The 57,408-nt window shown below is 74.3% G+C and carries 51 protein-coding genes and 3 tRNA genes (2 of these 54 cut by a window edge); 19 read left to right on the plus strand and 35 right to left on the minus strand.

Annotated features, from left to right (window positions below):
• Positions 1–2,072, plus strand: the 3' portion of a protein-coding gene (locus tag BM142_RS25175) for a helix-turn-helix transcriptional regulator (protein ID WP_092198558.1). 523 nt of this gene lie to the left of the window's left edge; the window shows 2,072 of its 2,595 coding nt (coding positions 524–2,595); the start codon falls outside the window, past its left edge; it ends in the stop codon at positions 2,070–2,072.
• A 184-nt stretch (positions 2,073–2,256) separates the two neighbouring features.
• On the opposite strand, the gene BM142_RS11860 is transcribed toward BM142_RS25175, so the two are convergent.
• On the minus strand, positions 2,257–2,478 hold the full coding sequence (locus tag BM142_RS11860) for a hypothetical protein (protein WP_092198561.1): 222 nt from the start codon (positions 2,476–2,478) through the stop codon (positions 2,257–2,259).
• A gap of 116 nt (positions 2,479–2,594) precedes the next feature.
• Here BM142_RS11860 and BM142_RS11865 point away from each other — a divergent pair, with 116 nt between their 5' ends.
• Positions 2,595–3,233 carry an MBL fold metallo-hydrolase gene (locus BM142_RS11865; RefSeq protein WP_092198564.1) on the plus strand — a complete coding sequence of 213 codons (639 nt, stop codon included), beginning with the start codon at positions 2,595–2,597 and terminating at the stop codon, positions 3,231–3,233.
• A 28-nt stretch (positions 3,234–3,261) separates the two neighbouring features.
• Here BM142_RS11865 and BM142_RS11870 read toward each other — a convergent pair whose 3' ends face one another.
• The 3 genes from BM142_RS11870 to BM142_RS11880 form a co-directional block, all read right to left on the minus strand.
• Positions 3,262–3,537 carry a GlsB/YeaQ/YmgE family stress response membrane protein gene (locus tag BM142_RS11870; RefSeq protein ID WP_217640692.1) on the minus strand — a complete coding sequence of 92 codons (276 nt, stop codon included), beginning with the start codon at positions 3,535–3,537 and terminating at the stop codon, positions 3,262–3,264.
• 136 nt (positions 3,538–3,673) lie between these two features.
• A complete protein-coding gene (locus tag BM142_RS11875) occupies positions 3,674–4,144 on the minus strand; it encodes an SRPBCC family protein (RefSeq protein WP_092198567.1) in 471 nt (156 codons plus the stop codon).
• On the minus strand, positions 4,141–4,884 hold the full coding sequence (locus BM142_RS11880) for a GntR family transcriptional regulator (RefSeq protein WP_092198569.1): 744 nt from the start codon (positions 4,882–4,884) through the stop codon (positions 4,141–4,143). Before BM142_RS11880 ends, BM142_RS11875 begins: the two co-directional genes overlap by 4 nt.
• A 152-nt stretch (positions 4,885–5,036) precedes the next feature.
• On the opposite strand from BM142_RS11880, the gene BM142_RS11885 reads away from it, so the two are divergent.
• Positions 5,037–6,065, plus strand: coding sequence for an ATP-dependent 6-phosphofructokinase (locus tag BM142_RS11885; RefSeq protein WP_092198572.1), 1,029 nt, complete (start codon positions 5,037–5,039; stop codon positions 6,063–6,065).
• 152 nt (positions 6,066–6,217) lie between these two features.
• The gene (locus BM142_RS11890; protein WP_175527250.1) at positions 6,218–6,787 is read left to right on the plus strand and encodes a TetR/AcrR family transcriptional regulator; all 570 of its coding nucleotides are present in this window, start codon (positions 6,218–6,220) and stop codon (positions 6,785–6,787) included.
• Positions 6,788–6,855: 68 nt separating this feature from the next.
• On the opposite strand, the gene BM142_RS11895 is transcribed toward BM142_RS11890, so the two are convergent.
• Both BM142_RS11895 and BM142_RS11900 read right to left on the minus strand, forming a co-directional pair.
• Positions 6,856–8,163 (minus strand): metallophosphoesterase, encoded by a 1,308-nt coding sequence (locus tag BM142_RS11895; RefSeq protein WP_217640693.1) that lies wholly within the window; start codon positions 8,161–8,163, stop codon positions 6,856–6,858.
• 72 nt (positions 8,164–8,235) lie between these two features.
• On the minus strand, positions 8,236–9,756 hold the full coding sequence (locus tag BM142_RS11900) for a CYTH and CHAD domain-containing protein (RefSeq protein ID WP_092198578.1): 1,521 nt from the start codon (positions 9,754–9,756) through the stop codon (positions 8,236–8,238).
• 141 nt (positions 9,757–9,897) lie between these two features.
• Here BM142_RS11900 and BM142_RS11905 point away from each other — a divergent pair, with 141 nt between their 5' ends.
• The gene (locus tag BM142_RS11905) at positions 9,898–10,680 is read left to right on the plus strand and encodes a DUF2382 domain-containing protein (RefSeq protein ID WP_092198581.1); all 783 of its coding nucleotides are present in this window, start codon (positions 9,898–9,900) and stop codon (positions 10,678–10,680) included.
• A 6-nt stretch (positions 10,681–10,686) separates the two neighbouring features.
• On the opposite strand, the gene nhaA is transcribed toward BM142_RS11905, so the two are convergent.
• The gene (gene nhaA, locus BM142_RS11910) at positions 10,687–13,323 is read right to left on the minus strand and encodes a Na+/H+ antiporter NhaA (RefSeq protein WP_139228867.1); all 2,637 of its coding nucleotides are present in this window, start codon (positions 13,321–13,323) and stop codon (positions 10,687–10,689) included.
• A 10-nt stretch (positions 13,324–13,333) separates the two neighbouring features.
• Positions 13,334–13,978: a TetR/AcrR family transcriptional regulator gene (locus BM142_RS11915; RefSeq protein ID WP_092198584.1), complete on the minus strand. Its 645-nt coding sequence runs from the start codon at positions 13,976–13,978 to the stop codon at positions 13,334–13,336.
• A gap of 80 nt (positions 13,979–14,058) precedes the next feature.
• Here BM142_RS11915 and BM142_RS11920 point away from each other — a divergent pair, with 80 nt between their 5' ends.
• The gene (locus BM142_RS11920; RefSeq protein WP_092198587.1) at positions 14,059–14,424 is read left to right on the plus strand and encodes a DsrE family protein; all 366 of its coding nucleotides are present in this window, start codon (positions 14,059–14,061) and stop codon (positions 14,422–14,424) included.
• 24 nt (positions 14,425–14,448) lie between these two features.
• Here the strand turns inward: BM142_RS11920 and BM142_RS11925 are convergent, their stop codons facing one another.
• The 7 genes from BM142_RS11925 to BM142_RS11955 form a co-directional block, all read right to left on the minus strand.
• Complete coding sequence (locus tag BM142_RS11925; protein ID WP_092198590.1) at positions 14,449–15,225, minus strand: carbon-nitrogen family hydrolase; 777 nt, start codon at positions 15,223–15,225, stop codon at positions 14,449–14,451.
• On the minus strand, positions 15,222–16,424 hold the full coding sequence (locus tag BM142_RS11930) for a pyridoxal phosphate-dependent aminotransferase (protein WP_092198593.1): 1,203 nt from the start codon (positions 16,422–16,424) through the stop codon (positions 15,222–15,224). Before BM142_RS11930 ends, BM142_RS11925 begins: the two co-directional genes overlap by 4 nt.
• Positions 16,421–17,857 carry an RNB domain-containing ribonuclease gene (locus BM142_RS11935; RefSeq protein WP_092198596.1) on the minus strand — a complete coding sequence of 479 codons (1,437 nt, stop codon included), beginning with the start codon at positions 17,855–17,857 and terminating at the stop codon, positions 16,421–16,423. Before BM142_RS11935 ends, BM142_RS11930 begins: the two co-directional genes overlap by 4 nt.
• 73 nt (positions 17,858–17,930) lie before the next feature.
• The gene (locus BM142_RS11940) at positions 17,931–18,146 is read right to left on the minus strand and encodes an RNA-binding S4 domain-containing protein (RefSeq protein WP_092198599.1); all 216 of its coding nucleotides are present in this window, start codon (positions 18,144–18,146) and stop codon (positions 17,931–17,933) included.
• Positions 18,147–18,151: 5 nt separating this feature from the next.
• The gene (locus BM142_RS11945) at positions 18,152–18,883 is read right to left on the minus strand and encodes an MOSC domain-containing protein (RefSeq protein WP_092198602.1); all 732 of its coding nucleotides are present in this window, start codon (positions 18,881–18,883) and stop codon (positions 18,152–18,154) included.
• Between the two features lies 1 nt (position 18,884).
• Entirely contained in the window at positions 18,885–19,790 is a 906-nt protein-coding gene (locus BM142_RS11950) for an aldose epimerase family protein (protein WP_092198605.1), read from the minus strand.
• Between the two features lie 94 nt (positions 19,791–19,884).
• Complete coding sequence (locus tag BM142_RS11955; protein WP_092198608.1) at positions 19,885–20,346, minus strand: GNAT family N-acetyltransferase; 462 nt, start codon at positions 20,344–20,346, stop codon at positions 19,885–19,887.
• Between the two features lie 91 nt (positions 20,347–20,437).
• Between BM142_RS11955 and BM142_RS11960 the strand changes: the two genes are divergently transcribed.
• Positions 20,438–21,595 carry an acyl-CoA dehydrogenase family protein gene (locus BM142_RS11960; protein ID WP_092198610.1) on the plus strand — a complete coding sequence of 386 codons (1,158 nt, stop codon included), beginning with the start codon at positions 20,438–20,440 and terminating at the stop codon, positions 21,593–21,595.
• Positions 21,596–21,685: 90 nt separating this feature from the next.
• Positions 21,686–22,117 (plus strand): DUF1707 SHOCT-like domain-containing protein, encoded by a 432-nt coding sequence (locus tag BM142_RS11965; RefSeq protein WP_092198612.1) that lies wholly within the window; start codon positions 21,686–21,688, stop codon positions 22,115–22,117.
• A gap of 12 nt (positions 22,118–22,129) precedes the next feature.
• Here BM142_RS11965 and BM142_RS11970 read toward each other — a convergent pair whose 3' ends face one another.
• Together BM142_RS11970 and BM142_RS11975 are read right to left on the minus strand one after the other, a co-directional pair.
• Entirely contained in the window at positions 22,130–23,452 is a 1,323-nt protein-coding gene (locus BM142_RS11970) for a wax ester/triacylglycerol synthase domain-containing protein (protein ID WP_092198615.1), read from the minus strand.
• A 177-nt stretch (positions 23,453–23,629) separates the two neighbouring features.
• Positions 23,630–23,712, minus strand: a tRNA-Leu gene (locus tag BM142_RS11975).
• A gap of 177 nt (positions 23,713–23,889) precedes the next feature.
• On the opposite strand from BM142_RS11975, the gene BM142_RS11980 reads away from it, so the two are divergent.
• From BM142_RS11980 to pknB, 7 genes are all read left to right on the plus strand, one after another.
• Positions 23,890–24,723 carry an FhaA domain-containing protein gene (locus tag BM142_RS11980; RefSeq protein ID WP_092198618.1) on the plus strand — a complete coding sequence of 278 codons (834 nt, stop codon included), beginning with the start codon at positions 23,890–23,892 and terminating at the stop codon, positions 24,721–24,723.
• 84 nt (positions 24,724–24,807) lie between these two features.
• Complete coding sequence (locus BM142_RS11985) at positions 24,808–25,272, plus strand: FHA domain-containing protein FhaB/FipA (protein ID WP_092198622.1); 465 nt, start codon at positions 24,808–24,810, stop codon at positions 25,270–25,272.
• Between the two features lie 73 nt (positions 25,273–25,345).
• Positions 25,346–26,734 carry a PP2C family protein-serine/threonine phosphatase gene (locus BM142_RS11990; protein ID WP_092198625.1) on the plus strand — a complete coding sequence of 463 codons (1,389 nt, stop codon included), beginning with the start codon at positions 25,346–25,348 and terminating at the stop codon, positions 26,732–26,734.
• Positions 26,734–28,149 (plus strand): FtsW/RodA/SpoVE family cell cycle protein, encoded by a 1,416-nt coding sequence (locus BM142_RS11995; protein ID WP_092198628.1) that lies wholly within the window; start codon positions 26,734–26,736, stop codon positions 28,147–28,149. Before BM142_RS11990 ends, BM142_RS11995 begins: the two co-directional genes overlap by 1 nt.
• Positions 28,146–29,591: a peptidoglycan D,D-transpeptidase FtsI family protein gene (locus BM142_RS12000; RefSeq protein WP_092198631.1), complete on the plus strand. Its 1,446-nt coding sequence runs from the start codon at positions 28,146–28,148 to the stop codon at positions 29,589–29,591. The genes BM142_RS11995 and BM142_RS12000 overlap by 4 nt, the downstream gene beginning before the upstream one ends.
• Positions 29,591–31,282, plus strand: a complete 1,692-nt coding sequence (locus tag BM142_RS12005; RefSeq protein WP_092198634.1) for a serine/threonine-protein kinase — start codon at positions 29,591–29,593, stop codon at positions 31,280–31,282. The genes BM142_RS12000 and BM142_RS12005 overlap by 1 nt, the downstream gene beginning before the upstream one ends.
• A 154-nt stretch (positions 31,283–31,436) precedes the next feature.
• A complete protein-coding gene (gene pknB, locus BM142_RS12010; RefSeq protein WP_092198637.1) occupies positions 31,437–33,353 on the plus strand; it encodes a Stk1 family PASTA domain-containing Ser/Thr kinase in 1,917 nt (638 codons plus the stop codon).
• A 70-nt stretch (positions 33,354–33,423) separates the two neighbouring features.
• Here pknB and BM142_RS12015 read toward each other — a convergent pair whose 3' ends face one another.
• Positions 33,424–34,086, minus strand: coding sequence for an aminodeoxychorismate/anthranilate synthase component II (locus BM142_RS12015; protein WP_175527251.1), 663 nt, complete (start codon positions 34,084–34,086; stop codon positions 33,424–33,426).
• Between the two features lie 45 nt (positions 34,087–34,131).
• Positions 34,132–34,896, minus strand: coding sequence for a DUF881 domain-containing protein (locus BM142_RS12020; protein WP_254790828.1), 765 nt, complete (start codon positions 34,894–34,896; stop codon positions 34,132–34,134).
• 130 nt (positions 34,897–35,026) lie between these two features.
• On the opposite strand from BM142_RS12020, the gene crgA reads away from it, so the two are divergent.
• Positions 35,027–35,299, plus strand: a complete 273-nt coding sequence (crgA, locus tag BM142_RS12025) for a cell division protein CrgA (protein ID WP_092198640.1) — start codon at positions 35,027–35,029, stop codon at positions 35,297–35,299.
• A gap of 605 nt (positions 35,300–35,904) precedes the next feature.
• On the opposite strand, the gene BM142_RS12030 is transcribed toward crgA, so the two are convergent.
• A complete protein-coding gene (locus BM142_RS12030) occupies positions 35,905–37,065 on the minus strand; it encodes a thiolase family protein (protein WP_092198643.1) in 1,161 nt (386 codons plus the stop codon).
• A gap of 85 nt (positions 37,066–37,150) precedes the next feature.
• On the opposite strand from BM142_RS12030, the gene BM142_RS12035 reads away from it, so the two are divergent.
• A complete protein-coding gene (locus BM142_RS12035; protein WP_092198646.1) occupies positions 37,151–37,567 on the plus strand; it encodes a PH domain-containing protein in 417 nt (138 codons plus the stop codon).
• On the opposite strand, the gene BM142_RS12040 is transcribed toward BM142_RS12035, so the two are convergent.
• Complete coding sequence (locus tag BM142_RS12040) at positions 37,564–38,328, minus strand: rhomboid family intramembrane serine protease (RefSeq protein ID WP_092198852.1); 765 nt, start codon at positions 38,326–38,328, stop codon at positions 37,564–37,566. The genes BM142_RS12035 and BM142_RS12040 overlap by 4 nt on opposite strands.
• Before the next feature lie 149 nt (positions 38,329–38,477).
• On the minus strand, positions 38,478–39,011 hold the full coding sequence (locus tag BM142_RS12045; RefSeq protein ID WP_092198649.1) for a peptidylprolyl isomerase: 534 nt from the start codon (positions 39,009–39,011) through the stop codon (positions 38,478–38,480).
• Positions 39,012–39,152: 141 nt separating this feature from the next.
• Between BM142_RS12045 and BM142_RS12050 the strand changes: the two genes are divergently transcribed.
• Entirely contained in the window at positions 39,153–39,776 is a 624-nt protein-coding gene (locus tag BM142_RS12050; protein ID WP_217640694.1) for a carboxymuconolactone decarboxylase family protein, read from the plus strand.
• A gap of 19 nt (positions 39,777–39,795) precedes the next feature.
• Here the strand turns inward: BM142_RS12050 and BM142_RS12055 are convergent.
• The 6 genes from BM142_RS12055 to gyrB all read right to left on the minus strand — a co-directional run bounded on the left by BM142_RS12055 (position 39,796) and on the right by gyrB (position 45,720).
• Positions 39,796–39,868: transfer RNA gene (locus BM142_RS12055), tRNA-Ala, on the minus strand.
• A 27-nt stretch (positions 39,869–39,895) separates the two neighbouring features.
• A complete protein-coding gene (locus BM142_RS12060) occupies positions 39,896–40,039 on the minus strand; it encodes a DLW-39 family protein (RefSeq protein ID WP_175527252.1) in 144 nt (47 codons plus the stop codon).
• Positions 40,040–40,102: 63 nt separating this feature from the next.
• Positions 40,103–40,176, minus strand: a tRNA-Ile gene (locus BM142_RS12065).
• A gap of 56 nt (positions 40,177–40,232) precedes the next feature.
• The gene (locus BM142_RS12070; protein ID WP_092198655.1) at positions 40,233–41,027 is read right to left on the minus strand and encodes a DUF3566 domain-containing protein; all 795 of its coding nucleotides are present in this window, start codon (positions 41,025–41,027) and stop codon (positions 40,233–40,235) included.
• 78 nt (positions 41,028–41,105) lie between these two features.
• On the minus strand, positions 41,106–43,574 hold the full coding sequence (gene gyrA / locus BM142_RS12075) for a DNA gyrase subunit A (protein ID WP_092198658.1): 2,469 nt from the start codon (positions 43,572–43,574) through the stop codon (positions 41,106–41,108).
• A 109-nt stretch (positions 43,575–43,683) separates the two neighbouring features.
• A complete protein-coding gene (gene gyrB, locus BM142_RS12080) occupies positions 43,684–45,720 on the minus strand; it encodes a DNA topoisomerase (ATP-hydrolyzing) subunit B (protein WP_092198661.1) in 2,037 nt (678 codons plus the stop codon).
• Positions 45,721–46,077: 357 nt separating this feature from the next.
• On the opposite strand from gyrB, the gene BM142_RS12085 reads away from it, so the two are divergent.
• On the plus strand, positions 46,078–47,589 hold the full coding sequence (locus BM142_RS12085; RefSeq protein ID WP_092198664.1) for an SDR family oxidoreductase: 1,512 nt from the start codon (positions 46,078–46,080) through the stop codon (positions 47,587–47,589).
• Positions 47,590–47,820: 231 nt separating this feature from the next.
• Here BM142_RS12085 and BM142_RS12090 read toward each other — a convergent pair whose 3' ends face one another.
• The 7 genes from BM142_RS12090 to dnaA form a co-directional block, all read right to left on the minus strand.
• Positions 47,821–49,590, minus strand: coding sequence for an ABC transporter ATP-binding protein (locus tag BM142_RS12090; RefSeq protein ID WP_217640700.1), 1,770 nt, complete (start codon positions 49,588–49,590; stop codon positions 47,821–47,823).
• Between the two features lie 13 nt (positions 49,591–49,603).
• Positions 49,604–50,533 (minus strand): hypothetical protein, encoded by a 930-nt coding sequence (locus tag BM142_RS12095; protein ID WP_092198670.1) that lies wholly within the window; start codon positions 50,531–50,533, stop codon positions 49,604–49,606.
• Between the two features lie 54 nt (positions 50,534–50,587).
• Positions 50,588–51,088, minus strand: coding sequence for a DciA family protein (locus tag BM142_RS12100; protein ID WP_092198673.1), 501 nt, complete (start codon positions 51,086–51,088; stop codon positions 50,588–50,590).
• Complete coding sequence (gene recF, locus BM142_RS12105) at positions 51,085–52,260, minus strand: DNA replication/repair protein RecF (RefSeq protein WP_092198676.1); 1,176 nt, start codon at positions 52,258–52,260, stop codon at positions 51,085–51,087. Before recF ends, BM142_RS12100 begins: the two co-directional genes overlap by 4 nt.
• Positions 52,261–52,455: 195 nt before the next feature.
• Entirely contained in the window at positions 52,456–53,388 is a 933-nt protein-coding gene (gene gnd / locus BM142_RS12110; RefSeq protein ID WP_092198679.1) for a phosphogluconate dehydrogenase (NAD(+)-dependent, decarboxylating), read from the minus strand.
• A gap of 98 nt (positions 53,389–53,486) precedes the next feature.
• Positions 53,487–54,638, minus strand: coding sequence for a DNA polymerase III subunit beta (gene dnaN / locus BM142_RS12115; protein WP_254790831.1), 1,152 nt, complete (start codon positions 54,636–54,638; stop codon positions 53,487–53,489).
• A gap of 1,241 nt (positions 54,639–55,879) precedes the next feature.
• Positions 55,880–57,408: the 3' portion of a chromosomal replication initiator protein DnaA gene (gene dnaA, locus BM142_RS12120; RefSeq protein ID WP_139228868.1), read on the minus strand. The gene runs 214 nt beyond the window's last position; 1,529 of the gene's 1,743 nt are visible here — the last part of the coding sequence; its start codon lies beyond the right edge, outside the window — the gene reads right to left on this strand; it ends in the stop codon at positions 55,880–55,882.

The following is a 57,408-nucleotide window of genomic DNA, read 5'->3' on the forward strand; positions in this document are numbered from 1 at the left end:
CACTGGTCCACCCCATGCTGCGCGGCCTGGCCCGCACGGCCGCCGGCAGCCGGCCCGACAGCGCCGGCACCGGCCCCGCGGCGCTGGACCCGCGAACCGTGCCCGGCCCCGTGGTCGAGCTGGTGCGGGACGTCGTGGTCGGGCTGGAGGAGGAGACACGCCTCCTGCTGCACTGCGTCGCGGCCGGGGCGCCGCTCGACGAGGACATCCTGGCCGACCTGCTGGAGCTGCCGTCCGGACGGCTGGGGCCCGTGCTCACGGAGGCGAGGGCGACGGGCCTGCTCCTCGGCAGCGGGGCCGTCGTCCCCCTCGTGCGGACGGCGCTGCTCGACCTGACGCCGGCCGACCTGACCCGGTCCGTCCGGCGCCGCCTCCTGGGGCTGCTGGTCGAGCGTGGCGACGAGCCGCTCGAGCTGGCGCGCGCGCTGGCGAGGGGCCGGGTGCGCGACGCCCGCGCGGCGGAGCTGCTGGTGCGGCACGGCAGCAGGGCGCTGACCGCCGATCCCGTCCTCGCCGAGGCACTGCTCGGCGAGGCGGTGGCCACCGGGGCGCCGGCCGGTGGGCTGGCCGCGCGCCGCGCCCTCGCCGCTGCCCTCCGCGGTGGCTTCGACGACGCCCTGCAGTGGGTGGACGCGGTCATGACCGACGAGACGGTCCCGGACCGACCGCGCGCAGCGAGCGTGGCGGCCGCCGTGCTCGCCCGGCGCGGGCTGCTGTCCCGCAGCGCGGAGCTCTACCGCCTCGCCGGTGCCCAGCACGCCGGCTCGCGGGCGCTGGCCCTCCTGGCGACCGGCGAGGTGGAGGAGGCCGCCGCGATCCTGGGGGCGTCCGCGCAGGGGGACGGCGGCAGCTGCCCGAGCATCCTCACCGGCTGCGAGGAGCTGATGGCCCGGGGTGTCCTGCAGTCGCTGCGGTCGGGCCCGGACGCCTGCGCCGACATCGCCGCCGCGCTCTCGACCCTGACCCGCGCGAGCACGCTGCTGGAGCCGATCGGCCGCACGGCCCTGCTGATGGACACCCCGGCCGCCCTGGCCGCCCTCGTCGCCCTGCACAGCGGGGAGCTCGGGGTGGCCGAGGCGGGGCTCCGGCGGGCGGTCGCCGCGGACGTCGGCGGCGCTCCCGACCGTGCCCGCCACCTCTTGCTGCTGGCCTGGGTGGACATGCTCCGCGGCCGGGTGGCGCAGGCACGGGACAACGCGCGGCGCGCGCAGGCAGCGGCCCCGTCGGCGATGGAGCCGCGGGACGAGCTGGTGCTGCACGCCCTGGAGGTCGGCCTCGCCCGGCGCACGGGGGACGGTCCGGCGCTGCTCGCGGCCTGGACGCGCGCCCGGGAGGCGCTGCTGCGGTATCCGATCGACCTGTTCACGCTGCTGCCGCTCGGCGAGCTGATGATCGCCGGGGTCCGGCTCGCCGACAGCGAGCGGATCGCGCCGAACGTGGCGCAGGCGCAGGCGATCCTGGCCCGCGCGGGGGATCCGCAGCTGTGGGCCACGCCGCTGCACTGGAGCGGCGCCCAGGCGGCGATCATGGCCGACGACCCGGCAGCCCTCCGTCCGCACGCGGCCGCGCTGCTGGCGGCCGCCCGCACGAGCCCGTACGCCGCCGTCCTGGCGCGCGCCGGCCGGTGCTGGCTGCGCGTCCTGACCGGGGACATCGATGCGCCGACGGTCGAGAGCACCGCGCAGGAGCTGGCGGCCGTGGGGTTGTCCTGGGACGGATCCCGGCTGGCCGGGCAGGCGGCGGCGCGCACCGTCGATCCCCGCGCCCGGACGGCACTGCTGTCCTGCGCCCGCGCCCTGACCGAGGCCTCGGGCGACGTCGCGCCCTGCCCGGTGCCCCCCACGGCGGAGGGCGGGACCCCCGTGCCGACGGGTGGCCGGCTCAGCGACCGGGAGCGGGAGGTGGCCGAGCTGGTCCTGGCCGGGCAGACCTACCGGGAGATCGGCGCGCGCCTGTTCATCTCGGCCAAGACGGTGGAGCACCACGTCTCGCGGATGCGCCAGCGGCTCGGCGCGAGCAACCGTTCCGATCTCCTGGCCCGGCTGCGCGCCGAGCTGGCTCCGGAGGAGTGAGCACCTCCGGGACGAGTGCACCTGCCGTCGGGGCGAGCTCCCCCACCCGGCGACAGGGCGTCTATAGGGGCCGTCAGCGGCCCCGCTGCAGGGTCCCGCCGCCGGCTCCGTCCCGAGGCTCGCCCCGAGCTTGCGAGGGGTGAGGAGGACGGGGTCCTTCCACGGTGGGGGGCAGCGGGGTCCTTCAACAGCGGGAGAGCAGGGCGCAGGCCGGGCAGACGTCACGCGCGGCGACGGGCCACGCGTCCTCGGTCGACACCCGGGCCAGCGAACCGCACAGCGTGAGCTCGCAGGCGCCGTCCACCTCCGCCGGGGGCCGGTGCACCTCCACGGCGTGCCACAGCGCGGCGGTCGGCCCGTGGGCGCGACTGCGGGCGGCGACGAAGAGGGTCGTCTGCAGCATCATGCGGAGAACGTCGGCAGAGGAGGTTCCCGGGGTTACGGGTGCCCGGCCCGCACTCCCCCGGAGGGGTGAGGACGGCCGGCCAGCGGTGGCCCGGGCCGCAGGGCAGGATGCGGTGCATGGAGCTGACAAAGCACGGCCACGCCTGCGTGGCCCTCAGCGAGGGCGGGCGCAGCGTCGTCATCGATCCCGGCGCGTTCACCGATCCTGCGGCCCTCAGCGGCGCCGGGGCGGTGCTCGTCACCCACGAGCACCCCGACCACTTCGAACCCGGGCGGCTGCGGGCGGCGCTGGACGCCGACCCGGCCCTGGAGGTCTGGACCAACGCGTCCGTGGCGGCGAAGCTCGAGGGGCTCGGTACGCGGGTGCACGTCGTGGGTCACGGGGACGCCGTGACGGTGGCCGGCTTCGACGTCCGGGTCCACGGGGAGCTGCACGCGGAGATCCACCCCGACATCCCGCGGATCGCGAACATCGGCTTCCTCGTCGGGGGGCAGGTCTTCCATCCGGGTGACGCCCTGACCGTGCCGGACGAGCCGGTGCCGACCCTGCTGGTGCCGCTGCACGCACCGTGGTCGCGCACCGCCGACGTCATCGACTACGTCCGGGCCGTGCACGCCGACCAGGCGTTCGCGGTGCACGACGGGCTGCTCAACGACACCGGCCTCACGGTGGTCGGCGGACTGCTGGGCGAGCGCGGGCCCGGCACCGGCACGCCCTTCAGCCGGCTGGCCCCGGGGGACACGGCCGAGCTCTGAGGCCCGCCCGCGTCCCCCGGGGAACGGGTCAGCGGACGGCGCGGTTCGACCGGCCCGCCATGCCCGCGTAGGCACCGACCAGCACGATGGCCGCGATGACCGCCAGCACGAAGCCCAGCACGTTGAGCTCGAAGATGTCCCCGGTGCCGAGCAGGCTGGCGATCCAGCCGCCGATGAGCGCACCGAGCACGCCCAGCGCCAGGGTGGCGACGATGCTGATGGACTGCTTGCCCGGAAGGATCAGCCGGGCGAGCGCACCGATGACGAGGCCGATCACGATGAGGCCGAGGATGTCGAAGAGCACAGCATTCTCCTTCGTTCGACCGGCGCGACCGTCCCGGCGGACGCCGGTGGCACCACGCCGGTGCACGACTCTGCTCCGTACCCGCGAATATGACAGAGATGCGTCATTCCCCCGATCGGGGTGGCCGGAGGACCACTCAGGGGGTATGGGCCGCCGCGACGTGCGCGGGCACCTTGGCCAGCTCGGCGTCGACCGTCCGCTGCACCAGCCGCCGCATCGCCCGGCGCTGGAGGTGCCGGACCACCCGGTTGCCCCCGGCCGGCTCGTGGGTGACGGTCATCGTCACCCGGGTGCCGCCGTCGCCGTTCCCGGCCAGCTCGATCCGGGTGGTCCAGGTCTCGGGGGTGAGCCGCAGCCGTGTCGCCACCACGCGCGGGGGCTGCCACTCGACGATCTCGCCCTGCGGCGCGCCGGCGGCGGGCGCCCCGTCGAGCCGGCCGGGCGCGCAGACGAACGTGGTCCCCACGCCCGGCTCCGCGGGCTGCTCGCCCAGCACGTAGGACACGTCGCAGACCGAGCAGTAGGGCTCGAGCACGGCGAGCGCCTGCCAGACCCGGGCCGACGGCTCGGGGACGTCGCAGGTGCCGGTGGCGGTGGTGGCGGTCACGCGCGGCCGCCGACCGACACCTCGAACTCGACCTGGCTCACGTCGGGGCGCAACCGGGAGTAGCTGTGCACCAGCGGGTGCCCGCTGCTGTCGCGCACCGTCGTCCGGACGACGAGCAGCGGTGACCCTGCGACGACGCGCAGCAGGTCGGCCTCGTCCGGGGCGGCGGTACCGACGTCGACGACGATCCGCGCGGTGGCGAGATCGGCCTGGTACTCCCGGCGCAGGTAGTCGTAGAGCGAGCCCTCGCTGAAATCGGCCTCGACCGCGCCGGGGTAGAGCAGCGCCGGCAGGAAGCTGTGCGCCACGTGGTTGGGCTCGCCGTCCACGCTGCGCAGCCGCTCCAGCTCGACGACGTCCGCCGTGCCCTCGAGCCCGAGCTCGACCGCGACCGACGCCGGTACCGGCACCACCCGCTGGGTGAGCACCTTCGTGCCGACCTGGGCACCCTGCTCGCTCATCACCGAGTTGAAGCCGGCGATGCGGTGCACGAAGCTCTCGCGGTACTCGTGCCGGATGGCCGGCCGGGTCACGTAGGTACCGCGCCCCTGCTCCCGGACGAGGTGGCCGTCGGCGACCAGCCCGTCGACCGCCCGGCGCAGCGTGATCCGGCTGACGCCGTACTCGGCGCACAGCACCGGTTCCGGCGGCAGGAGCGTCAGCTCGGGCAACGCGGTCACCCGGCGGCGGAGGTGCTCGCGGACGGCGAGGTACTTCGGTCCGGATACGGGGCTGACCACGCCCGCAAAGGTACGGGATTCCAAGACGTCTGGTCGTCATGTCGTATGGGACGTCACAGCGGATCCCACCGGACGGGACGAATCCGCGTGGCGCGGGAATCGTCAGGACGTCATGACGTATGGTCGCACCTCGACCATCGAGGGAGAGCTCGTTGCGCATCGGTGTCCTCACCGGCGGGGGAGACTGCCCCGGCCTCAACGCCGTCATCCGTTCCGTCGTCCGCACCGCATCCGCCCACTACGGCAGCGAGGTCCTCGGCTTCCGGGACGGGTGGCGCGGCCTGCTCGAGGACCGGACGACGCCGCTGGACGTCGCCGCCGTCGACGGCCTGCTCACCCGCGGCGGCACGACGCTCGGCTCGGCGCGGGTGGCCCCCGAGCGGCTGAACGCCGAGCTGCCGCAGATGAAGGACGTGCTCGCCACCCACGGCATCGACGTGCTCATCCCGATCGGCGGCGAGGGCACGCTCACCGCCGCCCACCTGCTGTCGGAGGCCGGCGTCCCCGTCGTCGGCATCCCGAAGACGATCGACAACGACATCGACGAGACCGACCTGACCTTCGGTTTCGACACCGCCGTCAGCATCGCCACCGAGATGATCGACCGGCTGCACACGACCGCGGAATCCCACCAGCGCGTCCTCCTCGTCGAGGTCATGGGCCGGCACGCCGGCTGGATCGCACTGCACGCCGGGCTCGCCGCCGGCGCGCACCTCACCCTCGTGCCCGAGGAACCCTTCGACGTCGAGGAGGTGTGCCGGCTGGTCACCGAGCGCTTCGACCGGGGCGACTCGCACGTCATCGGGGTCGTCGCCGAGGGGGCCCACCCGCTGCCGGGGACCATGGACCTGCGCGACGGGGGCCTCGACGAGTACGGCCACCGGCGCTTCACCGGCGTCGCCCAGCAGCTCGGCGAGGAGCTGGAGCAGCGCACCGGGAAGGAGGTGCGCACCACGGTCCTGGGCCACGTCCAGCGCGGGGGCACGCCGACCTCCTTCGACCGGGTGCTGGCCACCCGCTTCGGGCTGCACGCGACGATCGCCGCCCACGAGGGCCGGCACGGCCAGATGGTGGCGCTGCGCGGCACCGAGATCGATCTCGTCCCCCTCGAGAAGGCCGTGGCCCGGCTGAAGACCGTGACCCCGTCGCGCCTGGCCGAGCGGGCCGCCTTCACCGGCTGAGCCGGGCCTGGGCGACATATGCCCAGGTGGCGGAGCCGATGTTGGCGCCCTGCGCCGCGCCGACGGGAGTCCGGGGGCGCACAATGGACTGTCGCCACCGCGCTGCAACCCTCGGCGCGGCGCCGGCACGACGGGGCAGCGGAGGACGAGACGTGACAGAGACGCCGGACTGGCGTGCCCGGAGATGGGCGGCCACCCATCAGCGGATCTACGACGCCGCCATCGAGCTGTTCCTCGAGCACGGCGTCGAGGCGGTGAACGTGGGGCAGATCGCCCGCGGCGCCGACGTCTCGGTGCCGACGTTCTACGCGCACTACGCGTCCAAGGAACACGTCCTCATGCAGCTGCCGACCGCGGAGGAGATGCATGCCCTGGCCGCCGCGCTGCCGGCCGACCGGCCGGTACGGGAGCGGCTGCGGCACGCGGCGCCGCTGTGGTTCAGCACCTGGAGCGCGGAGTACCGCGACGAGCAGCTGGTCCGCTGGAAGATCATCGCCGGGGTGCCGGCGCTGCGGATGCGCGCCGCGGAGTTCGAGCGCGCCACCGCCGGGCTGCTCGGCGACGCGCTCGCCGCCCCCACCGGAGCGCCGCTCCCTGCCGCGGAGACCGTCGTCGTGAACGCCTACCTGGCCGCCTTCACCGCCGGCCTGCTCGCGTGGGCCGACTGCGACGGCCGGCGGAAGCTGGAGGAACTGGTCGACGAGGCGTTCGACGCCCTGTAGGAGCTCACGGTCGCGGAGCTCACGGCCCAGGAGCTCACCGCCCAGGAGCTCACCGCCCCGGCGCCGGCTCAGGCGCGCGGCGACCGCAGCTCGACCACCGTCACCTCGGGCCGGGCGCCCACCCGCATCGGCGGGCCCCAGTAGCCCGCGCCCGACGTGACGTACAGCTGGGTGTCGCCGTGCCGGGAGAGCCCCTCGACGGCGGGCTGGTCGAGCCGGATCGCGTAGTCGAACGGCCACAGCTGGCCCCCGTGGGTGTGGCCGGAGAGCTGGAGGTCCACCCCGGCGGCGCGGGCCTGCTCCACCTGCACCGGCTGGTGGGCCATCAGCACCACCGGCACGCTGTCGTCGCGGCCGTCGAGGGCGGCGTCGAGGTCCGCGGCGTGGCCGGGCACGCCGGAGGACGCCGCCGTCCGGTCGTCGATCCCGGCCAGGTCGACCGACGCCGCACCCCGCCGGATGGCCACCCGCTCGTTGCGCAGCACGTCCACGCCGAGGGTGTCCAGGTGCCGCAACCAGGCGGCGGTGTCGACGAAGTACTCGTGGTTCCCGGTCACGAAGTAGACGCCCTGGGCGCTCACCAGGTCCGCCAGCGGGGCCGCCTCCGCACCGAGCTCCGCGACGTCGCCGTCCACCAGGTCCCCGACGATCGCCACGACGTCCGGGCGCTGCTCGTTCACCAGCTCGACCAGCCGCTCGAACCGGCGGCCGCGGTAGGTGGACGACAGGTGCGCGTCCGAGAACGTGACGATGCGCAGCCCGTCCAGCCCGGGGTCGAGGTTCGCCAGCGTGACCGGGACCCGCCGGACGACGGGCGGCGAGTGGGCGAGGAAGGCGCCCGTGCCGGCGGTCCCCAGCGCGACCGCGCCGGCGGTGACGGCCAGGCCGCGGGCGAGGAACAGCCGCCGCGGCAGGGGATCGGGGGCCGGGGCGGCCGGGTCTGGGGCGGCCGGGTCGCTGACGGCGGGGCCTGGGGCGGCCGGGTCACCGGCCGGGACGGCGCGATCGGCGGCACCTGCGGGCACGAGTGCTGCCCCGACCGGCTCGGGAGCGCGGACCCGCCGCCGGAGGGCCAGGTTCCCGGCCCACCGCACCGGCTCGAGCACGAGAAGGGCGAGGAAGGCGTAGAACGCGACGCCCAGCCAGCTGTACGCCACCCAGTCCAGCGGCGCGGCCGCCTCCAGGGGGAGCGTGCGGCGCAGACCGATCGCCAGCGCCGGGAGCAGCGCGAGAGCCACGGTCAGCTGCGTCAGCCGCCGCCTCGTCCGCCCCGGGCGGGTGGTGCTGCGGACCAGCCGGAACCACAGCCAGCCGTGCAGCAGCAGCATGGCCGTGAGCACCACGGTGGTGAAGCCCAGCAGGGCGATCACCGACACCTGCCCACCCGTCGTCCGGCGCCCGTCACGGCGCCACTCTCCCAGGGAGGGGCGCGGAACCGCGCAGGCCCGCTACCGCGCGGCGCGCTTCAGCGCCCGGCGGAGCCCGGGCTCCCCGGACCAGAACTCCTGCCGCGCCCGATCGGCCCGGGCCTGCTCGAGGGCGTGCAGCAGCCCGTAGGTGAACGCGTTCTCGCCGTCCTCGACCGCGGCCGCGCCCGCCCGCAGGCAGAGTTCCCGGGTGACGACGGTGTCCTGCAGGACCCCGAGCACCTTCTGGATCCGCTTCGCCACCCGCACGATGTCCTTCGCGCCGCCGAGCTCCGGGCGGGCGATCTCGGTGACGTAGCGGACCCCCTTGGCCGCCTTCCGCACCCGGTGCAACGGCTCGTCGTCCTCCGGCGCGCGCTCGGCCTCCTTCAGCCGACGGCGCAGCCGGCGCACCGAGCGGCCGACGGCGTCGCGGAGCACCGGCTCGACCCGCTCGTCGGCCCGCTCGGTGAGCGGAGGGTCGGCGACCAGGCCGTGCAGGGCGTCGAGCAGCCGCAGGTACCGCCGGTCGGAGAGCGTGGCCCGGGCGCGGTCGAGGCCGGCCTGCTCGCCCGCCGCCTGCATCTCCCTCAGCCGCGCCTCGACCGGCCCGAGGACCAGCTCGACGGGCTGCTGGGAGACCAGCTCCCGCAGGTGCGCCAGGGCCACCTCGTCGTCCCGTGCCCGGGACAGCTCGCCACCCAGCCAGGAGAGCTCCGCGCGGAGCGGGTCGGTCGCCTGCCGGTCGAGGACGGTGCGGAGGGCGGCCATCGTGCTCCGCAGCCGGCGGGCGGCGACCCGCAGCTGGTGGACGGCGTCCGGCTGGTCGGTGCGCAGCGCGACGTCCGCGGCCTGCAGCAGGCCCACCTGGTCCGCGAGGGCCGCGGTCACCAGCTCCCCCGCCCGCGGTCCCTTCTTCCGCCGCTCCGGCTGCGGTCGGCCGGTGGTCGCGAGCCGGCCGGCCAGCACCCGGCCGACCTTGGACGCCGACGACGCCGGCCGGGCGCCGGCCGCGAGCAGCCGCTCGGCCACCGCCGCCATCAGCTCCTCGTCCCCCGTCCCGAGCTCGACCTCGATCTCCCGCCAGGTGTGCACCTCGATCGGCTCCCCGGGCACGACGGCCGGCACGGTCGCCGTCACGTGGTCGTCGGCCACCTCGGCCAGCACCTGCCCGTCCCCGTCCCTGAGCCGGCTGACCACCCGGCGGGTGCGCAGCGTGGCCACCGGGGACGTCGGGGCGCCGCGCAGGATGCCGGTGACCGGGGCGGCCAGCGCCCGCGGCGGCTTCTTCACCGCCCGGCCGAGCGGTGCGTGCAGCTCCCTGCGGGCCGCGCCGGCAGGCAGCTTGAGGTGCCAGCCGGCATCGGGACCGCCCGTCCGCCGTCGCAGCGTCACCCGCGCGCGCAGCAGCCGCAGGTCCGACGTGTCGTGGTAGACGGCCTCCAGGTCGTGCTGCACCGGCTCGCCGACCTCCGGGACACCGGCCAGCCCGTCGAGGGCGGGGAGCTCGAAACCCTCCGGGACGTCGTACTTCGCCTCGATCTCGAGGTGCCCGCTGGTCACGCCGTCCTCCCGCCTGGCGTCCGCCGGCGCGGACGCACCCCGACGAACCTAGGTGCCGCGCATGTTCGGCGGCGACCCCGGCTGGGCACCGCACCTCCCGACGGCCGGTCGACGGCAGGCCCCTGGGGAAGGAACGTGCCCATGCTGGACGAGCGGGCGGTGACCGCCGCCATCGGCAGCACCGCGTACGACGCGAACGGCCAGGAGATCGGCACCGTCGAGCACTTCTACGTCGACGACCGCACCGGCGAGCCGTCCTGGGTGGCCGTCACCACGGGGCTCTTCGGCACCCGGCAGTCCGTGGTCCCCGCGCTGGACGCCACCTTCACCGAGGGCGCGCTGCGCCTCCCGGTCGCCGCGGACGCGGTCCGGAACTCCCCGCCCCTGGGCGGTGCGCACCTCACGCCGGACGACGAGGCGCAGCTGCGCCGGCACTACGCCGGCGGGGCCGCCACCCCGGGCGAGCCCTCCGCGGCAGGGCGCCACGCGGCAGGTCCGGACGACGGTGCGATGACCCACGACGGTGCGATGACCCGCAGCGAGGAGCGGCTGGTCGTGGGCACCGAGCGCATCCCGACCACCCGGGCGCGGCTGGTGAAGTACGTGGTCACCGAGGAGGTCCAGATCACCGTCCCGGTCCGCCGGGAGGAGGTCCGGCTCGAGCAGGTGCCGATCGACGCCCCGGCCGACCCGGGCCGCGGCGAGTCCCTGGTGGCCGAGGGTCCGTCCGCGCCGGGGACGCCGGCCGGCCTGCCGGAGGAGGTCGTGCTGCACGCCGAGCGCCCGGTGGTCACCGTCGAGGTCGAGGCGATCGAGCGGGTGCGCATCCGCACCGAGGTCGTGCCGGGGCAGGAGACGGTGACCGGGCAGGTGCAGCGCGAGCGGATCACCGTCGACGAGGATCCCGGTCCGCGCCGGACCTGAGGCGCCTCAGCCGGGCGCCCGGGCGCCCCCGAGCAGCTCGTCGGGCCCGGGGTCGACCAGGACGCGCCCGTCGGCGGCCACGACGACCGGCCGTTCCTGGTCGAGGGCGTCGAGGTCGGCGAGCATGGACCGTGCGGCCTCGTCCTCCGCCGGATCCAGCCACTGGTGGACGATCCCGTGCTCGTCCAGCACGGCCTGCAGCGCGACGCTGGCCGGCCACGCCCGGTCCCCCACCACGCGCAGCCCGGACGCCTTCTCGATCAGCATGGCCCGCCGCAGCAGGAACGCCCGCACGATCACGTCGGCCAGCTCCCCGTCGGCCGCCATGACCTCCCGCAGCCGTCGGACGCCCATCGTGACCACCTCGCCGGGCTCCTCCACGACCACCGACCGGACGGCGCGCTGACCGGCCAGCATGTTCAGCCCGCCGAGGAACCGGCCCGGTCCCACCCGTGAGATCACCCGCTGCGGGGCGCCGTCCGGGGCACTGTCCGGGGCACTGTCCCGGGCGCCGCTCTCGACGACGGCCACCGTCCCGGCCAGCACGACGACGAAGTCCCACTCGGCGGCGCCGCCCCGGACCAGGACCTCGCCCGCCCGCGTCCGTCGACGGCGGCCGGCCCGCCGCAGGACCGCGAGCTGGCGCGCGTCGAGCAGCGGCGTGACCCCGGCCGGATCGGCGGGCCCGTCCGGCCCCTCGACGGCGGGCAGCCGGACCGGGGGCGACTGGGGCGCCGGGGGACGGCGGGGCGCCCGGCCGTCGGGAACCCCGGCGGCGCGCGCGGCCGGCGTCCCCCGCGGGTCCGACCGGAGCAATGCCGCCGCCAGCTCGTCGGTGCCGGCGCGCCCCTGGTGCCGGACGCCGTTGACGAAGAACGTCGGCGTCCCCTCCACCCCGCCGGCCTCCGCCCCGGCCACGTCGTCGCGCACCCGCTGGGCGTAGGTGCCGTCGCCCAGCTCGCGGGCGAACCGCTCCAGGTCGAGCCCGAGGGCCGCGGCGTGGTCGAGCAGGTCGGGTGCCTCCAGCGCGTCCTGGTGCGCGAACAGCCGGTCGTGCATCTCCCAGAACCGGCCCTGCGCACCCGCCGCCTCGACGGCCTCCGCCGCCAGCTGGGCGTGCGGGTGCACCTCCACCAGCGGCAGGTGCCGGAACACGTAGCGCAGGTCGTCGCCGAACCGGTCGCGCAGCTCGGCGACCACTCCGGTGGCCCGGCCGCAGAACGGGCACTCCATGTCCCCGTACTCCACGACCGTCAGCGGGGCGTCGACCGGACCGCGGACGTGGTCGACGCCCGGGTCGACCGGCGGGTCGAGCAGGGACGGCCGAACCGGTGCTGCCCCGCCCCGGCCGAGCAGCCGGAAGAAGAGCGCGCCGAGCGCCGTGGAGACGACGGCCGCGGCCAGGATCCCGACGGTTGCCTCCTCCCTCAGCAGCTCGTCGTCGAACGCGAGGTCGGTGACGAACAGCGAGACGGTGAAGCCGAGCCCGGTGAGCGCGGCGCCGCTCCACACGGCGCCGAGGCTGATGCCGGGCGGCAGCGCACCCAGGCGGGCACGGACGGCGAGGGTGGCGGCCAGCCCGACGCCGACGAGCTTGCCGACCGCCAGGCCGACGAAGACGCCGATGGTGACGGGGGAGGTGAGGGCGCGCTCGAGCAGCGGGGCGTCGAGCCGGACGCCGGCGTTGGCCAGCGCGAACACCGGGACGACGACGTAGCTGCTCCACGGGACGAGGACGGCGCCGATCCGCTCGTTCGGGGAGATGGCGCGCTCGACCGACAGCTTCGCCTCGCGGGCCAGCGCCGGTTCCGGGGACTGCCGGAACGCCCGCGCGAGCGATCCCGCCCGCTCGACCTCGGCCCGCCGTGGCGGGTAGGCGCTGACCAGCAGCCCGAGCACGACACCGCCGATCGTGGCGTGCACGCCGGACTCGTACATGGCCACCCACATCACCGCACCGACGGCGAAGTAGGCCGGGCCCCGCCAGACCTGCAGGCGGGAGAGCCCGATGAACGCCAGCACGCAGAGCCCGGCGATGCCGAGGGCGGCCAGGTCGATCTCGTCGGAGTAGAAGATCGCGATCGCGCTCAGGGCGCCGATGTCGTCGACCACCGACAGCGACAGCAGGAAGACCCGCAGCTGGATCGGGGTGTTCCGGCCGAAGAGCGCCAGCGCGCCGAGGACGAAGGCGGTGTCGGTGGCCATCGGGATGCCCCACCCGACCGCGCCCTCCCCGCCGGCGTTGATGGCCAGGTAGAGCAGCGCCGGGATCGCCAGGCCGGCCACCGCCGCGAGCGCGGGCACGGTGAGCCGGCTGCGCTGGACCAGCTCCCCCATGGACAGCTCGCGGCGCACCTCCATCCCGATCAGGAAGAAGAAGAACACCATCAGGCCGTCGTTGACCCAGTGCTGCAGGTCCATCGCGAGCTCGGCGCTGCCGAACCGGAGGCTCAGCTCGGTGTGCCAGAGCCGTTCGTACGCGCCGCCCCACGGCGAGTTCGCCCAGACCAGGGCCACCACGGTGGCCAGGACCATGAGGCCGGCCCCCGCGACGCCGGAACGCATCAGCCGCCGGGCGGGTGCCGACAGCTGCGCGGCGAGATGCCCTGACCCGGAGCGGCTGGCGCCGGCGATGACGGTCACCCGCGGAACGCTAGGACCTCGATGTTTCCGGCGGGAGACCCAGCCGCCGGCGGACCACCCGACGGGCCACCCCGAGGGCACCCGGATCGTCCTGCAGGACGAAGGTGGCCGCCGCGGCGAGGATGGTGCCGTTGAGCTCGAAGGCCAGCTGCCCGGGGTCCTCGTCGGAGGCCAGCTGCCCCGTCCCGATCGCGTCCGCCGCGAACCCGTGCAGCAGCTGGAGGAAGCCGGTCTGGAAGTCGGCCACCTTCTCCTTCACCGGCCCGGGGCGGGTGCCCATCTCCAGCGCTGCCCCGGCGAAGAAGCAGCCGCCGGGGAACGTCCGGCGGGCCAGGTGGTCGAAGAACGCGTCGCAGACGGCGACCAGCCGGTCCCGGCCGGCCGGTGCGGCCAGCGCGGGCGCGATCACCTCGTCCCGGAAGATCGTGCCCGCCTCGTCGACGGTGGCCAGCTGCAGCTCCTGCTTGGACCCGAAGTGCGCGTAGAGGCCGCTCTTGCTCATGCCCAGCGCCCCCGCCAGGTTGCCGATGGACAGACCCTCCAGCCCGTCCACGGTCGCGAGGGACACCGCCTCCCGCAGGATCGCTCGCCGTGTCCGTTCCCCGTCGGCTCGGGCACGGCGCGCCAGGGGCGGCTGGACGGCGGGCACGGGCATGCAGACAACTTAGCACGATCGGTCGTACTTTCTGCGGCGTCCGTGCGGCTCACCGCACGGCGTCCGGAGGGAGAACGGCCATGGCACAGAAGGCAGTGATCAGCCTGACGACGGGGCTGGAGGACGCGGAGAAGGTCACCGTGGCGTTCCTCGTGGCGGTCGGGGCGGCCGAGACCGGCCGTCAGACCCTGATGTTCCTCACCAAGGAGGCGGTCCGCGTCGCACTGGAGGGCGTGGCCACCGGCACCGCCTGCGAGGGGTGCCCGCCCCTGCGCTCGCTGATGGAGCGCTACGTCGCCGCCGGTGGCAGCTACCTCGTGTGCCCGATCTGCTTCGACGCCAAGGGCCTGGACAAGGGCGACCTGATCACCGGCGCCGAGCTCGGCGGCACCGTGCCGATGTGGAACTGGATCGGCGACGAGGGCGCGGTGACCTTCAGCTACTGACGACCTCCAGTTGCTGACGCCCTGTCAGCTGTTGCTCGCGCCGCGGCGGTCGGGGAGGAAGCGCAGCCGGTCACGGGTGCCGGCCACCTCGGCCGGGTCGACGTCGGCCAGCACCATCGTCTCGACACCGGCCGCGGTGGCCAGCAGCTCCCCCATCGGGCTGATGATCCGGCTGTCGCCGGCGTGCTCGGTGCCGTCGCCGGCCGTCCCGACCCGGTTGCAGCCGACCACGTAGGCCTGGTTCTCGATCGCCCGGGCCTGCAGCAGCGTCTGCCAGTGGGTCCGGCGGGCGGCCGGCCAGTTGGCCGGCACCAGGTAGACGTCGGTGTGCGGTGCGGCCGCCCAGAACACGTCGGCGAAGCGCAGGTCGTAGCAGATGAACGGCGTGATCCGCAGGCCGCCGACCTCGACGGTGACCGGGCCCTCGCCCGCCGAGAACCGCTCGTGCTCGCCGGCGTGGGTGAAGGGGTGCAGCTTGCGGTAGCGGTGCACGGTGCCGTCCGGCCCGGCGAGGACGAAGGAGTTGTAGGGCAGCGCTGCCTCTCCCCCGGCGATCTCCGGACAGCTGCCGCCGATCCACACGCCGTGCTCGGCGGCCTGCCCGGCGAGGAAGCGCGCCGAGGGACCCCCCTCGGGCTCGCCGATCCCGGGTGTCATGGAGAACCCGGTGCTGAAGGTCTCGGTGAGCAGCACGAGCTCGGCCCCCGCCCCGGCGGCGTGCGCGACCTGCGGGGCGAGCCGATCGAAGTTCGCGTCCCGGTCCTCCCAGACGATGTCGTGCTGCACCGCGGCGATCCTCACGCCAGCCTCCCCAACCTCTCGACCGCTTCCCCGAGCACCGCGTCGCTCTTGCAGAACGCGAACCGCACCAGGTGCCGGCCCAGGTGCGCGTGCTCCGGGGCATAGAAGACCACGGTCGGCACGGCGACGACGCCGGCCCGCTCCGGCAGCGTGCGGCAGAACGCCAGGCCGTCGCCGTCGGGCTGCACCGGCCGCACGTCCACGGTCGCGAAGTAGGTGGCCGCCGGGCTGATCACCGGCAGCCCGGCCGCGGCGAGCCCCTGCACCAGGACGTCCCGGCGGTACTGGAGGTCGCGTGCAGCGGCGGCGAAGTACTCGTCCGGCAGCCCCAGCCCCGCGGCGACGGCGGGCTGGAACGGGCCGCCGTTGACGTAGGTGAGGAACTGCTTGGCGGTGCGGACGGCGGCGACCAGCGGCGCCGGCCCGCAGATCCAGCCGATCTTCCAGCCGGTCACGTTGAAGGTCTTCCCCGCGCTGCCGACCACGAGCGTGCGCTCGGCCATCCCCGGGAACGTGGCGATCGACAGGTGCTGCCCCCCGTCGAAGACCAGGTGCTCGTAGACCTCGTCGGCGAGCACCAGCAGGTCGTTCGCCACCGCGAGCTCGGCCAGCAGCGCCAGCTCCGCACCGGTGAAGACCTTGCCGGTCGGGTTGTGCGGGGTGTTGAGCAGCAGGACCTTCGTGCGCGCCGTGATCGCTGTCCGCAGGTCGTCGGGGTCGAACGTCCAGGGGCCGGACGGCTCGGTGGGGGACGACGGGGCCGGCGGGTGCAGCGGCACGGGGCGGGCCACGCCACCGGCCATGGCGATGCCCGCGGCGTAGCAGTCGTACATCGGCTCGAACAGCACGACCTCGTCGCCGGTCTCCAGCAGCGCGAGCAGGGTGGCCGACAGCGCCTCGGTGGCGCCGGCGGTCACGAGGACCTCGGTGCCGGGGTCGCGGTCCAGCCCGCGGAACCGCCGGACGTGCTCCGCGACGGCGGTGCGCAGCTCGGGGATGCCCGGTCCCGGGGGGTACTGGTCGGCGGCCGTGCCGATCGCCGCCCGGGCCACGTCGAGCACCTCCGGCGGGCCGGGGTAGTCGGGGAAGCCCTGCCCGAGGTTGACCGACCCGGTGGCCACCGCGAGGGCGCTCATCTCGGCGAAGACCGTCGTCCCGAAGCCCTGCAACCGGGCCGCGAGGTGCGGGACGCGGCTCATGCCGCTCCCTCCAGCGCGAAGCGGACCGTCCGGCCGGCGACGTCGGCCTGCTCCAGCCGCACGCGCACCCGCGTGCCCGGGCGCAGCTGCTCGCCGGTGCAGCGTCCCCGGATCGCCAGGTCGTCCAGCACGACGGTGCCCCGGCCGTCCTCGGCGTCGACGACCACGGCGGAGAACAGCTGTCCCTCCCGGCCGCGCAGCAGCCATGCCTCGGTGGCGTCGAGCACCGCGCGTTCGACGTCCCGGGTCCGCCGGTCCGAGGCCGCCATCAGCGCGGGCAGCTCCGGCAGCGCGGCCCGCAGCCCGGGATCCGGTTCGCGGCCCGCGGCCAGGGCGAGGCAGACCTCGGTGCCGAACCGGTCGACCAGCCGGCGCAGCGGCGCGGTCACGTGCGCGTACGGCGCACCCACCCCGCCGTGCCCGGGCTCGTCGGGCGGCGGACCGTCGAACGCGGTGTAGGCCGCCCCCCGCAGCAGGGTGACCGCCTCCTCGAGGAACGCCGCGTGGCCCGGGCGGGACGGGTCGAGCCCGGCGATGACGGCGCCCGGACCCGCCCCGTCGGGCCAGTCCACCCCGAGCGCGGGGGCGAGCAGCCGCAGCCGGTCGACGTCCCGGGGCCGGGCGGGCGGGAGCGTCCGCAGCAGGCCGACGCCACCGTCCAGCATCAGCATCGCGGCGCACCGGCCGGTGAGCAGCGAGATCTCGGCGTTCCAGTCCTCGACCGGGAGATCACCGCGCAGGACCAGCGTCCACCCGCCGTCGGGGGTGGCCTGCACCTCCTGGTCGGGCGTGCCGAGTTCGATGGCGCCGCGCTCGGCGGCCCGCCGCTGCAGCAGGGCACCGACGGCGGGCAGCAGGGCGAGCGGCCCGGGCAGCGTGCCGGCGTCGGCCTGCGCCTGCACGGATGGGTAGTCCAGCTGCGCGCGGCTGCGCACCCGCGCCCGGCGGAGGTCCACCCGCACCGGCTCCCCGTCGCCGTCGAGGTCGACGGTCCACAGCGCGGCGGCGCGCAGCTCACCGGGCAGCAGGCTGGCCGCGCCCTCGCTGAGCACCGCCGGGTGCAGCGGCGTCCGGGAGTCGGGGCTGTAGAGCGTCTGCCCGCGCCGGCGGGCCTCCCCGTCCAGCGCGCCCCCGAGCTCGACCACCGCGCCGACGTCGGCGATCGCGTAGCTGACCCGGTAGCCGTCGCCCCGGGCAGCGAGGTGCACCGCCTGGTCGAGGTCGCGGCTGCCGACCGGGTCCAGGGTGACCAGCGGGAGGTCGGTGGCGTCGAGCTCGGGCAGCCGCGGCTGCGCCGCGCGGCGCTCGGCCTCGGCGAGCACCGCGGCCGGGAACTCCTCGGGGACGTCGAACTCGGCGCGGATGGCGGCGAAGTCCGGCTCCTCCCCGGCGGCCGCCGGCCACCGGGGCACGCGGATCGGGGCACGGACCATGCAGGGAGCCTGGCAGAGCGGACGGTTCCACGTGGAACGACGGCCCTCCGCACGGCCGGTGGGAGCAGGCGCGCTACGCGATCCGGACGTCCTCCATGCCGTCGGCGGAGACGACGTCGCCGCGGCGCAGCTGGCGGCCGCGCCGCTCCTCGGGCTCCCCGTTGACCCGCACCGTGCCGGAGAACAGCACGTCCTTCACCTGAGCGCCGGTGGGGACGGCGTCGACGAGCTTGAGCAGCTGGCCGAGCCGGATGGTGTCCTCACCGGGGCGGAGCTCGACGGTGCGCATGGTGGTCAGTCTGCCGACCCGACGGGGACCAGCGCGTCACCGGTGCGGACCACGCCGTCGGACAGGACGGCGGCCCGGACGGCGAGCAGTCCGTCGCGCTCGCGGTGGATCGTCTTCAGCACGGTGGTGTCCCGCGCGAGGCCGCCCGGCTGCGGGCGGGTGGTCATCACGCAGCGCGGGATCGGCACGCCCAGCCGCAGCCGGGCGGTGCCGAGGTCGGCCTCCTGACCGTTCAGCCCGTCCTCGCCCTCGCCGTCGAGGACGACGTTGGCCCGGAACCGGCGCCGGTCCCAGCTGCCCAGCGTGCCCGTCGACACCAGCGACAGCCGGATGCGCGGGCTGTCGTGGAACGGCCCCGGGGCGCCCTCCCACTGCAGCCACTCCGCCGGGTCCGGTACCTCCTCGTCCACCGGCGCCTCGTAGGTGGGGACGACGTCGCCGTCCCCGGGCGCCGCGCGCAGCTCCACCCGGCGGCCCAGCCAGGCGGAGAGGGCACCCTCGTCGGTGGTCACGGTGCCGTCGGGCAGGACGACCTCCACACCGCCGCCGGTCCGCAGCCGGGCCGCCCCGAACAGCAGCTCGGGCACCCGGCGGGCGGTGAGGCCCAGGCCGGTGTCGCGGTCGAACAGCGCCCAGCCGCGGTCGCCGGGGATCCCGAGGGGGCCGATCTCCGCCTCGGTCAGCCGCTCCCCCTGCAGCGACTTGACCGGGTAGCGCCAGAGCTCGAGCACCCGCACGTCAGGCCGCCGTCCAGGCCAGCGTCCAGCGGCCCACCCACAGCTCGCCGGGGTCCAGGACGACCAGGTCGTGCCCGTCGGCCAGGGCGTTCGGCGGGCAGCTCATCGGCTCGACGGCGAGGCTGCGGCGGTACTGGCCCGGGGGCAGGTGGTGGCCGCTGTAGACCTGCAGCCAGGGCCAGGCGTCGTCGACGGCGAGCTCCACCGCCCCGGCCGGGCCGACGGCGCGCACCCGCGCCCAGCCGTCCTCGTCGCGGACCAGGTCGGTGAGCGGCACGTCGAGCTCCCGGTCGCCGATCCGGCCCACCGCCCCGTCGAACGGGCGGCGCTCGCCGGTGGGCAGGCCCCCGTCGACGACGAGCTCGGTCCTGGCCGGCACGGAGAGCTCGACGTCGCGCACCCCGCCGTCCCCGGTGGTGCCGAACGCCAGGTAGGGGTGCATGCCGACTCCGACCGGGGCGTACACCGTGTCCAGGTTGGCGACCTCGACGGTGACCGCCAGCTGCCCGGCGGAGAGCCGGTACTCCACCGCCGCGGCCAGCCGGAAGGGGTAGCCGGGGTGCCGCTCGACGTTGGTGGCGACGGTGACCCGGTCGGCCTCGGCGTCCAGCACCGTCCACCGCTGCCAGCAGGCCAGCCCGTGGATGGCGTGCGGTTCCTCCGGCGAGCGGACGTCGAGCTGCAGCGGCTCGCCCTTCCACGTCCACCGCCCGTGCCGCAGCCGGTTGGGCCAGGGCACGAGGACGGCGCCGTTCCAGCCGGCCGGCACCGTGCCCGCCGGGTAGCCGTCGAGGACCTCCCAGTCGCCGGTGGTCAGCCGGCGCGGGCCGCCCCCGCGCAGGTCGACGACGAGCTCGGCGTCCCCGCTGCTCAGCCGCACTTCCGGTTCGGCGTCCGGATCACTCATGGCCTCAGCTCACCACACGGGCATCGGGAGCGCCCGCATGCGCATCGACGTCGGTATCCGGTCCGGGGGAACCGCGCCGGGGCGTGCCCGGGCGCTATCGGTCGAGCAGGCGCTCGAAGAACAGCGAGTGCTCGGCGTCCGGATCGCCGACGTAGGCCCCGAAGGCATCGATCGCCCGGTAGCCGGCCGACGTGTACAGCCCGATCGCCTCCGGCTGCAGCGGGCCGGTCTCCAGGCGCAGCGTGGTCCACCCGCGTTCGGCGGCGGCCTCCTCCAGGGCCGCGAGCACCGCGCGGGAGACGCCGCGGCCACGGGCGGCGGGCACCACGTACATGCGCTTGACCTCGGCCACGCCGTCGCCGAGCACCCGCAGGGCGCCGCAGCCCAGCGGCGTCCCGTCCTCCTCCCGCGCGACGAGGACGACGGTGACGTCGGCCGCCGACGGGTGCGTGCCGGGCTCGTCCTTGCCGCCGTACCGCGCCCGCACCTCCACCTGCTGGTCGGTCGCCAGCCGCTGGACGTCCGGGTCGTCCCAGGCCGCCCGCTGGATCTGCACGGGGGGATCCTGCCAAGCGCCCTCCCGCCGACCGGCATCCCGCCCCGACGGCGTCGTACCGTCCTGGGTACCGCCTGATCCGAGGAGCACCGTGCCGGTCGACCGCGAACTGCCCACCCCCGAGGCCCATGACCTGCTGGCCCTCACCCGCGAGCTGGCCGACGCCGAGCTGTCGCCGAAGGCGGCGCAGCACGAGCGCGAGGAGCGCTTCCCCCGGGAGGTGTTCCGGACCCTCGGGGAGGCGGGGCTGCTCGGTCTGCCGTTCGGCGAGGACGTGGGCGGCGGCGGTCAGCCCTACGCGGTCTATCTGCAGGTCGTCGAGGAGCTGGCCGCCCGCTGGGCGAGCGTCGCTCTGGGCGTCAGCGTGCACACCCTCGCCTGCTTCCCGATCGACCGCTTCGGCACCGAGGCCCAGCGCCGGGACCTGCTGCCGGACATGGTGGGCGGGCAGCTGCTCGGCGCCTACTGCCTGTCGGAGGCGCACGCCGGCTCGGACCCGGCCGCGATGCGGGCCACGGCGAAGGTGGGCGACGACGGCTGGGTGGCCAACGGCGAGAAGGCCTGGGTCACCCACGGCGGGCACGCGGACTTCTACTCCACGTTCCTCCGCACGCCGGACGACGGGGAGCGCGCCATCTCCACGTTCCACCTGACCCCGGACCTGCCCGGCTTCTCCCCCGCCCGCCCCGAGGAGAAGATGGGCCTGACCGGCTCCACGACGGCCGCGATCCGGCTGGACGACGTCCCCGTCCCCGCCGACCGGCTGGTCGGCGAGCGCGGCCGCGGGCTGTCGATCGCGCTGGCCGCGCTCGACTCCGGGCGGCTGGGCGTCAGCGCCGTCGCCGTCGGGCTCGCCCAGTCCGCTCTCGACCTCGCCGTGCGGTACGCCGGGGAACGGGAGGCGTTCGGCCGGCGGATCATCGACCACCAGGGGGTGGCGTTCCTGCTCGCCGACATGGCCGCCGCCGTGGAGTCCGCCCGCGCGACGTACCTGGTGGCCGCCCGGCGGCGGGACGCCGGCAAGGAGTACGGGCGGCAGGCCAGCATCGCCAAGCTGGTGGCCACCGACGCCGCCATGAAGGTGACCACCGACGCGGTCCAGGTGCTGGGCGGCGCCGGCTACACCCGCGACCACCCCGCGGAGCGCTACATGCGCGAGGCGAAGGTCATGCAGATCTTCGAGGGGACGAACCAGATCCAGCGGATGGTCATCGGCAAGGCGCTGGCCCGCGAGGCGGCGGCGGGCTGATCCTCCGGACGGCGGAACCGTGACGTCCGTCAGTGGACCCGGTGGGCCGGTCCGGACGAGACTGGGGGCTCCCGCACCAGGAGAGCAGCCATGCCCGAGCCCCACCTGCGAGCCGCCGACACCGACCGTGCCGCCGTCGCCGACGTCCTCGGCCGGCACATGGCCGCCGGACGGCTGACCGTGGCCGAGTACGACGAGCGGCTGGCCCGGGCGTACGCGGCGAAGACCTACGGCGAACTGGCCGAGCTCACGGCCGACCTGCCCACGGCCGCCCCGGCCGTCCGGCCCGACCCGCTGCCGGCCGTCGGCGGATCCGCACCGGCCCGCCGGCACGGTGGGTGGGACGGCGACCCGCAGTCGTGGCGGTCCTGGGTGACCACGTCGCTGATCGTGCTCACCATCTGGGCCGCGACCTCGCTGGCCAGCTGGGAGTTCCTGTACTTCTGGCCGGTCTGGGTGATCGGCCCGTGGGGTGCGGTCCTCCTCGCCCAGACCCTCACCCGCGGCCGGGACGACCGCTGACACCCGTTCCGCTCAGCCGGGAGCCGGCACCTGCTGCTGCGCCCCGGCGAGTTCGGCGTGGAAGGCGGCCACCAGTCTCTCCGGGTCGGGCAGCACGGTCCGGTCGGTGCCGAAGCCGACCGTGACCTCGCCGGAGAAGCTGAAGACGCAGACGGTCAGGCTCTGATCCCCGCTGCAGGGTGCCCAGCCCACCGCCCCGGCCACCCGCGCGCCGGCGAGCGCCATGGGGGCCGGTGGACCCGGCACGTTCGTGAGCACCCCGACGGCCTTGGCGGCCAGCAGGCGGCTGACCGCGGTCCCCACCAGCGACGGGCTCAGGGCGATGCCGCGCTGCAGCCCGAAGTTCATCAGCGGCTCCCAGCTGTCCCTGATGCGGGCGATCCGACGGCGCACCTCGGGGAGACGGTCGGTGAACGCGGCGGGTCCGTGCGGCAGCACCGCGAGCACCAGGGCGAAGTGGTTGCCCAGCCCGGTCGGCGGCAGCGGGCTCGCCGGGTCGAGGTTGACCGGCACCATCCAGGCGAGGTCGTCATCGCCCGGCACCAGCCTGCGCTCCGGCGGCGCGTCTTCCAGGTAGCGGGCCACCGCCCCGCAGATCAGCGTGGTGCAGACGTCGTTGACGCTGGCTCCGGCCCGGTCGGCGATGCCCCGGAGCGCCGCCAGTGGTACGGGATCGCTCCAGGTCGCGGTCTTCTCGACGCCGACCCGACCGTCCAGCAGTGAGCCCGGGTTGGACCACAGCCCGATCTTCACCGCGCTGCCGGCCGTGTGCAGGAGGCCCACGACCGGACCGGTCCGCCGGCTGCCGCGGTGCACGGGTGCTCGCCCGCCGACCCGTGCGGGCAGCGCGATCTCCGCGCCGTCGGGGTCGAGCGGATCGAGGATGCCCAGCATCACCTGGGTCAGGCGCACGCCGTCGGCCATGGCGTGGTGGTACCGCTGGACCAGCGCGCTGCCGCCGCGGTAGCCCTGCAGCAGGTGGACCGTCCAGAGGGGGTGCGCACGGTCGAGCGGAACACTGCGCTGCGCGGCCACGTAGTCCTCGAGGGCCGCTCGGTCCGCACCGGCCGCCAGCTCCTCGACCAGGACGTGCCGGTCGAGGTCGAAGTCGGGGTCGTCGGCCCAGTGCCCCCATCGGACCGGTCCTCGGTGCAGCACCGGCCGCTGCCGGAAGACCGGATACCGGTCGACGACGCGCTCGACCAGGAGCGCCCGCAGTCGATCCGGGTCCACCGGCGTCGTCGTCCACAGGACGGACGTGATGGCCATGAGGTTGTCCGGCCGGTCGAGCTCGAGCCAGATGCTGTCCTGCGGTGTCATGGGACGACGACCCATGGGTGCCTCCGCGTCCGACGGTGCGCCGACCTCGGCGCGACACCGGCCGACCCTCGCCGGTGGACCACTGAGCCACCAGGCACGAACTGCCCGCGGTGGACCGACGGAGGTCCCGCGGCGGCGCACCCGGAACGCAGAAGAGCGGCCGGGTGACCGGCCGCTCCTGGTCGAACTGGGTGGGCAAGGGGGGAGTTGAACCCCCACGTCCTTTCGGACACACGGACCTGAACCGTGCGCGTCTGCCATTCCGCCACTTGCCCTGGCGCTCGACGAGATTAGCAGTCGGGGCGCCGTAGCCCGGCCGGGGGGTGGGTCGTTGCCCGTCCGTGTCAACTGTGTGCGGGGAGTCGCGGGTTGGCGGCCGGTCCGCCGGGCACGTCCCGGCTACGATCACTGGCGGGAAGACGGGACGACCAGCCGAGCGCAAAGGAGCGACTGTGGGCGTGCTGCAGCGCTTCGAGCGACGCCTCGAGGGCATGGTGGGGCTGGCGTTCGCCCGTCTCTTCAAGGGCAAGGTGCACCCGGCCGAGATCGCGAAGGCGCTGCAGCGCGAGGCGGACGAGCAGCGGTCGATCATGGGTGAGGGCCGCGTCCTGGCACCCAACGTCTACGTCGTGACCCTCGGGCCCACCGACTTCGAGCACCTCGGCCAGTGGTCGGACCAGCTGGCCGGCGAGCTGGCCGACATGGTCACCGAGCACATCGACGACGAGGGCTACCAGGTCTTCGACAAGGTGACCGTGCACCTCGAGCAGGACACCGACCTGCCGACGGGCGTCTTCGAGGTCAGCTCGCACGTGGCCGACCCCGCCCGCCCGCCGTCCCGGGACGACGTCGCGGCGGTCGCTCCCCCGCGTCCGGTGACCGGCGCCCACCCGCCGCTCCCCCCGCTGCCCCCGCTCCCGCCGCTGCGCGGCCGGGTGGCCACCGACACCGGCAAGCAGGGGCCCTCGTTCAGCGGCCGCGCGGGCCAGCGCCCCGGCGTCACCCACGTCCTCGTCGTCGACGGCCCCGGCACCCGGCACGAGCTCACCACCGGCCGCAACGTCATCGGCCGCGGCACCGAGGCCGACATCCGCCTCCCCGACACCGGGGTCAGCCGCAAGCACGTGGACGTCGTCCTCGACGGCGGCACCGCGACCGTCGAGGACCTCGGCTCCACCAACGGCACGCTGGTGAACGGCCGTCGCGTCACCCGGCACGCGCTGTCGGACGGCGACGTCATCCGGATCGGCCACTCGGTGCTGGTCTACCGGCAGGACGGCCAGTGATCGGGCTGGTCCTCCCGTGACCGGGTTCGCGAGCGCACCCGGAGACCCAGCAGTGCGCGCGGCGTCCGCGGGCGGGGCGGGCCCGTGAGCGAGATCGTGCTGCAGGCCTTCCGCTTCGGGTTCCTGCTGCTGCTCTGGCTGTTCATCTTCGCGGCCTTCCGCGTGGTGCGCGCCGACCTGTTCGGCGGCCGCACCGGGCGGGTGGCCTCCGTGCCGCCCCGGGCGGCCGCGAGCACCGGTCGCAAGCGCGGCCAGCGCAGCCCCAAGACCCTGGTGGTCACCGCCGGGCCCCTGACCGGCACGAAGATCACCCTCGGCGACCAGCCGATCCTCATCGGCCGCGCCGACGACTCGACGCTGGTGCTCACCGACGACTTCGCCAGCTCCCGCCACGCCCGCCTGACCAACCGCGGCGGGCAGTGGTACGTGGAGGACCTCGGATCCACCAACGGCACCTACCTCGACCAGCAGCGCGTGCAGGGCCCCCTGCTGGTGGGTCCCGGCCAGCCGATCCGCATCGGGCAGACTGCCCTGGAGCTGCGCACGTGAGCACACGTGCCGGCTCCGTCAGAAGGACAGCCATCGGGCGCACACGCCCCCCGAGCGCCAGCGAGGTGGATGCATGAGCCTCGTCCTGAGGTACGCGGCGCGCTCGGACCGCGGCCTGATCCGCGGCAACAACCAGGACTCCGTCTACGCCGGCCCCCGCCTGCTCGCCGTCGCCGACGGCATGGGCGGGCACGCGGCGGGCGACGTCGCCAGCAAGGTCGTCATCGCCGCGCTGGAGCACCTGGACGAGGACACCCCCTCCGGTGACATGCTGCAGGCCCTGCGCGAGGCGGTCTTCGAGGGCAGCGAGCACCTGCGCGAGGTCATCCGGGAATCCCCCCAGCTCGAGGGCATGGGGACGACGCTGACCGCGATCCTGTTCGCCGGCGGCCGGCTCGCGCTGTGCCACGTCGGCGATTCCCGGGCCTACCTGGTGCGCGACGGCCAGCTCTCCCAGATCACCCACGACGACACGTTCGTGCAGACGCTGATCGACGACGGCCGGATCACCGCGGAGGAGGCCAACAGCCACCCCCAGCGGTCACTGCTGCTGCGCGCCCTGAACGGGCAGGAGGTCGAGCCCGACCTCTCGATGCGCGAGGCGCGGGACGGCGACCGCTACCTGCTCTGCTCCGACGGCCTCTCGGGCGTGGTCAGCGAGGAGACCCTCGCCTCCGCACTCGAGGACCCGGACCCGCAGTCGACCGCGGACCGGCTGATCGAGCTCGCCCTGCGCAGCGGCGGCCCGGACAACATCACCGTCATCGTGGCCGACGTCGTCGAGGAGAGCGGCGGCCGCGGCCGGGTGGACCCCGTCATCGACGGCGCTGCCGGGGACAACATCGGCCAGCGCGAGGTGGACAACCGCTCGGCCGCCGGCCGGGCCGCACTCGCCGATCCCCATCCACCGTCCCCACCACCCAGCACACCGCCGACGGGCGGCGGCCCCTCCGCCCGCCGCCGCCCGCTGCGACTTCTCCTGGTGGCGGTGGCAGCCCTCGTCGTGCTCGTCGCGGGGGCTGTCGGTACGTACGTGTGGGCCCTCGGCCACTGGTTCGTCGGTGTCGACGCCAGCGGGGACGAGGAAGAGGTCGCCGTCTTCCGCGGCCTGGACGTCTCGCTGGTCGGCTTCGACTTCTTCGAGCTGGACCACGTCAGCGGCATGTCGGTCGCCGACCTCACGCCCGCCGCGCGCACCCGGGTCCGCGGCGGGATCACCGCCGACGACGAGCGGGACGCGGCCCAGATCCTGTCCCGGCTGCGCGACCAGCGGCTGCCCCTGTGCCCGTCACCCGAACCCGAGCCCGCCACGGCCACGCCCACGGCGCCCGCGCCCGCCGACACGCCGGGTGCGCCGGTCCCCACCGAGCCCGCTGCCGGCGACGGCGATCCGGCACCGACGACGTCGGCCCGGCCCACGGCGTCGTCCGAGCCGGGGGAGAACTGCCGGGAGGCCGGCTGATGGCCGGCCCGGCGACCGATCCCCGGTCCGCCGCCGTCGCCGGCGACCCGCCGCGGCGGCGGAACACCGAAGCGGCGCTGCTCGGCTTCGCCGTGCTGATCACGGTCGTGGCGCAGGCCATCGTCGACCTCACCATCACCGGCTCGCTGCGGCCGGAGATGGCCGGCTTCAGCGCGTGGATCACCGCTCTCTGGGTCGTCGCCCACCTGGTGATCCGCCGGTGGGCGCCCTACGCCGATCCCCTGCTGCTGCCGGCGGTGGCGTTGCTGGTCGGTCTCGGGCTGACCGTGATCCACCGCCTCGACCTCGCCGCCGAGCAGGTCGAGAGCGACATCACCCGCGAGGACGCCCCGGTCCAGCTCGTCTGGGCCACCCTCGGCGTCGCCCTGTTCGTGGCGTTCCTGGTGTTCGTGCGCGACCACCGCACGCTGTCGCGCTACGCCTACACCCTGGCGCTGGCCGGGCTCGCCCTGCTGGCACTGCCCGCCCTGCTGCCGGCCTCCATGTCGGAGGTCAACGGCGCCAAGATCTGGATCCGGGTGGCCGGCTTCTCCATCCAGCCGGGCGAGTTCGCCAAGATCTGCCTGATCGTCTTCTTCGCCGCCTACCTGGTCGACAAGCGCGACGTCCTGGCGCTGGCCAGCCGGCGGGTCGCCGGCATCGAGCTCCCCCGGGGCCGCGATCTGGGCCCGGTGCTCGTGGCCTGGATCCTGTCGATCCTCGTGCTGGTCTTCGAACGCGACCTGGGCAGTTCGCTGCTGCTGTTCGGCATCTTCGTGGTGATGCTCTACGTGGCCACCGAGCGGTCCAGCTGGCTGCTCATCGGCGTCGGTCTCTTCGCCGGCGGGGCCTTCCTGGCCTACCAGATCTTCGGGCACGTGCGGGCCCGCGTGGACACCTGGCTGGACCCCTTCGCCTACCAGGACGGCGCGGGCTACCAGCTCGTGCAGTCGCTGTTCGGGCTGGGCACCGGGGGCATCTTCGGTGCCGGCCTCGGCGGCGGGCGCCCCGACCAGGTGCCGGTGGCCAAGAGCGACTTCATCGCCTCGGCGGTCGGCGAGGAGCTCGGCCTGTTCGGGCTCGTCGCGGTGATCATCGTCTACCTGATCCTCGTGGAGCGCGGCCTGCGCACCTCCCTCGTGGTGCGCGACGCCTTCGGCAAGCTGCTGGCCGCCGGGCTGGCCTTCGCCGTCGCCTGGCAGGTCTTCGTCGTGCTCGGCGGTGTCACCGGGCTGCTGCCGCTCACCGGGCTCACGACGCCCTTCCTGGCCTACGGCGGTTCCTCCCTGGTGGCCAACTTCGTCCTGGTGGCCGTGCTGGTCCGGATCAGCGACGCCGCGCGACGGCCGGCCACCCCGCACGCGGCCCCGCCGGTGCGGCTCGGTGACGCCCCCACCGAGGTGGTGACGCCGTGAACGCGCCGCTGCGCAAGGTCGCCATCAGCGTGCTCGTGCTGTTCACGCTGCTGATCCTCAACGTCAACTACATCCAGGTCGTCCGCTCCGACGATCTGCGCAGCCGCACCTCCAACACACGAGTGCTGGCCGCCCAGTACGACCGGGAGCGCGGCGCGATCGTCGTGGAGGGCACCGCGGTCGCCGAGTCGGTGCCCACCGACGGCCGGCTGAAGTACCTCCGCCAGTACCCGCAGGGCGAGTTGTACGCGGCGGTCACCGGGTACCACTCGCTCATCTACAACAACTCCCAGCTCGAACGCGTCGAGAACGACGTCCTCGCCGGTTCCGACGGCCGGCTGGCGCTCCGGCGGCTGGCCGACATGTTCACCGGCCGGGACCCGGCCGGCGGCGACGTCGTCCTCACCCTGGACCCCGCCGTCCAGGAGGCCGCCATGGCCGGCCTCGAGGGCGTGACCGGCGCGGTCGTCGCGCTGGACCCGGACACCGGCGCCATCCTGGGCATGGCCAGCACCCCCAGCTACGACCCGACGCTGCTCTCCAGCCACGACCCGGCCGCGATCCGGGCCTACTGGGACGAGCTGGAGGCGGCCGAGCGCGACCCGCGGCTCAACCGCGCCATCGGCGACAACTACCCGCCCGGCTCGCTGTTCAAGGTGATCGTGGCCGCGGCCGCGCTGGAGGACGGGCTCACCCCCGAGTCGGTGGTCCCGGCGCCCGAGGAGTTCCCGCTGCCGGACAGCTCGCGGACGATCCCCAACTTCGGCGGCTCGGCGTGCAGCCCGAGCGGCGAGCAGTCCCTCATCGACGCGCTGACCATCTCCTGCAACACCGCCTTCGCCGCTCTGGGCATCGAGCTCGGCGAGGACCGGGTCCGGGAGATGGCCGAGGCGTTCGGGCTGGACGGCGAGGGGTTCGAGATCCCGCTCCAGGTGGCGCCCAGCGGGATCGGCGACATCGTGGACGACGCCGCGCTGGCCCAGACCGCCATCGGCCAGCGCGACGTCCGGATGACGCCGCTGCAGGCGGCGATGATCGCGGCCACGGTGGCCAACGACGGGGTCCTCATGAAGCCGTACCTGGTCGACCAGGTGCAGGCGCCCGACCTCACGGTCATCGACTCCACCGAGCCGGAGGTGTGGCGGGAGCCGATCTCGGAAGAGGTGGCGAACCAGCTCACCGAGATGATGACCAGCGTCGTCGCCGAGGGGTCGGGCCGGGCCGCGCGGATCGCCGGCGTGCAGGTCGCCGGCAAGACCGGGACGGCACAGGTGAGCGACGAGGTCGCCGACCACACCTGGTTCATGGGCTTCGCCCCGGCCGACGACCCGCAGATCGCCGTCGCGGTGTTCGTGGCCAACGGCGGCGGTACCGGCGGCGAGCGTTCCGCGCCGATCGCCCGCCAGGTCATCCAGGCCTACCTCGACGGGCAGGGCGGCTGATGGCGCTGTCCACCGGGAGCCTGCTCGCCGGCCGCTACGAGATCACCGCGCCGATCGCCGTCGGCGGGATGGGCGAGGTCTGGAAGGCCCGCGACCAGGTCCTCGACCGGATCGTCGCGGCCAAGGTGCTCAAGAGCGAGTTCACCGGCGACCCGAGCTTCCTGGCCCGCTTCCGCAACGAGGCCCGGCACACCGCGGCGCTCACGCACCCGAACATCGCCTCGGTGTTCGACTACGGCGAGACGGTCGACGACACCGGCACCCAGCAGCTGGCGTTCCTCGTCATGGAGTTCGTCGAGGGCCAGCCGCTGGTCCAGATCCTGCACGAGGAGGGCGCGCTCCCCGTCGACTGGACGCTGCACGTGCTCAGCCAGTCGGCCGACGGGCTGTCGGCGGCCCACCGCGCCGGCGTCGTGCACCGCGACATCAAGCCGGGCAACCTGATCGTCCGCCCCGACGGCGTGGTGAAGCTGACCGACTTCGGCATCGCCCAGGCCCGCGACGCCACCCCGCTGACCCGGACCGGCATGGTCGTGGGCACGGCCCAGTACCTCTCGCCCGAGCAGGCGCAGGGCATGGAGGTCACCGCGGCCTCCGACGTCTACTCCCTCGGGGTCGTGGCCTACGAGTGCCTGACCGGTGCCCGCCCCTTCGACGGGGCCTCCCAGGTCGCCATCGCCCTGGCCCACATCAACCGGCCCCCGCCGCCGCTCCCGGCCCACGTGCCCCCCGCCGTGCGGCTCCTCGTCGAGCGCGCGCTGGCGAAGGACCCGGGCGACCGGTTCCCCGACGGCGGCGCGTTCGCCGAGGCGATCCGCCGGGTGGCCTCCGGCGGCACCCTGACGCCGGTCGCCGGGCCGGCCACCGCGCCGACCCAGGTGGTGGCGGCCGGTGGGCTGGCGGAGGCCCGTACCCAGGTCATTCCGGCCACGGGCCCCGGGACGGCGGCCGGGACCGGGGGCCCGCGGACCGGCACCTCCGGGCCCATGCCGCCGTTGCAGGCACCGCCGGAGGACGACGACTGGTACGCCGACGGGGACCGGCCCGACGGCCGCGACCGGCGGCGGACGTGGGCCTGGCTCGGGGCCGCACTGGCCCTGGTGCTGCTGCTCGGTGGCGGCGCCTGGTACCTGCTCACCAGCGGCGACCGGGGCGACGACGGGACCAGTGCCGCCCCGACCACGTCCTCGGTCTCCACCTCCGCCGACCCCGCGGACGTGGTGCTGGACCCGGCCGCCTACGTCGGCCGCCCGGTCGAGGACGTCCGCGCCGAGCTGGAGGAGGCAGGCCTCGTGGTCCTGGACCCGGTGGCCGCCGACGCGACCCAGCTCGCTGCGGCCGGGCAACCGCTGGACGCCGGCGACGTGGCGGACCTGAGCCCCACCGGGACCGTGCGCGCGGAGACCGAGGTGACCCTGTACGTCGCCGAGGATGCCTATGCCCCGGAGGAGGACGACGAGGAGGAGGAGCCGCCCGCGCCCGAGACCTCGGCCGCACCCACCACCCCGCCCTCCAGCGCCCCCTCCACGCCCCCGAGCAAGAGCCCCACGGGCAACGACACGGGCGCCGGCACATCGACCTCGACCCGCGTGGAGCAGGGCACGTCCGGGCCGCCCGAACCGACGGGAGGCCCCTCCACGCCCACGGGAACCGCCGATCCTGAGGCTGCTGGGGAGGACGGTGCGCCGTGATCGTGGCCGTCTCCGCCTCCCCGGGAACGCCGGGCCGACCGACTAGGCTCGCCGACGGCTCCCTGCCCGCTGGAGCCCCCGCCTGGCGGGGGATCCGCCCGCTCGCCGAGGCCCTCGCCCGGACGACGCACCGCCCCGCCCGAGAGGACCTCCGATGACCACGCCGCAGGTGCTCGGCGAGCGCTACGAGATCGGTGGCGTGCTGGGCCGCGGAGGCATGGCCGAGGTCCACCGCGGCCGCGACCTCCGCCTGGGCCGCGAGGTGGCCGTCAAGGTCCTGCGCCACGACCTGGCCCGTGACCCCTCCTTCCAGGTGCGCTTCCGCCGTGAGGCCCAGGCCTCGGCGTCGCTCAACCACCCGGCGATCGTGGCCGTCTACGACACCGGCGAGGACCGCACCAGCACCGGCGCGACCCCCTACATCGTCATGGAGTACGTCGAGGGGGAGACCCTGCGCGACGTGCTCCGCCGCGAGGGCCACCTCTCCCCCGAGCGGGCGATGAGCCTGTCGGCCGACATCTGCGGGGCGCTGGACTTCAGCCACCGCAACGGCATCGTGCACCGGGACGTGAAGCCCGGGAACGTGATGATCACGCCCCAGGGGACCGTCAAGGTCATGGACTTCGGCATCGCCCGGGCCGTCTCCGACTCCGCCGCCACGATGACCTCCACCGCCGCCGTGATCGGCACCGCGCAGTACCTCTCCCCCGAGCAGGCCCGCGGCGAGAGCGTCGACGCCCGCTCGGACGTCTACTCGCTCGGCTGCATGCTCTACGAGCTGGTCACCGGCGCGCCGCCGTTCACCGGCGACTCACCGGTCGCGGTGGCCTACCAGCACGTGCGCGAGGACCCGAAGCTGCCGTCGTCGATCAACCGGGAGATCCCGGCGGAGCTCGACGCCATCCTGCTGAAGGCGATGAGCAAGAACCCGGCCAACCGCTACCAGTCGGCCGCCGAGATGCGCAACGACCTGCTCCGGGCGCTGGCCGGCCAGCGGGTGGAGGCCACCCCGGTCATGGGGGACGCCGAGAAGACCGCCATCATCGGCGCCCCCGTCGGCGGCTCCTACGGCGAGGACGGCTGGGACGACGAGGACGAGGCGGAGCGCAAGCGCCGCAAGCGCCGGCTCATCGCCATCGTCTCGGTCGTCGCCGTCCTGCTGATCGCCGGGGCCATCGCCATCGCCGTCGCGATGAGCGGCGGCGGACAGGAGAACGACGCCACGACCCGGGTGTCCGTCCCGCCGCTCATCGGCCTGCCCGAGGCCGACGCCCGCCTGGCGATCACCGAGGCCGGCCTCGAGGTCGGCGAGGTGACCCCGCGGGAGACCGACGACCCCGCCCAGGAGGGGACGGTGCTGGAGTCCAACCCCGCCGCCGGCGCGCAGCGCGACGAGGGCACCGAGGTCGACCTGGTGGTCGGCGCCGCCCCGGACACCATCACCGTGCCCGACGTCATCGGGTTCGACGAGGCACAGGCCCGGGCCGCACTCGAGCAGGCCGGCTTCACCGGCAGCATCAACACCCGCGAGGTGGACTCCCTCGAGGAGGAGGACACGGTCGCGTCGGTCGACCCGGCCGTCAACGCCTCCGCCGCACGGGACCAGACGATCACCCTGGGGTTGTCCAGCGGCACGATCGACCTGCCCGACGTCACCGGCCGCAGCGAGGCCGAGGCCCGCGCCGCGCTGACCCAGGCCGGTTTCCGCGACGTGCAGATCACCACCGAGGAGGTCGACGCGGCCCAGCCGCCCGGCACCGTCGTCGCGACGACGCCCGGCGCGGCCACCCCGGCCGGCAGCGACACCCGCATCGTCCTGCAGATCTCCGGAGGGCCCGCCGACATCACGGTGCCCACGTCGATCATCGGCCAGACCGAGCAGCAGGCCCGGCAGACGCTGCAGACCGCGGGCTTCACCGGCACCATCACGGCGGAGCCCGTCCTCGCCGAGGCCGGGGAGACGCCCGGGAGGGTGGCCGACAGCAGCCCGGCGCCCGGGACGGCGGTGCCCGCGGGTCAGGCGATCACGCTGTACATCGCCCAGGCCGCTCCCACCACCCCCGACGACTGAACCCGGCCACCGAACGACCGAAGGGCTCCTCCCGCGCCGGGAGGAGCCCTTCGGTCGTTCCGGGGGCGGGTCAGGCGGTGGCGGCCGTGAGCCGCCGGACGGCGGCCGAGGCGGCCTCCACGACGGCCGGATCGGTGGGCAGGCCGCAGGTCGCCAGCCAGGTCGCCAGCATGCGGTGCCCGCCCTCGGTGAGCACCGACTCCGGGTGGAACTGGACGCCCTCGATGGGCAGCTCCCGGTGCCGGAGGGCCATGACGATCCCCGACGGGGTGGTCCCGGTGACCTCCAGCTCAGCAGGCACCGTGCCCGGGTCGACGGCCAGCGAGTGGTACCGGGTGGCGGTGAACGGCGACGGGAGCCCGGCCAGCACGCCCTCGCCCTCGTGCACGACCTGGCTGGTCTTCCCGTGCAGCAGCTCGGGCGCCCGGACCACCACGGCCCCGAAGGCCTCGGCGATCGCCTGGTGCCCGAGGCAGACCCCGAGCACCGGCGTCCCCGCCTCGGCCGCGGCCCGCACCATCGGCACGGTCACCCCGGCACCGGCGGGCGTGCCCGGGCCGGGGGACAGCAGCACACCGGCCAGGTCGAGGTCGGCGAGCTCGTCGACCTCGACGGCGTCGTTGCGGCGCACGATGCATCGGACGCCGAGCTGCCCCAGGTACTGGACGAGGTTGTAGACGAAGCTGTCGAAGTTGTCGACGACGAGGATCGGGCGGTCGGCCGCTGTGGTCACGCTCGAGTTCCTCTCGTCCCGGGGCTCTCCACCGTGGGAGCCGGCTCAACCGGAGGTGGCGAACTCCAGGTCCAGGGGCCCATCGTAGGCGGGCAGCTCCACGACCGGCCGCTCGCGCACGGTGAAGGTGAGCCCGAAGGCGTCCACGGCCTGCTGGAACACCGCCACCTGGGGCGAGGCGGCCAGCTGCGCCCGCACCGCGGCCGGGTCGGCGATCGCGGTGACGACGAAGGGCGGGGAGTAGGTGCGCCCCTGCAGGAGGAGGGTGTTCCCGACGCAGCGCACCGCGCTGGTCGCGATCAGCCGCTCGTCCATGATGGCCACCCCGTCGGCCGCCGCCGCCCACACCGCGTTCACCACGGCCTGGACGTCGGACTGGTGGATGACCAGGTCGTCGGCCCGGGCGTTCATCGGCCTGCTGCCGTCGGGCCGGGTGGGGGCGTCGTCCAGGGTGATGACCACACCGGGACCGCTCAGCGGCACCAGCGCCGCGGACAGCGCGCCCGCCTGCCCGGCGCTCTGCGCCGCGGCCACGTCGCCGTCCCGGGACGCCACCTGCCCGGTGAGCCGCTCGACCTGGCGCTGCAGGTCGCCCAGCTGGTCGGCCTGCTCGGCGATCACCCGGTTGCGCTGGTCGATCAGCTCGGACAGCTCGGTGATCTCGCCCGCCCGCAGGTCGGAACCCTGGGCGGTCCGGCCGGAGGTGGCGAACAGCAGCCCGGCGAGCAGGGCGACGACGGGCACGAGCACGCGCCAGGGGGAGATCCGGCGCCCGGCGAGGCCCCGCCCGGGCAGCAGCGACCGGCGCACGGTCACCTCCTCGGGGGGAACTCCTGCGGCCGAACGGCATGGTCCTCGGCTCCGACGTCCCCCGTCAGCTTAGGCTGGGGACAGTTCCGGCCGGGGGTGACAGCCCGGCCCACGGAAGGGAGTCCGCCCGGTGCCCAAGTCCAAGGTCCGCAAGAAGTCGGCCTACACGCCCCCCGAGGGGGTTCTGCAGACCCGCTCGTCGCAGGCCCGCGCCCTGCAGCCCAGCCCCCGCTGGTACGCCCCGGTGATGGTCGGGCTGATGCTCATCGGGTTGCTGTGGATCGTCGTCTACTACGTCGCCGGTGACCAGATCCCGTTCATGGTCTCGCTGTCGGCCTGGAACTTCGCGATCGGCTTCGGCGCGATGGTCGCCGGCCTGATCATGTCGATGCGCTGGCGCTGAACGGCCCTGTCCGGAGGCTCGCCGCGAGCCTGCGAGCGGTGAGAAGGACAGGGTTCTTCCACTGCGCCCCCACTCCTCGCACGCTCGGAGCGGCCCTGCAGGAAGGCCGGCCGAGGCCCTCGTCCCCATCCGGGGACGGGGGCCTCTGTCGTTCCGACGGCCCTTCCCCGGCACGAACTGCGCACGCCGGGCGGCCGGTGCACCTTCTGTGCACAGCCACCAGCTCCGTCCACAGGTCGACATGGCGCTCCACCCCCAGGGTTGTCCACCGAGTGTGGAGAGACGGAACGGACCCGGACTGCCCTGACCTGCGGAAACACCCCGGATGGGGCGGATGTGACAGGAGCACCACCCGGGTAACTACAGCTGTGTGAGTCTGTCCCCAGCTGTGCATGGGCCTGTGGACGTGTCGACAAACACCCAGGACCGGGGCGGTCACCGGCCTCCCTGCGGGCGGCCGACGCGCCGCGGCGCACGGGAGGCCGGCCCGCTGCGAGGTACCGGTCCGTCCCCCGGCGCTGGGTGCGCACGCCGGCCCCCGGGCCCGGAGACGCCGCAGGGCGGCCGTCCACGGGGGACGACCGCCCTGCGGGCCGGGAGCGGGATCAGGCGTCGAGGAGCTCCAGGACGGTGGCGTTGGCCATCCCGCCGCCCTCGCACATCGTCTGGAGGCCGTAGCGGACACCGTGGGCCTGCATCTGGTGGACGAGGGTGGTCATGATGCGCGCACCGGAGCCACCGAGCGGATGGCCGAGAGCGATCGCCCCGCCGCGCGGGTTCAGCCGGGCGGCGTCGGCACCGATGTCGGCCAGCCACGCCATCGGCACCGGCGCGAACGCCTCGTTGACCTCGTAGATGCCGATGTCGTCGATCGACAGCCCCGAGCGGGCGAGCACCTTCTGCGTCGCGGGGATCGGCGCGGTCAGCATGATCACCGGGTCGTCGGCCGCCATCACGGTGGTGTGGATCCGCACGATCGGGGTGAGGCCCAGCTCGCGGGCCTTGTCGCTGGTGGTCACCAGGAGCGCGGCGGCGCCGTCGGAGATCTGGCTGGCGTTGCCCGCGCTGATGACGCCGTCCTCCTTGAAGGGGGTCTTGAGCGAGCCGAGCTTCTCCAGCGTCCCGCCGGGGCGGATGCCCTCGTCGGCGCTGACGACGGTGCCGTCGGGCGTCGTCACCGGGGCGATCTCCTCGTCGAAGGCGCCGTCGGCCTGGGCCTTGGCCGCCTTCTCGTGCGAGGCCAGGGAGAACTCGTCGAGCTGGGTGCGCGAGAAGCCCCAGCGCTCGGCGATCATCTCCGCCCCGACGCCCTGGTTCGGGTAGACCCCGTCGTAGCGGTCCATGTAGCGCGGGCCGAGCGGCGTGCCCGCCGACCCGTCGCCGCGGGCCGCGCCCATCGGCACCCGGCTCATCGACTCCACCCCGCCGGCGACGACCACGTCGGCCTGCCCGCTGATCACCGTCGCCGCGGCGAAGGCCACGGCCTGCTGCGACGACCCGCACTGGCGGTCGATGGTCGTCCCCGGCACGCTCTCCGGCCAGCCGGCCGCCAGCGGCGCGTTGCGGCCGATGTTGAAGGTCTGCTCGCCCACCTGGCTCACGCAGCCCCAGAACACGTCCTCCACGACGGCCGGGTCGATCCCGGACCGCTCGGCGAGGGCGGTGAGGACGTGCGCGGACAGGTCGACGGCGTGCACGCCGGAGAGGCCGCCTCCCCGCTTGCCCACGGGCGTCCGGACGGCGGAACAGATGACGGCATCTCGCATGGTCGCACTCCTCGACGACGGTCCGGGCGCCGAACGGTCAGCCCTGACCGATCGTAGAACGCGGGACCGGTGGCAAGCTCCCGGCATGACGTGGTCACCGCCGACCTGGGACGTCGCGGCCACGGCGGCCCTGGGCCTCCTCCTGGCGGTCGGCGTCCCGTTCATCGCGGACACCCCCGGCCGCGTGCTGCTGGCCGGCGCCGCCGTCCTGCTGCTCGGCTCGGTGCTGCGCGACCTCGTCGCACGTCCCCGGCTGGCGGCGGACGCCGACGGGGTCGTCGTCCGGAGGCTCACCGGCACCACCCGGCGGCCCTGGGGAGCGGTGCGGGTGCGGGTCCGGGAGGTCCGCCGGCTCGGCCTCCGGGGCGGGACGCTCGAGCTGGACGGCTCGACCGGCCCCGACGACGACGGCCCGCTGGTGGTGCTGGGGCGGCGGGACCTGGGCACCGCTCCGGCATCGGTGGCCCGTGCGCTCCGGGCGCTGGACCCCACCGGCGGCTAGAGCCCCAGCACCGTCAGCGTCGGCACCGTCAGGGCGACGACCAGGAGCAGCACACCCAGCGCTGCCAGCGCAGGGATCTGCACGGACCCGCGCCGCCGGGTCACCACCAGGATGCCGGCGGCCAGCGCGCCCGCGACCAGGCCGCCGAGATGGCCCAGCAGCGAGATGCCGGGCAGGAAGCTGATGAAGACGTTGATCAGCAGGAGGGTGAGCAGGCCGCGCAGGTCCTCCCGCCGGGCCACCATGAGCACACCCAGGGCGCCCAGCAGGCCGTAGATCGCCGCCGAGGCGCCGGCGACGGGGACGCGGGGGTCGCCGAGCAGCTGGATGGCCGCCGCCCCGCCCAGCGCCGAGACGAGGTAGAGCGACAGGTACCGCCAGGCCCCGAGCCGTCGTTCCAGCTCGGAGCCGAACAGCAGCAGCGCCAGCATGTTCATCGCCAGGTGCACCGGGCCGATGTGCAGGAACGCGGCGGTGAGCACGCGCCACCACTCGCCGAACAGGATGACCCCGAACGGCCACTGGGACAGCGCGTCGAAGACCGGCGACGCCGAGTTGTCCAGCGGGGAGCGACCGACGGTGAGGGCCGACAGCGCGGTGACCAGGAACATCGCGACGTTCGCCGCGATCAGGCCCAGCGTGACGACGCCCCAGCGGCGCCCGGCAGCCCGCAGCCCGCTGCCCCGCCGGACCGGTCGGACGGCGGCCTGCCCCTCGCGGACGCAGGCGGGGCACTGGAACCCCACCGAGGCGGGGACCATGCACTCCGGGCAGATCGGCCGGTCGCACCGCGTGCAGGAGATGCCGGTCGGCCGGTCCGGGTGCCGGTAGCACGCGGAGGGCCCCGTCCGGCCCACCCCCGGCTCGCTCGGGGTGGGTCCGGGGACAGGGCCGTCCTCGGCGTTCGGTGTCAGCTTCGCTGCACCTCGACGGACTCGATGACGACGTCCTCGACCGGCTTGTCCCCGCGGGCGGTGGGCACGGAGGCGATCTTGTCGACGACGTCGCGGCCGGCCTGGTCGGCCACCTCGCCGAAGATGGTGTGCTTGCGGTTCAGGTGCGGGGTGGGTCCGACGGTGATGAAGAACTGCGAACCGTTGGTGCCCGGGCCGGCGTTGGCCATCGCCAGCAGGTACGGGCGGTCGAAGGACAGCTCGGGGTGGAACTCGTCGCCGAACTGGTAGCCGGGCCCACCGAAGCCCTGACCGAGCGGGTCGCCGCCCTGGATCATGAAGCCGGAGATGACCCGGTGGAAGATCGTGCCGTCGTAGAGCTTGTCGGTGGTCTTCTGGCGCGTCTCGGGGTGCGTCCACTCGCGGGCGCCCTCGGCCAGGTCGGCGAAGTTGGCGACCGTCTTCGGCGCGTGGTCCGGGAAGAGGTCGACGGTGATGTCGCCGTGGTTGGTGTGCAGCACCGCGCGGCGGGCGGGAGTCGATTCAGTCACGCCTCCACTCTGCCACCGATCCGCGGGGCACGACCGGCCGGTCCGGCGCGGTGGTCCGTGGGGGACCACCGCGCCGCCGTGCCGTTCCTCCCCGGTTGCCGCTACGGTGCGGCCGACGCACTCCCCGCCCGGAGGTCCGCCATGACGGTCGACGAGACGCCCCCGGACACCGGCTTCCTCCGGCCCGCCGGCCCGTCGCCGGGCGCGGAACGCCTGTTCGCCGAGGACCGGCGGGACGTCGGGTACGTCATGAACCTCTCGCACGTCTGGGCGCACCAGCCGGACGCGCACGACGCCTTCATGGACCTGCTGGGGCAGGCGTCAGCGGCCGCCGGCCTGTCCTTCCGGCAACGGGCCGTCCTGGTGGCCGCGTCGGCGGGTGCCCTCGGTGACCCGCACTGCTCGCTGGCCTGGGGAAAGCGTCTGGCGGAAGAGGTGGGCGACGACGTGGCCGCCGCGGTCCTGCGCGGGGAGGACGGTGGGCTGACTGCTGCCGACGCGGCCCTGGCGCGGTGGGCACGGCGGCTCGCCCGGGATCCGAACGGCACGACGCCGCGAGATGTCCAGCAGCTGCGGGACTGCGGTCTGGACGACGCGCAGATCGCCGCCATGACGCTCTACGTCGCGCTGCGGATCGCGTTCTCGACGGTGAACGACGCCCTGGGCGCCCGTCCCGACCGACGCCTCGTCGAGGCTGCTCCTGCCGCGGTGCACAGCGCGGTCTCCTACGGCCGGCCGACGGCCGCCGGGGACTCGCAGGCCTGAGCGGCCGGAGGGTGGAGGGTGGAGACGAGGGGAATCGAACCCCTAACCCCCGCCTTGCAAAGGCGGTGCTCTGCCAATTGAGCTACGTCCCCGGGTGACCGCTCGCGGCGGCCGGTGGCTCAGCGGGTGGTGGGCGTGCTGACCGCGTCGGGGCCCTTGGTGGCCTCGTGCCACAGGTCGGACTCGGCCTTGCCGCTCGACCGCTTCCGGATGGCCGCGAGGGCCCCGGCGGCGACGGCGGCAAGTGCCAGCTTCTTCAGCACGCGCGGTGCCTCCTCGACCGGTCGGCGCCGGAGGCTCGTGCTACCGGCGAGCGTGCACACGGGTGGGCCTGGGAGGACTTGAACCTCCGGCCTCATCCTTATCAGGGATGCGCTCTAACCGCCTGAGCTACAGGCCCGTGAACCTCGAACAGCGTACCTGGCGACGCGCACGTGCCAGCAGGCGGGTCCTTGCTCAGTCCCGCTCGGACAGGGTGAGCTCCAGGCCCCCGACGAGGTCGGAGCAGAGGTTGTAGATGAAGGTCCCGACGGTGCAGAGGGCCGTCATCAGGACGATGTTGATCGCCCCGATGATCGCCGCGCCGCCGAAGACCAGGCCCGCAGTGACGACGTCGCCGTCGCTCTCGGAACCGGACGCCGAACCGATCTGACCGAAGAGGTCGTTGAGGGTGTCGAAGACGCCCAGGCTGCTGAGCACGCCGTAGAGGACGCCGACGGCCACCATCCAGATGAAGAACAGCGCGATCGACAGGACGAGCGAGATCTTCAGCGCCGACCAGGTGTCGATGTGACGCAACTGCAGCCGTGCCCGGCGGGGACCGCGTCCGCCCGGTCGCGACGGCATCCGCCCTCGGAGACCCCGTCCGCCCGCGGCCGTCTCGGAGGCGGCGCCCGCGGACGCGCCCTTCCCGGCGTCGGTCGCGTCCGTGGCTGCGCCCGTGCCCGTGGCCTTGCTCGTGCCCGCGTCCGCGGGAGCGGCCGTGCTCGCCGCACCCGTCGACGAGCCGGGGGCCGGCACGCCGGCGCCGGCCTTCGGCGCCCCTGCGCCCTTGCCGGCCGGCGCGCTGCCGGCGGGCTTCTGCGCGCGCTGGGTGCCCGTGGTCGGGATCGACTGCGTGCCCGTGGGGATGCGGCCGGCGTCGTCCGGAGCGGCGGTCGGGGTGCTGCCCTTCCCGCCCGCTCCGGCCGTGCCGGCGCCGTCCCCGGCGGTGGAATCGGTGCGCACCGAACCCTGCGTCCGGTCGCTCATGCCAGTTCCCCCATCCCCGGGCGGCGCGTGCCGCTCCCCAGCGTGGCCGGGACGGTCACGCTGTGATCTCCGTCCAGATTAGGCGTCGGGCTCGTCGTTGTCCGTCGTCCGGGCGATTGCCACGATCGACACGTCCTCCGGCAAGTTCATGAGCTTGACGCCCATCGTGGCACGGTCCTTGTTGTGCCGCACGCCGTTCACCGGCGTCCGGATGACCCCGCCACCGGAGGTGATGGCGTAGAGCTCGTCGCCGAGGGTGACCGCGAGGGCCCCGACGAGCGCTCCCTTGCGGGCCTTCGGATCGGCCGTGAGCACGCCCTTGCCACCCCGGCCCTGGTTCGGGTAGTTCTCGATGCCGGTCCGCTTGGCGAACCCGCGCTCGGTCGCGACCAGGACGTCGACGCCCTCCTGCACGACCATCAGCGACAGCAGCCGGTCGTCCTCGGACAGCGAGATGCCGCGGACGCCCTCGGTGGCCCGCCCCATCGGGCGCAGCGCGCCGTCGTCGGCGGTGAACCGGATCGACATGGCCTTGCGGGTCACCAGCAGCAGGTCGGACTGGTCGTCGATCAGCTGGGCACCGACCAGCTCGTCGCCCTCGCGCAGGTTGATCGCGATGACGCCGCCCTGGCGCGGGGAGTCGAAGTCGCCGAGCCGGGTCTTCTTGACCTGCCCCTTCGCCGTGGCCAGGACCAGGTACGGCGCGACGCCGTAGTCCTTGATCTGCATGACCTGGGCGATCTTCTCGTCCGGCTGGAACGCCAGGATGTTCGCCACGTGCTGGCCGCGCGCGGTGCGGTTGGCCTCCGGCAGCTCGTAGGCCTTGGACCGGTACACGCGGCCCTTGTTCGTGAAGAACAGGATCCAGTCGTGGGTGGAGCCGACGAAGAAGTGGTCGACGATGTCGTCCTGCTTCAGCTGTGCGCCCATCACGCCCTTGCCGCCGCGGCGCTGGGAGCGGTAGAGGTCGCTCTTGGTCCGCTTGGCGTAGCCGGTGCGGGTGATGGTGACGACGACCTCCTCCTCCGCGATGAGGTCCTCCATCGACACGTCGCCGTCGTTGGCGACGAACTGGGTGCGGCGGTCGTCGCCGTACTTCTCCACGATCTCGGCCAGCTCGTCGTGGATGATCTGCCGCTGCCGCTCGGGCGAGGCGAGGATCGCCTCGAGGTCGGCGATCTCCCGCTCGAGCTCGGCCAGCTGGTCGATGATCCGCTGGCGCTCCAGCGCGGCCAGCCGGCGCAGCTGCATGTCCAGGATCGCGACGGCCTGGATCTCGTCGATGTCGAGCAGCTCCATCAGCCCGCCGCGGGCGGCGTCGGCCGACTCGCTGTTGCGGATGAGCGTGATGACGGCGTCGAGCTGGTCGAGTGCCTTGGCCAGGCCGCGCAGGATGTGCGCGCGCTCCTCGGCCTTGCGCAGCCGGTACCGCGTCCGCCGCTGGATGACCTCGATCTGGTGGTTCACGTACTCGCGCACGAGCTCGTCCAGGCGCAGCGTCCGCGGGACGCCGTCGACGATGGAGAGCATGTTGCAGCCGAAGGTCGTCTGCAGCTGGGTGTGCTTGTAGAGGTTGTTCAGCACCACCTTGGCCACGGCGTCCCGGCGCAGCGTGAACACCAGGCGGCGGCCGACGCGGTCGCTGGACTCGTCGGCGATCTCGCTGATGCCCTGCAGCCGGCCGTCCTTGACCGCCTCGGCGATCGACTCGGCCAGGTTGTCGGGGTTGACCTGGTAGGGCAGCTCGGTGACGACCAGCTGCACCCGGCCCCGGGAGTCCTCCTCGACGGTGACGACGGCGCGCATGCGCACCGAGCCGCGGCCGGTGCGGTACGCGTCCTCGATCCCGTCGCGGCCGACGATCAGGCCGTAGGTCGGGAAGTCCGGGCCCTTGATCCGCTCCATGCAGGCGGCGAGGGCTTCCTCGGCCTCCGCGTCGGGGTGGTCGAGCATCCAGAACACCGCCGCCGCGACCTCGCGGAGGTTGTGCGGCGGCATGTTGGTCGCCATGCCGACGGCGATGCCGGCGGAGCCGTTGATCAGCAGGTTGGGGATGCGCCCCGGCAGGACCAGCGGCTCCTGGTTCTTGCCGTCGTAGTTCGGCTGGAAGTCGACGGTCTCCTCGTCGATGTTGGCCAGCATCTCCATGGCCAGCGGAGTGAGGCGGGCCTCGGTGTACCGCATGGCGGCCGCCGGGTCGTTGCCCGGGGAGCCGAAGTTGCCCTGGCCGTCGACCAGCGGATAGCGCATCGACCAGGGCTGGGCCAGCCGCACGAGCGCGTCGTAGATCGAGCTGTCGCCGTGCGGGTGGTAGTTACCCATCACCTCACCGACGACGCGGGCGCACTTCACGTAGCTGCGGTCGGGGCGGAAGCCCTGGTCGTACATGGCGTACAGCACGCGGCGGTGCACCGGCTTGAGGCCGTCGCGGACCTCGGGCAGGGCGCGGCCGACGATCACCGACATGGCGTAGTCGATGTAGCTGCGCTGCATCTCCTGCTGGAGGTCGACCGGCTCGATGCGGTCGCGCGCGGGGGTCTCGGTCACGGTTCAGATCTCCAGGGTTCAGCGCACGGTGCGGGATGACGTCGCGTCAGGGCCCCTCGCAGGGTCCCGCTGCGAGCTCGCGAGCAGTGGGGGACGAGGGGGTCCTTCATCAGACGTCGAGGAAACGGACGTCCCGGGCGTTGCGGGTGATGAAGCTGCGGCGGGCCTCGACGTCCTCGCCCATGAGCACGCTGAACAGCTCGTCGGCCGTCGCGGCGTCCTCGAGGGTCACCTGCAGCAGGATGCGGGTCTCGGGATCCATGGTCGTCTCCCACAGCTCCTTGGCGTTCATCTCGCCGAGGCCCTTGAACCGCTGGATCGCGTCGTCCTTGGGCGGCTTGCGTCCCTCGTCCATCGCGGCCTTGAGGACGGCGTCCTTCTCGCGGTCGGTGTAGACGTACTCGTCGGCCACCTTCCCGCCCCACTTGATCTTGTACAGCGGCGGCTGGGCCAGGTAGACGTGGCCGGCCTCGACCAGCGGCCGCATGAAGCGGAACAGCAGGGTCAGCAGCAGGGTCCGGATGTGCTGGCCGTCGACGTCGGCGTCCGCCATCAGGATGATCTTGTGGTAGCGGAGCTTCGACAGGTCGAACTCGTCGTGGATGCCGGTACCGAACGCGGTGATCATCGACTGGACCTCGTTGTTCTTGAGGACCCGGTCGATGCGCGCCTTCTCGACGTTGATGATCTTCCCGCGGATCGGCAGGATCGCCTGGAACATCGAGTCGCGGCCGGACTTGGCCGAGCCACCGGCGGAGTCGCCCTCGACGATGTAGACCTCGGAGCTGCGCGGGTCGGTCGAGCGGCAGTCGGCGAGCTTGCCCGGCAGCGAGTTGTTGCTCAGCAGACTCTTGCGGGCCAGCTTGCGGGCGTCCTGCGCGGCGCGGCGGGCCCGCGCGGCCGACGAGGCCTTGTTGATGATCATCTTGGCCTCGGTCGGGTTGGCCTCGAACCAGTGCCCGATCTGCTCGTTGCAGACCCGCTGCACGAACCCCTTGACCTCGGTGTTGCCGAGCTTGGTCTTGGTCTGGCCCTCGAACTGCGGGTCGCCGAGCTTCACCGAGACGATCGCGGCGAGTCCCTCGCGGATGTCCTCACCGGTGAGCTTCTCGTCCTTGCCCTTGAAGAGCTTCTTCTCCTCGGCGTACCGGTTGACGATCGAGGTGAGCGCCGCCCGGAACCCCTCCTCGTGCGTGCCGCCCTCGTGCGTGTTGATGATGTTGGCGAAGGTGTAGACCGACTCCGAGTAGGCCTCCGACCACTGCATCGCCACGTCGATCGACATGGCCATGTCGTTCTTGCCGGTGCCCTCGGCGGAGAAGCTCACGACCGACTTGTGGATCGGCGACTTCTTCGCGTTGATGTGCGCGACGTAGTCGATCAGGCCGGCGTCGTACCGGTAGGTGACCTCGGTGGGCTCGAACGCCTCGTCCTCGGCGCCGGCCTCCGGTGCCGCCTCGGCGAGGGTGATCTCGTCGGCCAGGCCGGACTCCGCCTTGCTGTGCCCCGGGCGCTCGTCCCGCAGGACGATGGTGAGGCCCTTGTTGAGGAAGGCCATCTCCTGCAGGCGGCGGTTGATCGTGTCGAACGAGTAGCGCGTCGTCTCGAAGATGTCGCCGTCGGCCCAGAAGGTGATCGCCGTGCCGCGCTTCTTCGTGGGGCCGACCTGCTCGAGCGGGCCGGGCTTCGCGTAGGCGTAGCTCTGCTTCCACTCCGTCCCGTCGCGCCAGACCTGGACGTCGAGCCGCGTCGAGAGCGCGTTGACGACGGTGACGCCGACGCCGTGCAGACCACCGGAGACGCCGTAGCTCTTGCCGTCGAACTTCCCGCCCGCGTGCAGGACGGTCATGATCACCTCGACGGTGGGCCGCTTCTCCACGGGGTGCATGTCCACCGGGATGCCACGGCCGTTGTCCTCGACCCGGACGCCGCCGTCGGCCAGCAGGGTCACGTGGACCCGGTCGGCGTGCCCGGCCAGCGCCTCGTCGACGGAGTTGTCGACGACCTCCCACACCATGTGGTGCAGGCCGCGCTCGCCGGTCGAGCCGATGTACATACCGGGGCGCTTCCGGACCGCCTCAAGCCCCTCGAGGACGGTGATGGAGCTGCCGGAGTAGGCGTTCTCGGTCTGCGGTGCTGCGACCACGTGGGGCCTTCCTTTCGCGCAACCGGCACGCGGCTCCCCGGTGCTCACGGGGGGCGACGCGCAGAACGGCACTGGCCCCTCGGGGGCGCAGAACGACGCTGGGCCGGTTGCTGGCGGTTTCTGCTGTCGAGGATACCGGGTCCACCGACAGGAATGACGTCGTCCACGCCCTGACGTCGTGTCTGAGGCCCTTCCGGCTCCCTCACCACCACCTGTCCTGCCCCTGGGCGGGACACGCCGTCCTCGAACGGCTGGGGCGCCCGCGGCGAGATCCGGGCCCGGGGAGCCCGGTGGAGGACGCCGCCGAGACCGTCGCGGGGCGCGCGCCGGTGGTCGGACGGGCCGACACTCGGGCACATGGCCCCCGATGCGACATCGCCGTCCACCGCACCGAAGCTCTGCCTCGTCACCGGCGCGACCGGCTACATCGGTGGCCGGCTGGTTCCCGAGCTGCTGGCCGCCGGGCACCGCGTGCGGGTGATGACGCGCTCGCCCGAACGGCTGCGCGGCCGGCCGTGGGCCGACCGGGTGGAGATCGCGCAGGCCGATGCCACGGACGCCGAGCAGGTCGCGGCGGCCTGCGCCGGGGTGGACGTCGTCTACTACCTGATCCACGCACTCGGCGGGGGCGGCGCCTTCGAGGACGCCGACCGGCGCTCCGCGGAGATCATGGCGCGGGCGGCGAAGGAGGCCGACGTGCGGCGCCTGGTCTACCTCGGGGCCCTGCGGCCGCAGGAGGAGGAGCTGTCCGCGCACCTGCGCTCGCGGACCGAGGTCGCCGACATCCTGCTCGCCTCGGGGGTCCCCACGGCCGTGCTGCGCGCCGCCATCGTGCTGGGGTCGGGCTCGGCGTCCTTCGAGATGCTGCGCTACCTCACCGAACGGCTGCCGGTCATGGTCACCCCCCGCTGGGTGCACAGCCGGATCCAGCCGATCGCCGTCCGGGACGTGCTGCGCTACCTGGTCGGCTGCAGCCGGCTGCCCGCCACGGTGCACCGGACCTTCGACGTCGGCGGACCCGACGTCCTGGACTACGCCGAGATGATGCAGCGGTACGCCGAGGTGGCCGGGCTCCCCCGCCGCCGCATCCTGCCCGTCCCGCTGTTCTCGCCCTCGCTGTCCAGTCACTGGGTGGGCCTGATCACGCCGGTGCCGGCAGGGATCGCGCGCCCGCTGGTGGAGTCCCTGCGCAACACCGTCGTCTGCACCGAGCACGACATCGCCGAGCACGTCCCGGATCCGCCAGAGGGGCTGCTCGGCTTCGACGACGCGGTGCGCCTGGCGGTGGCCCGCGTCCGCGACTCCGCCGTCGCCACCCGGTGGTCGGGCGCGTCCGTGCCCGGCGCGCCCTCGGACCCGCTGCCCACCGACCCCGACTGGGCCGGCGGCAGCCTGTACGTCGACGAACGCACGCAGCGGACCGCGGCCGACCCCGGCGCGCTCTGGCGGGTGGTCGAGGGGATCGGCGGGGACAGCGGCTGGTACTCCTTCCCGCTGGCCTGGCAGGTGCGCGGGCTGCTGGACCGGGCGATCGGCGGCGTGGGGCTGCGGCGCGGACGGCGGGATCCGGCGAGGCTCTACGTCGGGGACGCCCTCGACTTCTGGCGAGTGGAGGAGCGGGAGGAGGGCAGGCTGCTGCGGCTGCGCGCCGAGATGCGGGTGCCCGGGCTGGCCTGGCTGGAGTTCCACGTGGAACACGACGGCGAGGGCGGCGCCGACGGCCGGACGACCGTGCTGCGTCAGCGGGCGACGTTCGCGCCGCACGGGCTGGCCGGGCACGCCTACTGGTGGGCGGTGGCCGCGTTCCACGGGATCGTCTTCGGTGGGATGGTCCGGGGCATCGCCCGCGCCGCCGAACGCGCCGGCTGATCCCGCGGCGTCCCCCCGCACCGACCGGCGTCCCCACTCACCGCCCGGGGTCCCCACGCACCGTCCGGCGTCCCCTCGCACCGACCGGCGTCCCCCCGCACCGACCGGCGTCCCCGCGCACCGTCCGGCGTCCCGCCAACCGTCCTCCCTCACCGCACGGCGTCCTCCCCCACCGCGGGCCACGAGGGAGGACGCGCCATGATCAGGTTCGCTGATCATGGCGCGGGGGGCTCACACGAGGAGCTGGGCCGTCGCCAGTTCCCGGTACAGCGCGCTGCTGTCCACGAGCTCCCCATGGGTGCCGCGGGCGACGACCCGACCCTGGTCGAGCACCACGATCTGGTCGCTGTCGAGCACGGTGGACAGCCGGTGGGCCACGACCAGCAGGGCCCGGTCCGCCGAGGCGGCGGCGAGGGTGTCCCGCAGCAGCCCCTCGTTGCGGGCGTCGAGGCTGGCCGTCGGCTCGTCGAGCAGCAGCAGTTCCGGCCGGGCCAGCAGGGCACGGGCGATGGCCAGGCGCTGGCGCTCGCCGCCGGAGAGCAGCACCCCCTCGTCACCGACCAGGACGTCGAGCCCGCGGGGTGACCGGCGCACCACGTCGGTCAGGCCCACGTCGGCCAGCACCGCCCACAGCTCGGGGTCGGTGGCGTCGGGCCGGGTGAGCAGCAGGTTGTCCCGCACCGTCCCGGCGAGCACCGGCGCCTCCTGCTCGACGTACCCGAGCCGGGCCCGCAGCGCCGCCCGCGGCATCTCCCGGACGTCGGTCCCGGCCCAGCGCAGCACGCCGCCGCTCACCGGGTAGAAGCCCTCGATCAGCGCCAGGATCGTGGACTTCCCGGCCCCCGACGGGCCGACCAGCGCCACCCGGCTGCCGGCGGGCACCTCGAAGGAGACGTCGCTGAGCACCTGCGTGCCGTCGGGGTAGCCGAACGAGACGTCCTCGAGCCGCAGCAACGGGGCGCCGGACGGGGGGACGGCGGCGGCTGCGGGTCGCTCGGGGTGCGCGTCGTCCTCGGGTTCGAGCGCCAGGATCTCCTGGATCCGGGCCAGTGCCCCGAGACCGGTCTGCAGCTGCGTCCAGGCGCCGATCGCCTGCCCCAACGGCATGACCAGCAGGAACAGGTACAGGATGAACGCGACCAGCTCCGCGACCGTGATCGATCCGCTGGCCACGCGGTACCCGCCCACCCCGAGCACCGCCAGGAAGGCGCCCTGCACCGCGATCGACCCGGCGGGTGACACCAGGGCCTCGAGCCGGGCGACGCGCACGCCGGCCGCGTAGGCGCCGGCTGCGCTGGCACCGACGGACTCGACCTCCCGGGCGGTGGCACCGCTGGCGCGGATCGTCCGGACCGCCGACAGGGCCCGCTCCACGGCGGCGGTCATCGCGCCGACCTGTTCCTGCGCCTGCCGGGAGAGACGCCGGACCCCCCGGGAGGCCAGCACCGCGGTGGTCACGCCGACCGCGACCGAGGCGACCGTCAGGAGCAGCAGCCAGCCGTCGACCAGCGCCATCGCGATCACCGCCCCGACCGCGAGGACGACGGACCCGACGACGTCGACGACGCCGGAGGTGACGGTCGCCCGGAGCAGCGTGGTGTCGGCGCCGACGCGGGACATCAGGTCCCCCGTGCGCCGCCGGTCGTACTCGGCCACCGGCAGCCGCAGCAGCCGGTCGGCCAGCAGCTGCCGGGTGGTGAGCACGACCCCCTCGCCGGTCCGCTGCAGCAGGAACTGCTGGAACGCCGACAGGGCCGAGGCCAGGAGCAGCACGACCACCAGGACGGCGACGGCCGGCAGCAGCGGGTCCCCGGAGCCGACGACACGGATCACCCGGGCGACCAGCGCCGGCTGGGCGAGCGCGGCGGCCGCCGCCACCAGGGAGAGCGCCGCGGCCGCGGCCAGGCGCCGGCGGTGCGGCCGCAGCAGGGGCAGGAGCTGCCGGATCCCCGCAGCTGCGGAGGGCTCGGCGCCCCTGTCGGGTGGGGCGGAGGCGGTCAGCGGATCGGCCGGGTCAGACGCCGGCGGCGAGCGCGGCGACGATCGCCGTCAGCAACCGGGCGTGGTGCTCGATGAGCTGCGGCCGGTGACCGTCCGGCCGGACCGCGGCGACGTGCCCCGCACCGGTCCAGAACTCGTCCCCGTCGTCGGTGCCGAGCAGCAGGCCGTGGACGGCGGGGTCCTGGGCCAGCCGGCGGACCTGGGGCCCGTCCTCCGCCGCCAGCAGCTGCCAGCGCCCGTCGAACGCCTCGTCGCCGCTGAGCAGGGGGACCAGCCCGGTGGTGCCGTGCTTCCACAGCCGCGCCGGCGACAGCCGGAACACCGGGACGGCGCCCAGCAGCGGCGCCGCGGTGATGGCGTGCGTCGCCACCCACTGCCGCCCCGACGGGTACACGACGTCGAAGGCCACCAGCTCGACGGCGCCGGCGCGGCCCCGCAGCACCCCGGCCGGGCGCGCGTCCTTGCCCGGCCGCACCGGCGCGCTGGCCAGCAGGTCGATGAGCGCGGCGTCCTGGGGCCCGCTGCCGTCGGACACCGTCCAGCCGTGCTGCAGCGCCCAGCTCTGCGCCCCGAGCTGGTCGCCCTCGTAGCTGAACGCGCGCTCCATCTCGGGGTCCCGGGTCCGCGGCCGGGAGCCGAACAGCCCCCCGCGCTGGCGCTCCGGGGCGTCGGTCGGCGAGGGCGGCGGCGCCCAGGACGGGTCGACCTCGGACCGCCGCTCGCGGTCGGGGTCGGACCGCCGCTCCCGGTCGGGTTCGGCCGCGGGCAGGTCCCACCCCGGCGGCTGCCAGCCGGGGCCCTGAGCGGTGTGGTCGCCGTCCCGGGGCTGCCTGCGCCGGTCGGCGAAGTTCGGTGGATCGGCCGGCTCGTCGCCCGAGAGGTGGGCGGGCTCCTGCCAGTCGCTGCCGTCGTCGGCACCGTCGCGGTCGCGGGGGCTGCTCATCGCTCCATCGTCCTCCCGGCGCCGTCCGGACCTCCAGCGAGGCCGGGGTGGCGCCTATCCGTACGTGTCCCGCGGCCCCCGGCCGCGCACGGAGCGCGGACCCTTCTTCCAGCTCGGGGCCGTCGGACCGACAACGCGCAGCCGGGTCACGACGTCCCCGCCGACCTGCGCGCGCAGCTTGCCGAGGATCGAGGGCGCCATCAGCGTCAGCTGGGTGGCCCAAGCGGTCGACTCCGCCTCGACGAGCAACACCCCCTCGGTCAGGCTCCGCGGCGCGCAGTGCTCGGCGATGTCGGGGCCGACGAGCGCCGACCAGCGGCCGAACACGGCGCCGATCCGGGTGCGCTCGGACCAGTCCTGCTCGGTGACGAGGGAGTCCACCAGCCGGCCCAGGGGCTGGGGGTCGTCGGCGCCCGGCCCCGCCCCGGTCCACTTCCGCCGCGGCCCGGCGATCCGCCGGCGGGTCGGCTGGGGACGGGCGGCGGAGGCGGCCCGGGCGGCCTCGAGTGCGGCCCGGGCGATGTCGCTCGGCCGGGCGGGGCGCTCCTCCGTCACGAGGCCTCCTCCGCGGCCGCGGTCCCGTCCTTGACGAGCAGCGCGTACCCGCCGCCCACCTCGACCCGCGCCCCGCGGAGTTCCTCGGGCACGTCGTCGAGCACGGCGGCGGTGATCAGGGTCTGCTCCGCGGAGCCCGCCACCGCGGCCAGTGCCGCGCGCCGCTCGGCGTCCAGCGTCGCGAAGACGTCGTCCAGGATCAGGACGGGGTCCTCGCCGTCGCCGCGCAGCAGCGCGAACGTCGCCAGCTTCAGGGCGAGCGCCAGCGACCAGGACTCCCCGTGGCTGGCGAACCCCTTGGCCGGCGAGGGCCCCAGGTGGAGCACGAGGTCGTCGCGGTGCGGGCCGACGAGCGTCATCCCCCGGTCCAGCTCGTCGCCCCGCCGCTCGGCGATCCGCTCGCGCATGGCCGCGGTCAGCTCGGCGGCCGAGGGCACCGCGGTCTCGGCGGTCACCGCCGTGCCGTCCCCGGCGAGCGGCACGGTCGAGGAGTACCCGAGCCCGGCGACGGCCGCCTCCGCTCCCGCCACCTCGGCGTAGGCGCGGGCGACGTGCGGCGCCAGGTCCGCGATCAGCCGGCGGCGTGCGGCCAGCAGCTGCCCGCCGGCGTCGGTCAGGTGCGCGTCCCAGACGTCGAGGGTCTCGATGGCCTTGCCCCGGGCCAGGCGCGCGGTCTTCAGCAGCGCATTGCGCTGCTTGAGGACCCGGTCGTAGTCCGAGCGCACGCCGGCCAGCCGCGGCGTGCGGGTGACCAGCAGCTCGTCGAGGAAGCGGCGGCGCTCGGTCGGGTCGCCGCGGACGAGCGAGAGGTCCTCCGGGGCGAAGAGGACCGTGCGGACGAGGCCGAGCAGCTCCCGGGGCCGGGGCAGCGGGCCCCGGTTGACGCGGACGCGGTTGGCCCGGCCCGGGTTGATCTCGATCTCCACGAGCAGCTCCCGGTCCCCGCTGCGCAGGGCCGCCCGGACCACCGCCTGGCCGTCGCCGTGCCGGACCAGGGGCGCGTCCCCGGACACCCGGTGGCTGCTCATCGTCGCCAGGTAGCCGACCGCCTCGACCAGGTTGGTCTTGCCCTCCCCGTTGCGGCCGACGAACACCGTGGGGCCGGGCCCGAGCGCCAGGTCGACCCGCTCCCAGCTGCGGAACGACCCGAGCTGCAGATGCCGGACGTACATGTCAGGACCGGCCCCCGTGCAGGGCCCCGCCGCGAGCCTGCGAGTGGTGGGGGGCAGGCGACGTGCTGGACCAGCCCCCGTGCAGGGCCCCGCCGCGAGCCTGCCGCGGGTGGGGGGCAGGTGACGTGCTGGAACGGCCCCCGTGCAGGGCCCCGCCGCGAGCCTGCGAGTGGTGGGGGGCACGGGGGTCCTTCGTCATGCCGGGCGCTCGGCCTCCTCCGCCTGGACGGCGCGCACGGAGTGCCCGCCGAACTGGTTCCGCAGCGCCGCGACCGCCTTCATGGTCGGGGAGTCGTCCTGGCGGGAGACGAAACGGGCGAACAGCGACGCCGCGATGGTCGGCATCGGGACGGCGTTCTCGATGGCCTGCTCGACGGTCCACCGGCCCTCGCCGGAGTCCTCGGCGTAGCCGGTGATCCCCTCCAGCTCCGGGTCCTCCTCCAGCGCGCGGACGAGCAGGTCGAGCAGCCACGAGCGGATCACGGTGCCCTGCGTCCACGATGCGATGACCCCGGGGACGTCCTCGATGAGGTCGACGGCGGCCAGCAGCTCGTACCCCTCGCCGTAGGCCTGCATCAGCGCGTACTCGATGCCGTTGTGCACCATCTTGCTGAAGTGCCCGGCCCCGACGGGGCCGGCGTGCACGAAGCCCGCGCCGGGGAGTTCCTGCCCGGACTCGTCGTGCGGCGCCGGCGGCTTCAGGGCGTCGAAGATGGGCTGCGCCGTGGCGACGTCCTCCTTCGTCCCGCCGACCATCAGCGCGTAGCCGTTCTCCAGGCCCCAGACGCCGCCGGAGACACCGGCGTCGATGTAGCCGACGCCCTTCTCCCGGCACAGCACGTCGTGCACCTGGTCGTCGGTGTACTTGGAGTTGCCGCCCTCGATGATGACGTCGCCCTCGCCGAGCAGCTCGGCCAGTTCCTCGACGGTGGACCGGGTGGGCTCCCCCGAGGGCACCATCACCCACACCACCCGCGGCGAGGGCAGCGACTCCACGAGCTCGGACAGGCTCTCGACGTCCCGCTTGCCCGGCGAGCGGTCGTAGCCGACCACCTCGTGGCCCGCGCGGCGCAGCCGTTCGGCCATGTTGCCGCCCATCTTGCCCAGCCCGATCATTCCCAGCCGCACGATGGCGTCCCCTCTTCGCGGATTGTGGATGTCCTGCTCATCGTGCCCGGCGGACGGCCTCGCCGCAGGTGCCCGCCCCGTCCCGAGGCTCGAGGCAATCAGCCGGGCAGCCGCACCGGCATGATCAGGTAGCGGTAGCTCCCCGGGCGCTCGGCCGGCTTCGCCGGCTGCCCGTCGTCGTTGGCCGCGGGCTCCTCGACGCCGGAGAGCACCGCCGGCTTCAGCGGGCTGGTGAAGTCCATCCGCGCCCGGTCGCTGTGCACCGCGGCCAGCCCGTCCAGCAGGAACGTCGGGTTGAAGCCGATGGTGAGCGGCTCGCCGTCGAACTCGACGTCGCACCGTTCCTCGGCCTGGCCCTCCTCGTCGCTGCCGCCGGCCCGCAGGGTGACCTGGCCGGGGGTGAACTCGCACCGCAGCGGCGTGCCCCGCTCGGCGACGAGGGCGACCCGCTTGGCCGCGTCGGTGAACAGGCCCACCGGCAGCGTCGCGTGGGCGTTGGACTCGTTCGGCATGATCGCGCGGTACTTGACGAACTCCGCGTCGAGCAGCCGGGTCGTGGTCTGCCGGTCCTTGCCCGAGAGGCCCAGGATGCCCTCGCCGGAGCTGCCGGAGGCGAGCGAGAGGACGATCTCCGGCCCGCTGGTCAGGGTCTTCGCCGCGTCGGCCAGGGTGCGGGCGGGCACGAGCACCGCGGCCGACACCCCGGACGTCTCCGGGCGCCAGGCGAACTCGCGGACCGCCAGCCGGTAACGGTCGGTGGCGGCGAGGGTGATCAGGTCGTCCTCGATCTCCAGGCGGACCCCGGTGAGCATCGGCAGCGTGTCGTCGCGCCCCGCGGCGACGGCGACCTGCCCGACCGCCTCGGCGAAGACGTCGCTGTCGACCAGGCCGGCCGAGGACGGCATCGAGGGCAGCGACGGGTAGTCCTCGACCGGGAGCGTCGGCAGGCTGAACCGCGCGTTGCCGCAGGTGAGGGCGAGCCGGGGCCCGTCGGCGGTGATCTCCACCGGATGCGGGGGGAGCGCGCGGGTGATCTCGGCCAGCAGCCGGCCCGGCACCAGGACGCGGCCGCTCTCGGTGGCCTGCACGTCCACCTCGGCACGGGCCGACACCTCGTAGTCGAACCCGGAGACCGACAGCTGGTTGCCGTCCACCTCGAGCAGGATCCCGGCCAGAACGGGGACCGACGGTCGCGGCGGCAGGCTGCGCGCCGTCCACGCGACGGCGTCGGCGAGCACCTCACGTGTCACCCGGAACTTCATCTCTCGACCCACCCCAGCTCAGCTCCGGCATCCCGCTCGCGGGGACGCCTGTTCCCGGACCGGCAGCGGGACCCGGAGGCCGCCCGATGCCGGTGCGGTGCTCATGGTGCCTGCTGCGGTCCCCCGGGGGGAAACCCTGGTCCCCCGATGAGGCTGGAACGTCCTCTCGGCCGATCCTCTCCCGCTGCCGTCGTGGCGGGAACCCCGGCGCTGTTCCGAGCAGGGCACGAGTCCGGTAGGGGGCACCTCGGATCGGGCCTTCCCCACCCAGAGTGTGGTTCGAGAATCTCCGAGATAACTCCCTCATCCTCGTCATCACAGGTGTGGAAGCTGGGGAACGAGGCCCTTTCCGCAGGTCAGGACCCGAACGGGCCTGTTGGCCCGCTGTGGGCGGTCACCGTCGAACTGTTGTCGACACGTGGACATCTCGATGGTTGTTCACCGGCGCCGGGCGACGTCCACCGCCTGTCCCCTGCCTCTCCCTGCGCCATCCCCAGGCCGTGCCCAGGCCCGGAGGGACGCCGGACGGGGGACGGTGCGCGAGCCAGGCGTACGGCCCCTATACCTGCAGGTCAGGTGCCGTGTCCAGGTGCGGACGGTGATCGGGCCGGTGCGATGCCGGAGGCGGTCCGGTGACCACCGGTGACCCGGCGGGCACGAGATCTCCCCAACCTGTGCACATTCCTGGGGACAACTCGTCGACGAGTCGAGGACGGTGACCGGCCGGGTACCGGCAGCTACCGCGTCCGGTGAGGGGTCCGCCGGTGTCGACTTCTGTCCACGGCTGTGGACAAAGCGGAGGACAACTCTTCTGTCGTCCTCCGGACGGCACCGCGGGCTATGACTTCGTCGTCCTCCGGACGACACCGCGGCCAGGTGCCGTTCCCGGCTGGGCTGAGCCGTTGCCCATGTCCCGATCGGGAGGTCCTCCGGACCCCCGCGATCGGTCCACCCCAGCTGCCTGCCGTCCCCGACCAGGCACGCGGTCACGAGGTGCCGTCCCAGCGGCACGGGGGTGCTCCGCCGCGCAGTCGGACCCTGCCCACTCCGGTGGGCAGGGTCCGACTGTCGAGCCCGTGCCCATGTCCCGGCTCGGCGGGTCCTCCGGGCCGCCCTGTGACCGATCCATCCCGGGCGATGACTCTGTCGTCCTCCGGGCGGTGCGGTCCGGAGCAGCCCCGTCGAGGGCACCGCCCGGGCCTGTGCGGGGTGGGGAGGACGGGGTCCTTCTACTGCCGGGCGCGGCTCTTGATCCGGGCGGTGAGCTCGGTGACCTGGGTGTAGGTGGCCCGCCGCTCGCTCATCAAGTTGGTGATCTTCTTGACTGCGTGCATCACCGTGGTGTGGTCCTTGCCGCCGAACGAGGCACCGATCCGCGGCAGGGAGAGCTCGGTCAGCTCCCGGCACAGGTACATCGCGATCTGACGGGCGTTCACCAGCGTCCGGCTGCGGTTGGAGCCCTGCAGCTCCTCCATCGTCACGGAGAAGTACTCCGCGGTCGCCGCCATGATGATGGCCGCCGTGATCTGCGGGCCCTGCTCGTCGCTGATCAGGTCCTTGAGCACCAGCTCGGCCAGCGGCAGGTCCACCTGCTGCTTGTTCAGCGACGCGAAGGCCGTCACCCGGATCAGCGCGCCCTCGAGCTCGCGGATGTTGGTCTGCACCTTGCTGGCGATGAACTCCAGCACCGCGTCGGGCACCTGCAGCCGCTCGCCCCAGGCCTTCTTGCGCAGGATCGCGATGCGGGTCTCGAGGTCCGGCGCCTGGACGTCGGTGATCAGGCCCCACTCGAAGCGGGTGCGCAGCCGGTCCTCCAGCGTCGTCAGCTTCTTCGGCGCACGGTCGGAGGTGATGACGATCTGCTTGCTGGCGTTGTGCAGCGTGTTGAAGGTGTGGAAGAACTCCTCCTGCGTCCGCTCGGCGCGCTCCAGGAACTGGATGTCGTCGATCAGCAGGAAGTCGATGTCCCGGTAGCGGCGGCGGAAGTCCTCGGCCCGGCCGGAGTGCACCAGGTTGATGAACTCGTTGGTGAACTCCTCGGTGCTGACGTAGCGCACCTTGACGTTGGGGAACATCCGCGCCGCGTAGTGCCCGATGGCGTGCAGCAGGTGGGTCTTGCCCAGGCCGGACTCGCCGTAGATGAACAGCGGGTTGTAGGCACGGGCCGGCGCCTCGGCCACCGCGACGGCCGCGGCGTGGGCGAACCGGTTGCTGTTGCCGATGACGAAGCTGTCGAAGACGTACTTGGGGTTCATCCCCGGGTCCAGGCCGGCCGGGCGTCCGGCGTCCGGCCGTCGTCCCCGGCCGGCACCGCCGCCGCGCCCCGCCCGCTCGCCGTCGCCGTCCCCGCCGCCGGCGAGGTCGAAGGGCAGGACGTCGGCGGGGCGACCGTCATCGGATCCGCCCCAGTCGCGGCCGTTGGGCTGGCTCCCCCACGTGGTGGCCCAGTCACCCGGCGCCCCGCGGTCGACCGGCGCCCGGTCGGCCGGGCGGAGTTCGCGGACCTCGGAATCGGCCCGTGCCGGACGTTCGTCGAGACCGTCCCGGTCCCAGGGCGCGGAACCGACCGCGTCGGTCCGGACACCGAACGCGCTCCGGCCGTCGTCCGCGCGGTCGCGACTGGCGCGGTCCTCCTCGGCGCGCTGCACCTCGGCCGCGGTCCAGGGGCGTCGCGTCGGCTCCTCGTCGCGCGCCTCGGCCGGGGGCTCCGGCGGGGCGTCCTCCAACTGGACCGCCACCCGGATGTCGCGGCCGAACT

This window comes from Blastococcus tunisiensis, from assembly GCF_900112815.1.
Classification (GTDB): Bacteria; Actinomycetota; Actinomycetes; order Mycobacteriales; family Geodermatophilaceae; genus Blastococcus_B; species Blastococcus_B tunisiensis.

What these genes read in the sequence shown, in the direction of transcription:
- BM142_RS11950 (WP_092198605.1), bottom strand. Translation starts at nt 19,790, where the DNA reads ATGAGTGATCCGGACGCCGAACCGGAAGTGCGGCTGAGCAGCGGGGAC.
- BM142_RS12035 (WP_092198646.1), top strand. Translation starts at nt 37,151, where the DNA reads ATGACGTGGTCACCGCCGACCTGGGACGTCGCGGCCACGGCGGCCCTG.
- BM142_RS12095 (WP_092198670.1), bottom strand. Translation starts at nt 50,533, where the DNA reads ATGAGCAGCCCCCGCGACCGCGACGGTGCCGACGACGGCAGCGACTGG.
- BM142_RS12030 (WP_092198643.1), bottom strand. Translation starts at nt 37,065, where the DNA reads ATGCGAGATGCCGTCATCTGTTCCGCCGTCCGGACGCCCGTGGGCAAG.
- BM142_RS12005 (WP_092198634.1), top strand. Translation starts at nt 29,591, where the DNA reads ATGGCGCTGTCCACCGGGAGCCTGCTCGCCGGCCGCTACGAGATCACC.
- BM142_RS12070 (WP_092198655.1), bottom strand. Translation starts at nt 41,027, where the DNA reads ATGAGCGACCGGACGCAGGGTTCGGTGCGCACCGATTCCACCGCCGGG.
- BM142_RS11965 (WP_092198612.1), top strand. Translation starts at nt 21,686, where the DNA reads ATGCCCGAGCCCCACCTGCGAGCCGCCGACACCGACCGTGCCGCCGTC.
- BM142_RS11930 (WP_092198593.1), bottom strand. Translation starts at nt 16,424, where the DNA reads ATGAGCCGCGTCCCGCACCTCGCGGCCCGGTTGCAGGGCTTCGGGACG.
- BM142_RS11860 (WP_092198561.1), bottom strand. Translation starts at nt 2,478, where the DNA reads ATGATGCTGCAGACGACCCTCTTCGTCGCCGCCCGCAGTCGCGCCCAC.
- BM142_RS11995 (WP_092198628.1), top strand. Translation starts at nt 26,734, where the DNA reads ATGGCCGGCCCGGCGACCGATCCCCGGTCCGCCGCCGTCGCCGGCGAC.
- BM142_RS11865 (WP_092198564.1), top strand. Translation starts at nt 2,595, where the DNA reads ATGGAGCTGACAAAGCACGGCCACGCCTGCGTGGCCCTCAGCGAGGGC.
- BM142_RS11970 (WP_092198615.1), bottom strand. Translation starts at nt 23,452, where the DNA reads ATGGGTCGTCGTCCCATGACACCGCAGGACAGCATCTGGCTCGAGCTC.
- BM142_RS11915 (WP_092198584.1), bottom strand. Translation starts at nt 13,978, where the DNA reads ATGCCCGTGCCCGCCGTCCAGCCGCCCCTGGCGCGCCGTGCCCGAGCC.
- pknB (WP_092198637.1), top strand. Translation starts at nt 31,437, where the DNA reads ATGACCACGCCGCAGGTGCTCGGCGAGCGCTACGAGATCGGTGGCGTG.
- recF (WP_092198676.1), bottom strand. Translation starts at nt 52,260, where the DNA reads ATGTACGTCCGGCATCTGCAGCTCGGGTCGTTCCGCAGCTGGGAGCGG.
- BM142_RS11905 (WP_092198581.1), top strand. Translation starts at nt 9,898, where the DNA reads ATGCTGGACGAGCGGGCGGTGACCGCCGCCATCGGCAGCACCGCGTAC.
- BM142_RS11920 (WP_092198587.1), top strand. Translation starts at nt 14,059, where the DNA reads ATGGCACAGAAGGCAGTGATCAGCCTGACGACGGGGCTGGAGGACGCG.
- BM142_RS12040 (WP_092198852.1), bottom strand. Translation starts at nt 38,328, where the DNA reads ATGGTCCCCGCCTCGGTGGGGTTCCAGTGCCCCGCCTGCGTCCGCGAG.
- BM142_RS12050 (WP_217640694.1), top strand. Translation starts at nt 39,153, where the DNA reads ATGACGGTCGACGAGACGCCCCCGGACACCGGCTTCCTCCGGCCCGCC.
- BM142_RS11940 (WP_092198599.1), bottom strand. Translation starts at nt 18,146, where the DNA reads ATGCGCACCGTCGAGCTCCGCCCCGGTGAGGACACCATCCGGCTCGGC.
- BM142_RS11935 (WP_092198596.1), bottom strand. Translation starts at nt 17,857, where the DNA reads ATGGTCCGTGCCCCGATCCGCGTGCCCCGGTGGCCGGCGGCCGCCGGG.
- BM142_RS11990 (WP_092198625.1), top strand. Translation starts at nt 25,346, where the DNA reads ATGAGCCTCGTCCTGAGGTACGCGGCGCGCTCGGACCGCGGCCTGATC.
- BM142_RS12085 (WP_092198664.1), top strand. Translation starts at nt 46,078, where the DNA reads ATGGCCCCCGATGCGACATCGCCGTCCACCGCACCGAAGCTCTGCCTC.